This is a genomic window from Fictibacillus arsenicus (assembly GCF_001642935.1).
In the GTDB taxonomy this organism is placed as follows: domain Bacteria; phylum Bacillota; class Bacilli; order Bacillales; family Fictibacillaceae; genus Fictibacillus; species Fictibacillus arsenicus_B.
Window position 1 is genome coordinate 3,109,764 of the sequence record NZ_CP016761.1, and the last position, 57,671, is coordinate 3,167,434.

Annotated in this window: 60 protein-coding genes, 1 other RNA gene and 1 riboswitch (1 of these 62 only partly in view); of the genes, 16 read left to right on the plus strand and 45 right to left on the minus strand. The window is 39.9% G+C overall.

What is annotated here, in order from left to right; genetic code table 11:
• Positions 1-187: 187 nt before the first annotated feature.
• Positions 188-1,069: a GNAT family N-acetyltransferase gene (locus tag ABE41_RS15925; RefSeq protein ID WP_066292406.1), complete on the minus strand. Its 882-nt coding sequence runs from the start codon at positions 1,067-1,069 to the stop codon at positions 188-190.
• 221 nt (positions 1,070-1,290) lie between these two features.
• Between ABE41_RS15925 and ABE41_RS15930 the strand changes: the two genes are divergently transcribed.
• A complete protein-coding gene (locus tag ABE41_RS15930) occupies positions 1,291-2,595 on the plus strand; it encodes a murein hydrolase activator EnvC family protein (protein ID WP_066292408.1) in 1,305 nt (434 codons plus the stop codon).
• 45 nt (positions 2,596-2,640) lie between these two features.
• Here ABE41_RS15930 and ABE41_RS15935 read toward each other — a convergent pair whose 3' ends face one another.
• The 4 genes from ABE41_RS15935 to ABE41_RS15950 form a co-directional block, all read right to left on the minus strand.
• The gene (locus ABE41_RS15935) at positions 2,641-3,417 is read right to left on the minus strand and encodes a protein-glutamine gamma-glutamyltransferase (protein WP_066292409.1); all 777 of its coding nucleotides are present in this window, start codon (positions 3,415-3,417) and stop codon (positions 2,641-2,643) included.
• Positions 3,418-3,480: 63 nt separating this feature from the next.
• The gene (locus ABE41_RS15940) at positions 3,481-4,506 is read right to left on the minus strand and encodes an ABC transporter permease (RefSeq protein ID WP_066292412.1); all 1,026 of its coding nucleotides are present in this window, start codon (positions 4,504-4,506) and stop codon (positions 3,481-3,483) included.
• Positions 4,490-5,410, minus strand: a complete 921-nt coding sequence (locus tag ABE41_RS15945; RefSeq protein WP_083207840.1) for an ABC transporter permease subunit — start codon at positions 5,408-5,410, stop codon at positions 4,490-4,492. The genes ABE41_RS15940 and ABE41_RS15945 overlap by 17 nt, the downstream gene beginning before the upstream one ends.
• Positions 5,411-5,532: 122 nt before the next feature.
• A complete protein-coding gene (locus tag ABE41_RS15950; protein WP_066292416.1) occupies positions 5,533-6,390 on the minus strand; it encodes an ABC transporter permease subunit in 858 nt (285 codons plus the stop codon).
• Between the two features lie 135 nt (positions 6,391-6,525).
• Here ABE41_RS15950 and ABE41_RS15955 point away from each other — a divergent pair, with 135 nt between their 5' ends.
• Both ABE41_RS15955 and ABE41_RS15960 read left to right on the plus strand, forming a co-directional pair.
• On the plus strand, positions 6,526-7,350 hold the full coding sequence (locus tag ABE41_RS15955) for a hypothetical protein (protein WP_066292419.1): 825 nt from the start codon (positions 6,526-6,528) through the stop codon (positions 7,348-7,350).
• A gap of 280 nt (positions 7,351-7,630) precedes the next feature.
• A complete protein-coding gene (locus ABE41_RS15960; RefSeq protein WP_066292425.1) occupies positions 7,631-9,088 on the plus strand; it encodes an NAD(P)/FAD-dependent oxidoreductase in 1,458 nt (485 codons plus the stop codon).
• A 48-nt stretch (positions 9,089-9,136) separates the two neighbouring features.
• On the opposite strand, the gene brnQ is transcribed toward ABE41_RS15960, so the two are convergent.
• From brnQ to ABE41_RS15990, 6 genes are all read right to left on the minus strand, one after another.
• Positions 9,137-10,447, minus strand: coding sequence for a branched-chain amino acid transport system II carrier protein (gene brnQ / locus ABE41_RS15965; RefSeq protein ID WP_066292427.1), 1,311 nt, complete (start codon positions 10,445-10,447; stop codon positions 9,137-9,139).
• Between the two features lie 190 nt (positions 10,448-10,637).
• Complete coding sequence (locus tag ABE41_RS15970) at positions 10,638-11,171, minus strand: YhcN/YlaJ family sporulation lipoprotein (RefSeq protein ID WP_066292430.1); 534 nt, start codon at positions 11,169-11,171, stop codon at positions 10,638-10,640.
• Between the two features lie 121 nt (positions 11,172-11,292).
• The gene (locus tag ABE41_RS15975; protein WP_066292432.1) at positions 11,293-11,907 is read right to left on the minus strand and encodes a DedA family protein; all 615 of its coding nucleotides are present in this window, start codon (positions 11,905-11,907) and stop codon (positions 11,293-11,295) included.
• A 131-nt stretch (positions 11,908-12,038) separates the two neighbouring features.
• Entirely contained in the window at positions 12,039-12,554 is a 516-nt protein-coding gene (locus tag ABE41_RS15980) for a GNAT family N-acetyltransferase (RefSeq protein ID WP_066292434.1), read from the minus strand.
• 2 nt (positions 12,555-12,556) lie between these two features.
• Complete coding sequence (locus ABE41_RS15985) at positions 12,557-13,471, minus strand: Nif3-like dinuclear metal center hexameric protein (protein ID WP_066292437.1); 915 nt, start codon at positions 13,469-13,471, stop codon at positions 12,557-12,559.
• The gene (locus ABE41_RS15990; protein WP_066292441.1) at positions 13,472-13,900 is read right to left on the minus strand and encodes a GNAT family N-acetyltransferase; all 429 of its coding nucleotides are present in this window, start codon (positions 13,898-13,900) and stop codon (positions 13,472-13,474) included.
• A 74-nt stretch (positions 13,901-13,974) separates the two neighbouring features.
• Between ABE41_RS15990 and ABE41_RS15995 the strand changes: the two genes are divergently transcribed.
• Complete coding sequence (locus ABE41_RS15995; RefSeq protein WP_066292446.1) at positions 13,975-14,286, plus strand: MTH1187 family thiamine-binding protein; 312 nt, start codon at positions 13,975-13,977, stop codon at positions 14,284-14,286.
• Between the two features lie 142 nt (positions 14,287-14,428).
• Here ABE41_RS15995 and ABE41_RS16000 read toward each other — a convergent pair whose 3' ends face one another.
• Positions 14,429-15,994, minus strand: coding sequence for a flotillin lipid rafts scaffold protein FloT (locus ABE41_RS16000; protein ID WP_066292448.1), 1,566 nt, complete (start codon positions 15,992-15,994; stop codon positions 14,429-14,431).
• 15 nt (positions 15,995-16,009) lie between these two features.
• Positions 16,010-16,543 carry an NfeD family protein gene (locus ABE41_RS16005; RefSeq protein ID WP_066292449.1) on the minus strand — a complete coding sequence of 178 codons (534 nt, stop codon included), beginning with the start codon at positions 16,541-16,543 and terminating at the stop codon, positions 16,010-16,012.
• A gap of 228 nt (positions 16,544-16,771) precedes the next feature.
• On the opposite strand from ABE41_RS16005, the gene ABE41_RS16010 reads away from it, so the two are divergent.
• On the plus strand, positions 16,772-17,452 hold the full coding sequence (locus ABE41_RS16010; RefSeq protein WP_301336191.1) for a DNA alkylation repair protein: 681 nt from the start codon (positions 16,772-16,774) through the stop codon (positions 17,450-17,452).
• 21 nt (positions 17,453-17,473) lie between these two features.
• Here the strand turns inward: ABE41_RS16010 and ABE41_RS16015 are convergent, their stop codons facing one another.
• A complete protein-coding gene (locus ABE41_RS16015) occupies positions 17,474-18,238 on the minus strand; it encodes an STAS domain-containing protein (RefSeq protein ID WP_066292454.1) in 765 nt (254 codons plus the stop codon).
• A 227-nt stretch (positions 18,239-18,465) separates the two neighbouring features.
• On the opposite strand from ABE41_RS16015, the gene ABE41_RS16020 reads away from it, so the two are divergent.
• The 4 genes from ABE41_RS16020 (at position 18,466) to ABE41_RS21115 (ending at position 21,966) form a co-directional block, all read left to right on the plus strand.
• Positions 18,466-19,758, plus strand: coding sequence for a homoserine dehydrogenase (locus ABE41_RS16020; protein ID WP_066292457.1), 1,293 nt, complete (start codon positions 18,466-18,468; stop codon positions 19,756-19,758).
• A gap of 1 nt (position 19,759) precedes the next feature.
• Positions 19,760-20,818: a threonine synthase gene (thrC, locus tag ABE41_RS16025; RefSeq protein WP_066292460.1), complete on the plus strand. Its 1,059-nt coding sequence runs from the start codon at positions 19,760-19,762 to the stop codon at positions 20,816-20,818.
• Positions 20,819-21,736 (plus strand): homoserine kinase, encoded by a 918-nt coding sequence (gene thrB, locus ABE41_RS16030; RefSeq protein ID WP_066292462.1) that lies wholly within the window; start codon positions 20,819-20,821, stop codon positions 21,734-21,736. It abuts the gene before it with no gap.
• A gap of 86 nt (positions 21,737-21,822) precedes the next feature.
• The gene (locus ABE41_RS21115) at positions 21,823-21,966 is read left to right on the plus strand and encodes a hypothetical protein (protein ID WP_156774291.1); all 144 of its coding nucleotides are present in this window, start codon (positions 21,823-21,825) and stop codon (positions 21,964-21,966) included.
• 206 nt (positions 21,967-22,172) lie between these two features.
• Here the strand turns inward: ABE41_RS21115 and ABE41_RS16035 are convergent, their stop codons facing one another.
• From ABE41_RS16035 to ABE41_RS16045, 3 genes are all read right to left on the minus strand, one after another.
• Positions 22,173-23,351, minus strand: coding sequence for a glycosyl hydrolase family 18 protein (locus ABE41_RS16035; protein WP_066292464.1), 1,179 nt, complete (start codon positions 23,349-23,351; stop codon positions 22,173-22,175).
• Positions 23,352-23,606: 255 nt separating this feature from the next.
• Positions 23,607-24,395, minus strand: a complete 789-nt coding sequence (locus tag ABE41_RS16040; protein ID WP_066292466.1) for a 2-phosphosulfolactate phosphatase — start codon at positions 24,393-24,395, stop codon at positions 23,607-23,609.
• A gap of 156 nt (positions 24,396-24,551) precedes the next feature.
• Complete coding sequence (locus ABE41_RS16045) at positions 24,552-25,787, minus strand: aminopeptidase (protein WP_066292472.1); 1,236 nt, start codon at positions 25,785-25,787, stop codon at positions 24,552-24,554.
• A gap of 604 nt (positions 25,788-26,391) precedes the next feature.
• Between ABE41_RS16045 and ABE41_RS16050 the strand changes: the two genes are divergently transcribed.
• Both ABE41_RS16050 and ABE41_RS16055 read left to right on the plus strand, forming a co-directional pair.
• Positions 26,392-28,779 (plus strand): immune inhibitor A domain-containing protein, encoded by a 2,388-nt coding sequence (locus ABE41_RS16050; RefSeq protein WP_172827370.1) that lies wholly within the window; start codon positions 26,392-26,394, stop codon positions 28,777-28,779.
• Between the two features lie 83 nt (positions 28,780-28,862).
• Positions 28,863-29,195, plus strand: a complete 333-nt coding sequence (locus tag ABE41_RS16055) for a hypothetical protein (protein WP_066292475.1) — start codon at positions 28,863-28,865, stop codon at positions 29,193-29,195.
• 242 nt (positions 29,196-29,437) lie between these two features.
• Here the strand turns inward: ABE41_RS16055 and ABE41_RS21120 are convergent, their stop codons facing one another.
• Together ABE41_RS21120 and ABE41_RS16065 are read right to left on the minus strand one after the other, a co-directional pair.
• On the minus strand, positions 29,438-29,833 hold the full coding sequence (locus tag ABE41_RS21120) for a hypothetical protein (RefSeq protein WP_156774292.1): 396 nt from the start codon (positions 29,831-29,833) through the stop codon (positions 29,438-29,440).
• A 485-nt stretch (positions 29,834-30,318) separates the two neighbouring features.
• Positions 30,319-30,828, minus strand: coding sequence for a DinB family protein (locus tag ABE41_RS16065; protein ID WP_066292479.1), 510 nt, complete (start codon positions 30,826-30,828; stop codon positions 30,319-30,321).
• A 173-nt stretch (positions 30,829-31,001) separates the two neighbouring features.
• Here ABE41_RS16065 and ABE41_RS16070 point away from each other — a divergent pair, with 173 nt between their 5' ends.
• Positions 31,002-31,412, plus strand: coding sequence for a VOC family protein (locus ABE41_RS16070; RefSeq protein ID WP_066292482.1), 411 nt, complete (start codon positions 31,002-31,004; stop codon positions 31,410-31,412).
• Between the two features lie 52 nt (positions 31,413-31,464).
• Here ABE41_RS16070 and ABE41_RS16075 read toward each other — a convergent pair whose 3' ends face one another.
• Positions 31,465-32,487: an LLM class flavin-dependent oxidoreductase gene (locus ABE41_RS16075; protein WP_066292485.1), complete on the minus strand. Its 1,023-nt coding sequence runs from the start codon at positions 32,485-32,487 to the stop codon at positions 31,465-31,467.
• A 109-nt stretch (positions 32,488-32,596) separates the two neighbouring features.
• A complete protein-coding gene (locus tag ABE41_RS16080; RefSeq protein ID WP_066292487.1) occupies positions 32,597-33,598 on the minus strand; it encodes an LLM class flavin-dependent oxidoreductase in 1,002 nt (333 codons plus the stop codon).
• Between the two features lie 203 nt (positions 33,599-33,801).
• Here ABE41_RS16080 and ABE41_RS16085 point away from each other — a divergent pair, with 203 nt between their 5' ends.
• On the plus strand, positions 33,802-34,674 hold the full coding sequence (locus tag ABE41_RS16085; protein WP_066292489.1) for an esterase/lipase family protein: 873 nt from the start codon (positions 33,802-33,804) through the stop codon (positions 34,672-34,674).
• Positions 34,675-34,714: 40 nt separating this feature from the next.
• Here ABE41_RS16085 and ABE41_RS16090 read toward each other — a convergent pair whose 3' ends face one another.
• Positions 34,715-35,941 (minus strand): EAL and HDOD domain-containing protein, encoded by a 1,227-nt coding sequence (locus ABE41_RS16090; RefSeq protein ID WP_066292492.1) that lies wholly within the window; start codon positions 35,939-35,941, stop codon positions 34,715-34,717.
• Between the two features lie 256 nt (positions 35,942-36,197).
• Between ABE41_RS16090 and ABE41_RS16095 the strand changes: the two genes are divergently transcribed.
• A complete protein-coding gene (locus ABE41_RS16095; RefSeq protein ID WP_066292493.1) occupies positions 36,198-36,728 on the plus strand; it encodes a YflT domain-containing protein in 531 nt (176 codons plus the stop codon).
• An 18-nt stretch (positions 36,729-36,746) separates the two neighbouring features.
• Positions 36,747-36,953, plus strand: a complete 207-nt coding sequence (locus ABE41_RS16100; RefSeq protein ID WP_066292496.1) for a CsbD family protein — start codon at positions 36,747-36,749, stop codon at positions 36,951-36,953.
• Positions 36,954-37,000: 47 nt separating this feature from the next.
• Here the strand turns inward: ABE41_RS16100 and ABE41_RS16105 are convergent, their stop codons facing one another.
• From ABE41_RS16105 to ABE41_RS16155, 11 genes are all read right to left on the minus strand, one after another.
• Positions 37,001-38,059 (minus strand): M42 family metallopeptidase, encoded by a 1,059-nt coding sequence (locus ABE41_RS16105; RefSeq protein ID WP_066292499.1) that lies wholly within the window; start codon positions 38,057-38,059, stop codon positions 37,001-37,003.
• 189 nt (positions 38,060-38,248) lie between these two features.
• Entirely contained in the window at positions 38,249-38,986 is a 738-nt protein-coding gene (locus tag ABE41_RS21125; protein WP_156774293.1) for a hypothetical protein, read from the minus strand.
• 469 nt (positions 38,987-39,455) lie between these two features.
• Positions 39,456-39,816, minus strand: a transfer-messenger RNA (tmRNA) gene (ssrA, locus tag ABE41_RS16115).
• A 140-nt stretch (positions 39,817-39,956) separates the two neighbouring features.
• Complete coding sequence (gene smpB, locus ABE41_RS16120; RefSeq protein WP_066292503.1) at positions 39,957-40,424, minus strand: SsrA-binding protein SmpB; 468 nt, start codon at positions 40,422-40,424, stop codon at positions 39,957-39,959.
• A 101-nt stretch (positions 40,425-40,525) separates the two neighbouring features.
• The gene (rnr, locus tag ABE41_RS16125) at positions 40,526-42,844 is read right to left on the minus strand and encodes a ribonuclease R (protein WP_066292505.1); all 2,319 of its coding nucleotides are present in this window, start codon (positions 42,842-42,844) and stop codon (positions 40,526-40,528) included.
• A gap of 29 nt (positions 42,845-42,873) precedes the next feature.
• Complete coding sequence (locus tag ABE41_RS16130) at positions 42,874-43,623, minus strand: alpha/beta hydrolase (RefSeq protein WP_301336220.1); 750 nt, start codon at positions 43,621-43,623, stop codon at positions 42,874-42,876.
• A 9-nt stretch (positions 43,624-43,632) separates the two neighbouring features.
• Positions 43,633-44,322: an alpha/beta hydrolase gene (locus tag ABE41_RS16135; RefSeq protein WP_066292510.1), complete on the minus strand. Its 690-nt coding sequence runs from the start codon at positions 44,320-44,322 to the stop codon at positions 43,633-43,635.
• Between the two features lie 141 nt (positions 44,323-44,463).
• Positions 44,464-44,703 carry a preprotein translocase subunit SecG gene (secG, locus tag ABE41_RS16140; protein ID WP_066292512.1) on the minus strand — a complete coding sequence of 80 codons (240 nt, stop codon included), beginning with the start codon at positions 44,701-44,703 and terminating at the stop codon, positions 44,464-44,466.
• Positions 44,704-44,790: 87 nt separating this feature from the next.
• Complete coding sequence (locus ABE41_RS16145) at positions 44,791-45,123, minus strand: hypothetical protein (protein ID WP_066292514.1); 333 nt, start codon at positions 45,121-45,123, stop codon at positions 44,791-44,793.
• Between the two features lie 44 nt (positions 45,124-45,167).
• Positions 45,168-45,428 (minus strand): hypothetical protein, encoded by a 261-nt coding sequence (locus ABE41_RS16150; RefSeq protein WP_066292516.1) that lies wholly within the window; start codon positions 45,426-45,428, stop codon positions 45,168-45,170.
• A gap of 223 nt (positions 45,429-45,651) precedes the next feature.
• The gene (locus tag ABE41_RS16155; RefSeq protein WP_066292519.1) at positions 45,652-46,353 is read right to left on the minus strand and encodes an FHA domain-containing protein; all 702 of its coding nucleotides are present in this window, start codon (positions 46,351-46,353) and stop codon (positions 45,652-45,654) included.
• A gap of 261 nt (positions 46,354-46,614) precedes the next feature.
• On the opposite strand from ABE41_RS16155, the gene ABE41_RS21560 reads away from it, so the two are divergent.
• Complete coding sequence (locus ABE41_RS21560) at positions 46,615-46,674, plus strand: hypothetical protein (RefSeq protein ID WP_367642159.1); 60 nt, start codon at positions 46,615-46,617, stop codon at positions 46,672-46,674.
• 121 nt (positions 46,675-46,795) lie between these two features.
• On the opposite strand, the gene ABE41_RS16160 is transcribed toward ABE41_RS21560, so the two are convergent.
• The 12 genes from ABE41_RS16160 to gpmI all read right to left on the minus strand — a co-directional run.
• On the minus strand, positions 46,796-47,503 hold the full coding sequence (locus ABE41_RS16160; protein WP_066292521.1) for a hypothetical protein: 708 nt from the start codon (positions 47,501-47,503) through the stop codon (positions 46,796-46,798).
• 6 nt (positions 47,504-47,509) lie between these two features.
• Positions 47,510-47,986, minus strand: a complete 477-nt coding sequence (locus ABE41_RS16165) for a hypothetical protein (RefSeq protein WP_066292530.1) — start codon at positions 47,984-47,986, stop codon at positions 47,510-47,512.
• Positions 47,976-48,569 carry a cob(I)yrinic acid a,c-diamide adenosyltransferase gene (locus tag ABE41_RS16170; RefSeq protein WP_066292533.1) on the minus strand — a complete coding sequence of 198 codons (594 nt, stop codon included), beginning with the start codon at positions 48,567-48,569 and terminating at the stop codon, positions 47,976-47,978. The genes ABE41_RS16165 and ABE41_RS16170 overlap by 11 nt, the downstream gene beginning before the upstream one ends.
• Positions 48,541-49,011, minus strand: coding sequence for a bifunctional adenosylcobinamide kinase/adenosylcobinamide-phosphate guanylyltransferase (locus ABE41_RS16175; protein WP_066292536.1), 471 nt, complete (start codon positions 49,009-49,011; stop codon positions 48,541-48,543). Before ABE41_RS16175 ends, ABE41_RS16170 begins: the two co-directional genes overlap by 29 nt.
• Positions 48,963-49,601 carry a histidine phosphatase family protein gene (locus ABE41_RS16180; RefSeq protein WP_066292540.1) on the minus strand — a complete coding sequence of 213 codons (639 nt, stop codon included), beginning with the start codon at positions 49,599-49,601 and terminating at the stop codon, positions 48,963-48,965. The genes ABE41_RS16175 and ABE41_RS16180 overlap by 49 nt, the downstream gene beginning before the upstream one ends.
• On the minus strand, positions 49,553-50,365 hold the full coding sequence (gene cobS / locus ABE41_RS16185; RefSeq protein WP_066292543.1) for an adenosylcobinamide-GDP ribazoletransferase: 813 nt from the start codon (positions 50,363-50,365) through the stop codon (positions 49,553-49,555). The genes ABE41_RS16180 and cobS overlap by 49 nt, the downstream gene beginning before the upstream one ends.
• Positions 50,340-50,939, minus strand: coding sequence for a bifunctional adenosylcobinamide kinase/adenosylcobinamide-phosphate guanylyltransferase (locus tag ABE41_RS16190; RefSeq protein WP_066292545.1), 600 nt, complete (start codon positions 50,937-50,939; stop codon positions 50,340-50,342). The genes cobS and ABE41_RS16190 overlap by 26 nt, the downstream gene beginning before the upstream one ends.
• Before the next feature lie 5 nt (positions 50,940-50,944).
• Positions 50,945-52,294 (minus strand): heme ABC transporter ATP-binding protein, encoded by a 1,350-nt coding sequence (locus ABE41_RS16195; protein WP_066292548.1) that lies wholly within the window; start codon positions 52,292-52,294, stop codon positions 50,945-50,947.
• A complete protein-coding gene (locus tag ABE41_RS16200; protein WP_066292551.1) occupies positions 52,291-53,355 on the minus strand; it encodes a FecCD family ABC transporter permease in 1,065 nt (354 codons plus the stop codon). The genes ABE41_RS16195 and ABE41_RS16200 overlap by 4 nt, the downstream gene beginning before the upstream one ends.
• A complete protein-coding gene (locus ABE41_RS16205) occupies positions 53,318-54,277 on the minus strand; it encodes an ABC transporter substrate-binding protein (protein ID WP_066292553.1) in 960 nt (319 codons plus the stop codon). Before ABE41_RS16205 ends, ABE41_RS16200 begins: the two co-directional genes overlap by 38 nt.
• Positions 54,278-54,463: 186 nt before the next feature.
• Positions 54,464-54,658, minus strand: a riboswitch (cobalamin riboswitch).
• Positions 54,659-54,848: 190 nt separating this feature from the next.
• Positions 54,849-56,141, minus strand: coding sequence for a phosphopyruvate hydratase (eno, locus tag ABE41_RS16210; protein WP_066292554.1), 1,293 nt, complete (start codon positions 56,139-56,141; stop codon positions 54,849-54,851).
• A gap of 165 nt (positions 56,142-56,306) precedes the next feature.
• Positions 56,307-57,671 carry the 3' portion of a 2,3-bisphosphoglycerate-independent phosphoglycerate mutase gene (gene gpmI, locus ABE41_RS16215; RefSeq protein WP_066292555.1) on the minus strand. The gene runs 168 nt beyond the window's last position, so the window shows 1,365 of its 1,533 coding nt (coding positions 169-1,533); its start codon lies off the right edge, out of view; it ends in the stop codon at positions 56,307-56,309.

Here is a 57,671-nt window from a genome sequence, read left to right on the forward strand (position 1 = left end):
TTATTTCATCCGCTTTGTTGACAAGTTGATTGGAGCGCAAGGTGCGAGACTCCTACGGGATCAGCGGGACAGGTGAGACCCCGCCAGCGCGAAGCGGTAGGGAGGCTCACCGCACGCCCCGTGGAAAGCGAGCATCCTGGAGCGGAAATCAACTGCTTCTAGCATCAGAGTTTACTAAAACAAACTTTCAAAAAGATGCAGTAATAGGGAATGCGATTGGCTGATCATAAATCGGCAGCTTACCTTTAACCATCAGAGTTCCTTCCTTCTTTTTGGTTTGAAGGTTCTTTGTTTGTATCAATTTGTCAGGCGTAAAATGGATTTCTACACTCTTGAAAACCTCGGGAATGGCGCCGCAAATGTCAGCAATACCTGCAGAACTTTTTGCGATTACGTCGTAAAGCTTCAATATTTGATCCTTTATCTCGTAAACTAGCAGCAAATCCAAAGATTCACTATAAAACAGTTTCTCAGAAAAAAATGGGTTGTATAAATTCAGGTAAAACGATTGTTCATAGTCTAAAGGTGTAAAAACATTGGAGTTGGGATGCTGGCGGGCAAAACAAGACTGTATGATTTCAGCATCTCTTCTTTTTAAAAAATCTAATTTCTTAAGTGAGCTGTTTCTTATACTTGTATTTTGAAACGCTTCAGTAACAAATATATGTTCCTCGACTTTTTCAAATCCATACTTTTCATAAAGAGCTGGGGTTTCTGTCTGCAAAAATATAAAAGAGTTATGGTTAGTAAGATCTTCTAATACTAGATTCATCAATTTCTTCATATACCCTTTTCCTCTTTCAGAAGGCAAGGTCATAACAGATTGTATTCCTGCTGCTGAAACAGCCTCTCCACCGATCATCCAGCTCATCGGAATAACTGAAACATTTGCTATTGCACGATTTTCCTTAAAAAGTGTATAGGGACAATAACGCGGGTTCCAAAAACCCCTGTCATAATAGTCTTGCAGCATATGAGCAGGTATTCCAAATACCTGTTCAAACAGCGGATAAATAGATTCACGGTGAAACTTATTTATGGGCTGACTTTTTTGTAATGTAACTTCCATAGTTATACCTACTTTTTCAATTAATCTATCAATCTAAATATACCATTTAAATCCCATTAAAATACAAATCATTACACAGACGAGTCGAATTATGTTTCATTGTGTAACATTTTGAAATATAAATGTAATATTATTTCGCGATAATTGACCCCCGAACAATGTTATAATCACTTTTGTAAAGAAATTGGCAACATTTGCACTTACAAGGAGGAGTACCCATTTTGAAACGCAAGCTTGTTATGGCTACATTGTCTCTCAGTCTAGCTTTTAGTACATATACCGTATCGGCAGAAACCCTGTCTTCTATAAAGGAAAAGAAAGAACAAAACCGTTCTGAACAACACAAAAAAGAAAACGAATTACATGATAATCATGCAGAGCAAGATGAAATCGTCACTCAAATAGAAGATTTAAAGAGTTCTATAGATAAAACAATTAAAGAGATTAGTAATAAAAAAGATTCAATCAAAGAAACAAAAGCTTCTATTGAAAAGCTAAAGAAAGAAATTGACGTTCTTGAGAAAAGAATTAAAGAACGCGATGAGCTTTTAAAAGAACGTGTAAGCTCCATGTATGAAAGCGGCGGCGCTGTAAATTACCTGGATGTTATTTTAGGGGCAAAAGATTTTGGTGATTTTCTTGACCGTGTCTTCGCACTGAATGTAATTGCTGAACAAGATAAAGCAATCCTCGAAGAACATAAACAAGATAAAGCAGCAGTGGAAGAGAAAAAAGGAAAAGTTGAAAGTGAACTTTCCTCTCTTAATAGCGAATTAAATGAATTAGAAAACTTAAATCAAAAACTGTCTGACCAGAAAAAACAACAAAACAAACTGCTTGCCCAGCTGCGAGTTGAGGAAAATCATATTCATGAGGATATGATGGAGCTTAAAGAAAAGAATGAACTTCTTTCAGCTCAAGAAGCGGCTATCAAAGCAGAAATTGCACGTGCGAAAAAAGAAGAAGAAGAGCGCAAAAAGAGAGAAGCAGCAGCTAGAGCAGCGGCAGAAGCAGCGGCAGCTAAAGCAAAAGCGGAAGCAGCAGCAAGAGCGAAAAACTCTTCAAACTCTAGTTCAAGACCAGTGTCACCACCGCCTGCACCAACACCAAATCCTGCTCCTGTATACCGTGACTTCATTTTCCCAACACAAGGGATAATCACGTCTAACTTCGGTTACAGAAGCTCTGGTATGCATTATGGAATGGATATTGCAAAACGCGGAAGCACTGTACCGATTGTAGCAGCAGCATCGGGAACTGTATCAAAAGCTTATTATTCCAGCAGTTACGGAAATGTAGTTTATATTAATCATTATATTAATGGTCAATTATATACAACGATTTACGCGCATATGAGATCAACTCCAGCTGTAAGATCAGGACAATCTGTTTCTCAAGGTACGTTCCTAGGCTATCAAGGAAACACAGGGGCTTCACGCGGTCAACATCTGCACTTTGAGCTCCATAAAGGACCTTGGAATGGTTCAAAATCAAACGCTGTTGACCCAAGACCATATATTCAATAAAAGAACATAAAAAGACGCAGAGATCTTTGACTCTCTGCGTCTTTTTCATATGACTCCCCCAAGTAGACGGCGGACCGGATGGCGTGTGTATTCTGACATGAGCCGGTAATTCGGCCGGATAATTTCAGCTGTGAGGAATGCCGGTATTGTTGCACCAGGCATTCTTTTTTTGTTAAGTACATCAATAATCTCACCGATTGTACCAGTTCCGATTCCATGTCCGAACACTTGGCCGTTCCCAAGGTCAATCACGTTTTCACCTTGCCATTGCGGCGTATTTGGATGATGTTCAGGGTTCTTAATGTACCTTACATCACCTGGCATTGAAGCTCCGGATGGCACGGCAATAATCTGCAGATCTGCATCATGTTCTGTACTATACAGAAGCAATCCATTAAACAATTGATTAAACATTTTCCTGCCAATTGTCTCAAGTACTGCCTTATATAGCATAATCATGATAGCAGTTGTACATTCGAAGCCATACCTTTTTCCATTAATGAAAATATCCGTTATGGCATCAGACGGATTGACATCCTGCCGAAGTAAAAATCCGCCATAGGCTGTACGCCTCCAATATTGAGGATTACAGCGCGCATTAACAAAAGTGGAAAACCCTGCACCGCTGTCACGCATGGCATAAGCGGCAGCAACGATATTCGAACGCATAATCACTTCAAACAGGAATTGGTGAGGACTTCTGTAATAAAACGATTCTCCAGAATTTTTAAGCTTTTGGCCAATCTGTTTCTGGGTAGCAGTAAGCTGGTTAAAACCAGAGATTTGAGCAGTATCTACTGAATAGCCATTAACAAATATCAATTCTCTCCCCCCTGTCTGCACAGGATATTACATACTATGGCAAGGGAAGAAAGTTGGTGTTTTTTATGCCCCTCTATTTTGAAGAAATTGAAATTTTCCACTTGCCTCAACTGCATCTTCTTGTCGCTTAGTCCTCTTCGCCTGTTTAAAACCTTTAACCTTCCTTGTTTCCAGATGCCTTTGAAAGCCTTCTGCCATAAGCTGAAACGCATAGATGGCGATCCCAAACATGATGATTGGACCTAAAGCGATCGCAGGATTACCTTGTATATAGGTGTAATAGTTCCCAACCAGACCTGACCATTCGTTGGATAATGATTTAGGCGGATCTCTCCAAAACGGATTGAAATCAATATCTGTTCCTCCAAAGAAGAGTTTAAAATAACCTAGGTGTGTGAAGATGATCAGTACTTGAACACATTGCTGGCACCATACGATAATAAGCTTTGGCAATAAGTGAGGCATAACGTGTTTTTTAAAGATTCTCATCCTGCTTGCGCCTAAGACGTTCGCTCCCTCAATAAAATCTTCTTTTAAAGTGGAAGCCATCATGTTTCCGATCATAGAACCAAGCAACGGCACGACTAACAGCGTTAAAATAATGATTTCAAGTCCAATTCGCTCAGCAAAAGAATAAATAAAATACTCTTCCATCTCCGGTATTTTTATCTGTTCTTTTAGAATCGGGCTTAAGATAAAAATGGCTATGATTGTGAGTGGAATAAAATAAAACGAACTCAGCAGCTGATCCAAGCCTTTTCTAATTTTTTCAGGCATATAAAAAGCTAGCGGTATTGCTACTGCAAAACTAAAAATAACCCTAAGGATTCCAATGACGATTACACTAATTAAAGTAAATTTAGCTCCTTGCAATACCTTACCTGCCGTATCATAGCCAAGAGGATCCGTACCTAAAGGAAACATGAATGAAGGTTCGAACGGAGCTGCTTCAATAGGCGTCATGTTTTCGTCATATAGAACCTGAACCTGCCTTACATGGCTATCAAAAAATACCGAAAATATAATACTTGAAGCAATCAATCCAAAAATGATAAAAAATCCAGTCCAGAATTTAAAGTTTTTTATCAATATAATCACCTCTTTTATAGAGGAATTCAAATTTCCAATTTATACGGGATGGCTCCGAAAAATCATTTTGTTTAATCTTGCTTCTTTTCATTCCCTTAACATTTCTTGTATCGAGATGCTTCTGAAATCCTTCTGCTATCAATTGAAAGGCATAAATGCATATCCCAAACATGATTATAGGTCCTAGTGCGATGGCTGGGTTCGCATGGATCAGATTATAATAATCACCAATTAACCCAGACCATTCGTTTGTTGTTGATAATGGAGGATCAGCTACATAAGGGTTGTAATCAACATCAGTTCCTCCAAAAAACAGTTTAAAATAACCAAGATGAATAAAAATAACTAACACTTGAACACATTGCTGACAGAATACGATTACCAGTTTCGGCATTACATGCGGCATAACATGTTTAGAAAATACTCTCCATTTACTTGCTCCGAGCACTTTAGCCCCTTCGATAAAATCTTCATTTAAGGAAGAAACAATCATATTTGCAATTAATGATCCGAGCAGCGGGACAACAAGCAATGTCAACACAAGGATCTCGATCCCGATCCTTGCTTTATAAGGATAAATAAAATATTCTTCCCAGCCTGGCATCCTTAATTGCTCCCAAAGAACAGGAGTAAGGATGAAAACAGCTACGATTGTTAACGGTACAAAATAAAACGAGCTCAACAGCTGTTTTAAACTTTTTCTTAAACGATCTGGTGTATACATTGCCAGCGGGATGGCAAATAAGAAGGCAACAAATATCCGCAGCACACCGATTGCAATCACACTGATCAGAGTAAACTTTGCTCCCTGCAGCACTTTCATCGCTGTATCATAGCCTAGAGCATCTGTGCCCATTGGAAAGATAAGTGAAGGATTAAATGGTGCAGCACCAATCATATTCATTTCGCCGTCATAAAGAATCTGCACTTGCCGGATCGTACTGTCGAAGAAGAAAGCGAAAATAAGACTTGATCCTATTAGGCCTGCGATAATAGAAAATCCGAACCAAAATTTATAACTTTTAATTATAAAGCTTCACTCCTTTTCGAATATCTCATAATGGTCCACTCAAAAAGTGCGAAGATAAGGAAAAAGGGAATGACTAAGAGTATCAAACAGGCAGCAAGCATTTCCGGTCTAAAATCATGATACATATAGTGGGTTATGCCATGAATATTGAAGATGATTTCTACCAGCAGCAGATTTGAAATCATAAACCAGAGCACTGATTTAGAAAAATGGAATATTCCCTCGCTCGTGTTTCTCGTTACATGGAAAACGAGGACATACAGCCTTTTCATCCCTTTCGCTAAACTCGTTTCAACATACTGTTTTCCCATTTCCTCTTCGGTCATCAGAATCATCATTTTATAAAAGTATACAAACGGCAATAACATGAGACAGGTTATAGGGACGATATAAATTCTGTCTTCTGCACCTAATGAAGCTACATTTGATACTAAAACTCCAGTCTTTTTATAGATCAGAACGATGCCCATTTGTACAAGTGCAAAAACAAGCAGATCAGGCAAGGATTCTAAAAAGGTAAGGATATTTTTTATAATTTTTCTTATGAAGTTTGGCAGCATTAAAGTGCCCCATGTTAGAACTTGAGCGAAGCATAATGCAATGAATAGTGCACCAAAAAGAATGGTAAGTGAATAAAAGTAAGGTTCCCAGATATCTTCTAAAAATGGACGTTTAATGCCTTGATTTAAATAGGTCATTTCATTTAAGTACAGCATTTCTATGAATACAGCCTTAACTTTTCCAAAATAGGCTGATACGTTTTTATTCATGATTAGTTCAGGTAATCCGCTTATCAATATAATGGATAAAAACGTTAATAAAAGCTGTAATAGCAGTTTTTTTGCTATTTTCATTACACTCCTCCTCCCTGTTTCTTTTATAGACGATTAGCTATCCTAAAATCATTCATCTCTTTTTCCAATAGAAGGATAAAAACGAAAAAACAATCCATATTAAGGATTAGAAAATATGGAATCGAGGATTCAATAATGTGGAAGAAAACTGTTATAGGGATATTACTTACCAGCAGTCTATTTTTATACCCTGAACCCTACCTCGCAAAAGAACCGTTAACTTATTTTCCGATCGTAAAAAAAGGTGAGATTTTGCAATGGAAAAAAGTAAGCGAACTAATTCCAAAAGGTTCAACTTTTAAAGTAATTGACCTGGAAACTGGTTTTTACTTTCGAGTACAGCGAAGAGCCGGAAATCAGCATGCAGACGTTCAGCCTTTAACACATGATGACACTGCCGTTTTAAAGCATCTGTATAACGGAAAATGGAGCTGGAACCGCAGGGCTGTATTAATTCCTGTGAAAGGGAGAATGATTGCGGGAAGCATGCATGGTATGCCTCATGGAGCCGGCGCTTTAGAAAACGGCTTTCCTGGGCATTTCTGCATTCATTTTTCAGGAAGTTCAACTCATCGTTCCAGGAATATTGATCCCTCACATCAACTGATGATCTTAAAAGCTGGTGACCAGCTAAACCGATATGCCTCAGGAGCGAGTGCAAAACAAGCAGTGTCTATGTTCCTCGTAGGCATGAAACAGCAGGACTATAAAATCGCAAAGCCTATTTTGAGTTCAGCTTTGTTAAACGACTCTCAAATTAAGGGTCTATTTAAAGGGATAACAAGCATGCAATATGAAATAAAGAAAAAGAGTACAAGATACCCTCCTATCGTGCGTACTGAGATTTCTGCAAAAGTAAAACAGTATGACGAGAACGGAAAGCAAAATAAGGTCTATAAATTCTCTTTAGAGCGCAAGTCCATGACAGATGGATGGAAAATAATCAAGATTAAATACTGAGATGGGGCTGTCCCGAAAGTAAGGATAACTTACTTTTAGCAGTCCCAATTTTATTTTTACAAACTAAAAAAAGCGTAATATCTTTGAGTTTCAGCTATCTAATCGAGGATTCTCGAGAGCCTACCATCTAAAGGACGTTATCTAACTTTAAAATACGAATGATTTTAAAATTTTATTATTAAATGTTCGGTTTTTAGTTGAAATGCAGCCGAATAATTGTTATATTTACCAAGGGACAAAACAATTCAAAGAATTCATATACTTTTTCAAGGGGGATATTATGAATACCCATTATGATGTAATCGTTGTTGGAGCAGGTCCAGCAGGGATATTTACGAGTTATGAACTAACAAGACAACTGCCAGAGGCAAAGATTTTATTGATTGATAAAGGACACGATATTTATGCCAGATCATGCCCTATTTTAGAGAAGAAAATTAAAAAATGTCCGCCTGCAGCTGGAAGAAAAGAGTTTGCTGGATGTCTGCCTGCTTGCTCCATAACAAATGGTTTCGGCGGTGCCGGTGCTTATTCAGATGGGAAGTTCAACATCACCTCCGAATTCGGCGGATGGATGACAGATTATCTTTCAGAAGATAAAGTTGTGGAACTTATTAAATATGTTGATGAAATTAATCTTGAGCATGGTGCAACGGATTCCATTACAGATCCTCTTACACCAGAAGTAAAAGATATTGAAAAACGCGGCTATGCTGCAGGCTTGAAGCTGTTGCGTGCACAAGTCCGCCATCTAGGAACTGAACAAAACTTAGAGATTTTAAAAAGTATATATGAGTATTTAAAAACGAGAATTGATATGAAATACAAAGCAGAAGTTGAAGATATCCTTACTGAGCGAACTGAAATGGGATATATCTCAAAAGGAATTCTTTTAAAGGACGGTACTTCCCTATCTGCTGAAAAAACAGTAATTGTACCAGGACGTGACGGATCTTCATGGCTGACAAAGATTTTAAAGAAGCGCCGTATTAAGATGACCGCAAACCAAGTAGATATTGGTGTCCGTGTAGAAACATCAAACCTTGTGATGGAAGAGATTAATGAGCACCTATATGAAGGAAAGTTCGTTTTCAATACTTCTGTAGGAACAAAAGTGCGAACATTTTGCTCCAACCCTTCTGGTCATGTCGTGGTTGAAAACCATTCAGGAATCATGCTGGCGAACGGCCATGCATATAAAGACCCTAAGCTTGGAAGCGAGAATACAAACTTTGCTTTGCTTGTATCACATCAGTTTGCTGAGCCTTTTGACCAGCCGACAGAATATGCTCATGAGGTATCAAAATTAGCCAACCAGCTTTCAATGGGCGGTCTTGTTGTGCAAAAGTATGGGGATATTCTAAAAGGCCGCCGTTCAACTGAGAAACGGATCAAAGAAGGATTTCTGCGCCCTACTTTAAAAGAAGCAGTGCCGGGAGACCTTGGTCTTGTACTTCCTTACAACACAATGATAAGCCTTATTGAGATGACCGAAGCTCTAGACAAAGTAACACCGGGAATCGCATCGGAACATACGCTTTTTTATGGCGTAGAAGCCAAATTCTATTCAGCCCGTCCTAAGCTTGATGATAAGTTTGAATCTGAGATCGGCGGATTATATGTCGGCGGAGACGGAGCAGGAATCACTCGCGGTCTTGCACAAGCAAGTGCATGCGGTGTATGGATCGCTCAAAATGTTGCTGCCAAGTTAAAAGAAAAATTGCCGGCTATGGTGTAAACAAAAAAACGATGCAAGAAGGATTCGCTCCTTCTGCATCGTTTTTATTTAAGTTGAAAATATGATAATTCTTCCTCTGATCAAAGCAATAATAAAACCAACAACAGCTCCTATAATTGCTGGTATCAGCCATCCGATTCCATCGGCATACAAAGGAATATGGGAGTAAATTTGATCGATCGTCCCTAAGTTCATGCCAAACGCTTTTAAGCCATCAGCAATGGAAACGAATGCCGTTGCAATGATTGAACCAAGATACACTTCCTGGCGCCCTGAGAATGTGTCATGGAAGAACGATAGGATAATAAGCACAATAGCTACAGGATAGATTGCTGTTAGGACTGGAACAGATATGGTGATCAACTGGCTAAGACCAACATTCGCTACTCCTGCACTAAAGATGCTTAATACAAGAATTACAAGTTTATAAGGGAGCTCCGGAAACATTTTATGAGCAAATTCGCCCGTAGCTGTTACAAGTCCAACAGATGTTGTTAAACAAGCAAGTGCCACTGCTAACCCTAGTAAGAGGTTCCCCGGCTCTCCAAAAAGCTGAAAAACTACATTCGTTAAGATCTGTCCGCCATTCTCCGATTTACCAAGAGTCTGGCTTGTTGCGCCAAGATATGCAAGGATACCATAAACGCCTGCTAAACATACAGCGGCAATGACACCAGCTTTTATAACCATCTTCGTTACATTTTCTTTTTTCATGCCTGGTTTTTTTACGGCAGAGATTACTACGATTCCAAATGCTAGAGCACCAAGCGTATCCATCGTTAAATATCCATCCATGAATCCTTTAACTAGTGGGCTGCTCTTGTATTCTGGTGCTGCCTGTCCAAGTTTTCCTACAGGTGTAATTAGCGCTTTTACAAGTACGGAACCAATAATGAATAGCAATAAGGGCGTTAAAATATTCCCGATCCGATCCACTAACTTAGAAGGATTTAACGCAAGCCAATACGTAATTGCAAAAAATACAACTGTAAAAAGAAACATCGGCAATCCTGTATTCATTCCTTCTGGAAGGAAAGGCATTGCAGACATTTCAAATGCTACTGTACCGGTTCTTGGAATACCAAAGAACGGACCAATCGCTAAATATAATATTATTGCAAAAACTGTTCCAAATAAGGGGTTAACGCGCTCAGTAAGTGTTTGCAGTCCCCCGCCTGCTCGTGCTAGTGCTATAACACCTAAAAGAGGCAGTCCAACTCCCGTTATGAAAAAGCCAGCCATTGACTGCCAGACCATTTCTCCTGCTGCCTGCCCCAGTGCTGGCGGAAAAATCAAATTCCCTGCTCCAAAAAATAACGCAAACAACATTAATCCCACTGAGAGTGTTCGTTTCTCCATGTTGTGTGTTCCTCCTCTGTGACCATTCAAAAATATCTATTTTTATCGAAAAATGTCGAAATAATTTAAATTCCATATGTATTTGTAACACGATTAGCGATTGGAGTCAATATTCAGATATAATGAATTTTCTAACAAATTATAACAAGAGTTAAGGACTGAGAAATTTCTCAGTCCTTTTTCTTCATTTTTAACGGTCAGTCGGGAAAATACGGCGAATTGTCTCATTGAATTCTTTAACGAATCCTGAAACTGGATTACCTTGGTTGATTTCATCCGCATAGCCATTCATTCTGTCAATAAAGTCAGGGTTTGTGGAAACAAAAACATCATTGATGTCTGGGTCTGTGTTACGGACTGCATCCCCGATTTTTTCTTCTGTCTCTTTTGTAAGCTTCATGCTTTCGCCGCCTTCAAGCTTAGCAGCTACATAAGCATTATCATCAGTTACGATAACAGTAGCATCCTCAACTTCTTTTAAATCCGTTACTTTATCTGCAGCTTTGTCTGCAACATCCATACGAGCATTCTCGTCGTATTGGTTGTCCGTACCCATGTTCATATCCATGTCCATGTCTCGGTCTGCACGATTATCGTAGTTCACTTCTGTCATGTTATCGCGTGCTTCTTCACCCATGTCTTTATCGTTATTATTCATCCCGCAAGCTCCAAGGAAAGAAGACAGCATAACTGCCATAGAAGTAACTAAAATTGTCTTTTTCATTCAGATGACACTCCTTTGTTAATATTTTTTGACTGTCATCTTATAAAATTTGTAGGTATGAGGGAAAATATACATGGCCACAAGTTTTAATAAAAAAACGCCCCTATTAAGGGAGCGCATTTTATTTAAACCATTCATTTGAGTATGTGCTTTTATTTTTCGGCTTGAAGATCAGCCAAGCAATTAAACATAGTGCAAGCAGAGAGAATGCGTAAATACCGATTTTATGAATAACATCCATCACAATGTACCAGCGTCCTGCAAGCTGATAACCGATTAAAATGAAGAATGAACACCAAAAAACAGCACCAAAGTATGCGTAGATAGCAAACTGTCTAAATTTTAAAGAATACATGCCGGCAAAATAGGCAGTAAGATGCCTTACGCCAGGGACAAAATACCCAAAGAACAAAGCTGTTTTTCCGTATTTCGAAAAGAAACGCTGTGTTTTATTTATTTTTTCATCGGAGATCCCAATTTTAGGACCTAATTTATACAATAATGGCTTTCCGCATACCGTTCCAAAATAATAGCTTCCCGTAATTCCTGTTAGCGCTCCCAAAAATGCACTTAATACAGCGGGTACCATAGGCAAGTCGCCAGCAAATATAAAATAACCGACCGTAGCTAAAAGAATCTCATCCGGGATCGGTAATCCAATAATGCCAAGAGCTAATAATAGAAAAATACCGAAATAGCTATATTGATAAATAATATTTATTAAGTCAAATTCCATGACGTCACCAACTTCTTTTTTTACACCTTCTACCATTGTAACGATAATATGGGGTATTTGGAAAGAGGAAAACAAAAATTGTTAAGAAAATGTGTCTATCTTAACATATGCAAATTTGGACGAGATGGACACTATTCTAAAATTAACGACATATCTCGCCACGCATAACATTCCTCATATAGTTGCTGGTTCCCAATTGTAATCAACTCTTCATCTATCTTTTTCCCGCCAAGTGAAATATATGCTTTTTTTGCAGAATTATCTTTTAAAACCCACACGATCATACTTTTTTTCCCTTGTTTTACAAGCTGATGACTGAATTTTTTTATCAATTTAGTTCCATAACCTTTTCGCTGAACTTCTTTTTGCAGATAGAAAGCATAAATTTCACTATCATAAGGATGATCAGAACGAATACGGCCTCCTGATATAAAACCGCAAATTCCTTTTTGACCATCCTCCAAAACAAAAACAGTATGAGACGGACCTTGTGAAAGCCATTCCTTCCATCTAAGATTCCTTACGTCGATTGACATTTCTGACAGATAATTAGAATCTACTAATCCCTTATAGGATGCCTGCCAGCTTCGCACCTGAACTTTTGCTATTTGTGAGGCATCTTTTACTTCAGCATGACGAATTTTCATTTCTAAACCCACCACTCGTCTTGAGGAATCAATGTAACTGGCAACTTAAATTGTTCCTCAAACCATGGTTTCAGTTGTGTGGCATGAACTAAATATTCTGATGCGGCATGTGAAACACCGATTAGACTCATAGTCGTTGTTTTACAGTATTTTTTCATTTCATCAAATTTTTTCTTGCCGTAAACATTATCAATATGGCAATGTATTTCACCCGTTATGTACGCCTGGGCTCCGAGTTTTTCTGCTTCTTGCATCGCATAAACTTTGTCTCCGCAGCCTGCAGCAATTGCAACTTTCGTTATAGAAGAATGAGATTGTCCCTCTACATCTGCGTATGGGATTTGGAAGATGCTTTTTGATTTTTCAATGAGATCCTCAGTATTTGCAGCTGGGATTTCACAAATTACTCCGCAAGCTCCTTTTTCATCTTTAAAAAACTCAGCCACAACTTTGGCACCATATGCTTCTGCCATCGCGTCACTTGTACTGATCGTTCTCGAGTAATCTAGGGGAACGTGAAGAGTAAACACAGATAATCGTTTTTCTTTTATTTGTGAGATAAGGTCCGGATTGATCGGAATAAAACCCTTCCCCCAAGCGCCTCTTGGATCGCCGCATTCCATCACGAGCGGATGATGCATAAATAGAAGGTCTCCCGGGTTGCTGTGCTCAATAAAATGCGCAAGTACTTCTTCTGTTGGGAATACAGCTAAGAATATGCGTCCGACTTCCTCTTCACCTTTTAACATAAGTCCATTAAACAATTGATTGAACTGCGCTTCGAATACTTCACGCCAATTGAATTTAATAGGATCATAGACCATTGGAATAAAACGGCTGAACGCCGGGTCTGCACCTATTTCTCTGTATCGGAAAAGTTCATCTATTGCTTCATCTATTTTTTGTAATTGTGCCATTTAACCTTCTCCCCTCTTTCCTATAAAATAAATAATCTCTGGATCACCTTCATCCAGATTGTCTATAAAACCGCTTTTAGTAAAGCCGTTAGCTTCAAATACCTTATGCATAGCATCATTTGATTGATTAGTAGATGAGAAAAGCTTTTCTGTCGATGAAATATCAGCCATATGTGACAGCAGTGAACTCGCGATTCCCCTTCTTTGGAAAGAAGGCTTAATCATGATCAATGAAATAAAACAGCATTCGAAAAAGGATGTATGGTAGATTAGAAAACCAGCCAGCTCTGATTCTTCGAAGACTAACAAACATCTACTCTGGCCGATGGCTTCTTCTATTTCTACTTTTCTTCGGTCTGTTCCTATCATTTCTTTATCTAATAAAACGATATTTTCTAAATCTGTGTTTTTCGCCTTAACTATTTTCATTGTTTTCCCTCTTTCATTTTTTGTTCTTTTCCTCACATTTGCTACAATATGAAAAAAGAACAGGAGTTGAGAAAATGCCTATCGCAGATATTACAATCATTCCAATCGGTACTGAAACCCCAAGTGTAAGTTCCTATGTAGCAGAAATACAAAAGGTACTTCAACGAAATGAAGGTAAAGTAAAATATCAGCTCACACCGATGAGCACATTGATCGAAGGTGAGCTTTCCGATCTTTTTGACGTGATCCAGCAGCTTCACGAAGTTCCATTTGCAAATGGCATTCAGCGGGTTGCTACAAATATTCGCATCGATGACCGCCGCGATAAAAAATCAACGATGGAAGGTAAATTGCAAGCGGTTAAGGATCAGCTGAACCGCTCGTAAATCTTAGGAACCGCTCGTTCAGCAATCATAAACTCCGCTGAACGAGCATAAATCCCCGCTATCGAGCATAAATCTTCATATTTAGAAAAAAGCTTACTCGCGACGGGCATTTCCAGCCCGCTAGAGTAAGCTTTTCTTCTATTTATTCTCCTTTAGAAGATGTTACTTCTGCTTTTTCTTTCGTTCCTGCAGCGTTTGGTTCTTTTTTAGCAAATTCGATGCGAAGGTCGTCAATACTTTGACGAACGTTTCCTTTACCTGAGAAGTTTTCCAGCATTTCTTTTACATCGATCCCAGAGGAAGCTTTCAAGGATTCTTGCAATGTGGACATCAAGTTTGTTGCATATCCCGTAATGCGGTTGGCTCCGCCGTTTTCACCGCCGCCTGTATCTACGACAGTGATCTTATCGATATTAGATAGTGGTGCTGCAACCTGTTTCGCATATTCCGGAAGCATCTTGATCATCATATCCATCATTGCCGCCTGGCCGTATAGCTCGAACGCTTCTGCGATCTTTTGCTTCGCTTCCGCTTCTGCAAGACCCTTTAGACGGATAACTTCAGCTTCAGATTCCCCTTTAGCACGTTCTGCTTCTGCTCTTGAAAGACCGTCGAGTCGAACTTTTTCCGCTTCTGCTTTTGCCATTGCTTCTACACGGTACTTATGCGCATCAGCTTCTGCAACCTGCTTGCGTTTATCCGCTTCCGCCGATTGCTCAACTGCATATCTGTCTGCATCGGCTTTCTTCTTCACTTCTGAATCATATTGTTTTTCACGACGCAGAATTTCTTTTTCTTCAAGCTCGATCTGCTTTTGACGCTCGATGATCTTAATCTGCATCTGCTCTTCTGTAACTTGTTGTTTAGCGATTGCTTCTTCTAAATGATACGCCTGGTCAGCACGTGCTTTTGCAACATCTTGTTCGCGACGGTATTCGGCTACCTTCAACTGATTCATCTTTTCAGCTTCCGCTACTTCTGTCGCGCGTCCTAACTCGGATTGTTTAGCTTCTTTATCTGCTTCTGCGCGTTTGATGCGCGTTTCTTTTTCAGCCTCTGCCATTGCCATATCAGCATCACGCTTGATTTGTGCAATACGCGGCTTACCGAGTGCATCAAGATAACCGTTTTTGTCACGCAGGTCCTTAATAGTAAATGAAACGATGATTAATCCCATTTTTGCTAGATCCTGTGAAGCAACACGCTGAACTTCTTGAGAAAACTTCTCACGGTTTTTATAGATTTCTTCAACAGTCATGGAACCTAGAATCGAACGCAAATGTCCTTCTAACACTTCACGTGCTTCGTTTTCTCGATCTTCTTTTAACTTTCCTAAAAACTGTTCCGCAGCTGTTGCGATTTCACCGATTGAGCTTCCGACTTTGATGATTGCCGTTCCGTCAGCCATAACGGGAACACCTTGTTCTGTATACACTTCTGGCGTTTGAACATCCAGTTTGCTCGTTAATAAACTAAGAGGTTTTGCTTGCTGGAACACCGGCAGAACGAACGTACCGCCTCCGCGTACAATTTTGATTCTGTTGCCTGACTCATCGATATTCACGTTTTTGCTTCCCAAGAAGCTTCCTGTTACGATCAATGCTTCATCAGGACTTGCTGTACGGTACTTTGTAATAAAAACACTAATAAGAGCAGCTACTAGAAATACGGCAATCCCAATTACAATAAATAATGGCGAAAAACTCATGAAATCCCCTCCAGATTAATGAAAATATGTTTGTTCTACTTGCTCATAACGCATAACCGATACGACACCTTTTTGAATATCGATAATTAAAATCTTCTCACCTTGCTGAATCGGTTTGTTATCCATGCTTACAGCGGTCTTTGAGATTCTTCCGCTTATTCCTTCTATTAATATCTCTCCAAAACCATCAGCCGGAACAGATGTAATGACTGTACCTACTCTTCCTTTTAAATCCTCATCCCGATAAGCCAATGATTCTTCTGCCGATCGAATAGGTGTTAAAACAAATACATTTAAAAGGGTTACGAGTAAAATGGAAAGCAGACAGCTGAACACAAGGATGAACCAGCTATTGATTCCGGTCATAACCTCCAGCAGGTAACCAGAAGCGCTGCCGATTGTAAAGAAAGAAAGAATAAGTGCAGGATGCAAGAATTCCATTGCTGCATCAAGCATGTCACCAAAAAGAATATAAACGAACGTGATACATCCAAAAACGATGAAACTTCCTAAGTATATAGTTGATAACGGATACCCGAACAGTTCCATGGCCATCTCTCCCTATCCCTTTATTGAACGATTATTTTTAAATAACAAGCCCCCCATGTCGAATTTCTTTAACCATATCAAAAAGAACAAGAAAAAAATGTAAGATTTTGTCGACAGTAATATAAATTCCAATATTGGTTTTATATGTAAATTTACGGATAACTAAATAAAAAGTTTCAGTTTGTTAAGAATTTTTTGTATACTTTTGTTAATGAGAGGATGGGATATATGTATACAGAAGATTTGTGGATACATTTGAAAAAACATGAGAACAAAGAGGATGCTATTCCTATGAAAAAATACATGAGGGATCAGTTTGAATTCTTTGGCATGCGTTCACCAGTTCTGAAAGAAAGCTTTAAAGCTTTTATTAAAGAAAAAGGACTTCCTCATCCTGAAGAACTGTCTTCATTTTTAAATGAAGCGTGGGCTAAACCTGAACGTGAAATGCAATATGCGGGGCTAACGATTGCTGACAAGCTAAAAAAGCATATGACGAAGAGCGACATTGAATGGATTGAATATATCATTGTAAATAAAAGCTGGTGGGATACCATCGATCACATAGCTAAAAACATTGCGGGTTATTATTTTAAAAAGTTTCCTGAAGAAATCGTTCCTGTAACAGAGCGATGGATCGCAACGAAAAATATTTGGCTGATGAGGTCAGCTATCCTGTTTCAATTGGGGTATAAGGAAAAGACTGATAAAGAGCTTATGGCACATATTATTAAAGAGACGAAATATGAACAAGACTTCTTTATTCGTAAAGGCATCGGCTGGGCATTGCGTGAATACGCAAAAGTTAACGAGGACTGGGTGTGGGAGTTCGTACATTCGGAGGAATTAAGTCCGCTTTCTTATAAAGAAGCCATCAAAAATATAAACAAAACAAAGCAGCCGTCCTGATTAACGGCTGCTTTTTCATGTTCATGATGGAATTCCTAATTTAGAAACAACATATCTTATCGCATTACGGAATGACACAAAGGATTTTTGATCTGTATCAATACCAAGAGCAACCATGTTCTTAACCATGTCTTGCTTAAATCCGCAATAAAGGACTTCAGCTCCCATTAATTCAACCGTAGTTGTCAGCTTCTGAATTTCCTGGCCTAAGTCAGGATCTTCTACCGTCGTAATTCCTGAAAAATCTATGATGACATATTCGGCATGATAATTTAAACATTCGTTTAATAATTTGCTCGTCAGGTTTTCCATTCTTTCAAATGTCATCTCACCGATAAGCGGTACGAGGAGTGTATTTTCCGCTATTGTCGGCAATATTGGAGTAGATAATTCATTGATTAGCGCTTTTGTTTTTTCCTTATCTTTTTCAAGCTCGGTAATATCCCTCCAAGTCAGGATAAACCCGAGTTTTTCTTGTTTGACAATCAGTTCCTTTACAACCAGTCTTGCAACAAATTTATTAAATAAGACAAGCTGCATGTCGATTGGAAAATCACCTTTTTGAAGCATTTCTTCTTTATAAGAAGGATTTTTATGAAAACGGGCAATCGGAGTGCCGATAAGATCTTCCGCTTTATCTAATCTAAAATAAGATTTCATGGATTCAATAAGTTCTTTTCCAGATTCATTCATCCAAGAAATCTTATAGTCTAAATCTATAATAAAAATATTCTCTTCTAAACAATTAAGTGTATCCGTAATGGTATCCTCTAAATGGTAAACCATAAAAACTATCCCCTTCTCTCATTTCCTGTATCTATCATATCCGAGTTCGACAAATTCTTCTATAGAATCCCTCTATATTCTCAGGTTTTCCAGCACATTCTACAAATCATGTAAGCGCTGTCTTAATCTTTACAAAAATATCTGTTGTAACCTGCCTCAACACCATGTAAAATGTCCCTATCAAACATACAAGTGTATTTCTCAGAAAAACATAAGGGGTGGATGAAATGGTAAATCATGTTTCTGTAGGACTTTTAGGATTAGGTACAGTTGGTAGCGGTGTCGTTAGAATGATTGAAGGTAATCGTGAAGGGCTTCAGCATCGTGTTGGCTGTCCGGTTTATATTGAAAAAATCTTAGTTCAAAACATCGAAAAAGAGCGACTAGTAGCAATAAAAAAAGACTGGCTGACACAGCAGCCAGAGGAAGTACTAGAAAACCCCGATATTCATGTAGTCATAGAAGTAATGGGAGGCATCGAGCTTGCCCGCGAATATATCACGCTTGCACTGCAAAACAAAAAACACGTGATCACAGCAAATAAAGATCTCATGGCACTTCATGGAGCTGAACTACTGCAAGTTGCTCAGCAAAACGGATGCGACCTTTTCTATGAAGCAAGTGTTGCAGGGGGAATCCCTATTATCCGATCACTCGTCGACGGACTTGCATCTGACCGTATTACAAAAATGATGGGGATCGTGAACGGTACAACGAATTATATTCTCACAAAAATGGATAAACAGCAGCGGAATTATGAAGAAGTTCTAAAAGAAGCACAATCACTCGGTTATGCAGAAGCCGATCCTACTTCAGATGTTGAAGGGATTGATGCGGCGAGAAAAATGGCTATTCTTTCAACGCTCGGGTTTTCAATGCATATCCATCTTGATGATGTAAACGTAACTGGTATTTCGAGAGTGACACAAGAGGATCTCGAATATGCGAGACAATTTGGCTATACGCTTAAACTCATTGGCAACGCAAAGAAAGATAACGGAAAAGTGGAGATTAGTGTAGAACCTACGCTGCTGCCGGATTCTCATCCTTTAGCAAGTGTGCAGAATGAGTATAATGCCGTTTATGTGTATGGAGAATCTGTCGGGGAAACTATGTTTTTTGGACCTGGTGCCGGCCAGCTTCCAACAGCAACATCCGTCGTTTCAGATCTAGTTGCTGTAGTCAAAAATATGCGTTTAGGTGTAAACGGAAAAAGCGCTGTTGCCCCGCAATTTGATAAACAATTAAAGCAGCCTGAAGAAATCGATGGAAAATTCTTTTATAGACTGCATATTAAAGATGAAGCAGGCGCATTCTCGGCAATCACTTCCCTCTTCGCACTTCATGAGATCTCTTTGGAAAAGTTAATCCAAAGTCCTGTTGATGAAAAAGGTGTTGCGGAAGTAGTAATCGTCACTCATGGCACGAACAAGCAGCAAGACAACCGGGTGTACAATTTGCTGCGTGATTCAGATGTTGTTCAGGAAATTAAAAGTCACTACAGAGTGGAGGGAGCTTAACATGCATTGGAATGGATTGCTTCATCAATATAAAGAGTACTTGCCTGTAAATGACGACACCCCCTTGCTTTCTTTAAATGAAGGTCATACACCTCTTATTCCGTTAGATCATCTCTCAAAGGAATGGGGCATCAATTTGTACGCGAAATATGAAGGCGCCAATCCAACAGGTTCCTTTAAAGACCGGGGTATGGTGCTTGCTGTTGCCAAAGCGAAAGAAGCTGGCAGCAAAGCGATTATCTGCGCATCTACAGGCAACACTTCAGCAGCTGCTGCAGCATACGGAGCCCGTGCAGGTTTGCGTTGTATCGTCGTGATTCCAGACGGAAAAATCGCCCAAGGGAAGCTCGCACAAGCCAAAATGTACGGAGCTGAAATTTTTGCCATCCAAGGTAATTTTGATGAAGCGCTTGAAATGGTTAAACAAATGAGCGAAGAAGAAGGCTATACACTTGTTAATTCTGTAAATCCATTCAGATTAGAAGGTCAAAAAACAGCAGCCTTTGAACTTGTTGATTCTCTCGAAAAAGCGCCAGACATTCTCGCGATCCCTGTCGGAAACGCAGGCAATATAAGTGCATATTGGAAAGGGTTTAAAGAATACGATTCGGTAAAGGCGTCAGGTCTGCCAAGAATACATGGCTTTCAAGCTGCAGGGGCCGCGCCCATTGTAAATGGCAGCGCCGTAAAGAATCCAGATACGATTGCAACAGCTATCCGAATCGGCAACCCTGCAAGCTGGCAGCTGGCGACTGCAGCTCTAGATGAGTCAGGCGGTATAATCGACAGTGTAACAGATGAAGAAATTTTAGAAGCTTATCAGATGCTCGCTTCAAAAGAAGGTGTATTTGCAGAACCAGCTTCCTGCAGTACAATCGCAGGATTATATAAACAGCATAAGCAAGGACTCTTGCCAAAAGGAGCTTCTATTGTTGCCGTTTTAACTGGCAATGGATTGAAAGATCCTGATATTGCATTAAAAACTGTTGCGCAAGAACCTGTTGTAATTCCCAATGATCTTAATCAATTACGTCAGCAGCTGAAAGGATGTGTTGTTTAAATGAAGCTTGATGCTTTTTCCATTCATGTACCCGCCAGCACTGCCAACCTTGGTCCAGGCTTTGACTCTGTCGGGCTCGCACTTAATCGTTATTTATCTGTTCATGTTCAGCAAGCATCAGAATGGAAAACGGTTTTTTATGGCGAAGAACTGCAATCTTTAAATGGTGAAGAAAAGAATTTAATCATCCAAGCTGCTCAGTTTACAGCTAAACATTTTCATAAAGACCTGCCTCCATGCAAACTGGAGGTTGAGAGCGGATTTCCGCTTTCAAAGGGCATGGGAAGTTCTGCATCCGCAATCGTTGCTGGAATTGAGCTGGCTAATACCCTTTTAAATCTGCAGCTATCAAAAAAAGAAAAAGCACTGTTAGCGAGCTCTATAGAGAAACATCCTGATAACGTGATACCCGCTATTTATGGCGGGCTGACAATCAGCTTTTATAATGGAAAAAGTGTCGAAACGGTCCATGTTCCTGACGTTGCTGTTGAAATGATTGTCGCGATACCTGATGACGTTCTGCATACGAAAGATTCACGAAAGTCATTGCCGAATCTTCTTCCTTTTAATAAAGCGGTTGAAGCAAGCGCAATCAGCAATGTTCTCGTTGCTGCTTTAATTAAGAATGACTGGAAAAAAGCTGCAGATATGATGAATCGCGATCTGTTCCATGAACCATTCCGGACGAAAAACATTCCTTTTTATTGTGAACTAAAAGAAAAAGCAGTATCACTTGGAGCATATGGTGCAGCGATCAGCGGGTCTGGTCCTGCGATCGTGTTTTTTACACCTCATCAAAAAGCAGCTTCTATAACAGAACAGCTTTCATATATGTATCCTGATTATCTTTTCGAAACGGTTTTCCCTGACAGAAAAGGTGCAGTGGTAAATAAGTCTTTATCGGCAGCTGCCTTATAGGACTTACGTTACTTTTCCTTCTAATCGCGTTTTGTTTCACAACAGCGTGGTAAAGGACTATATCAAATCCTTTAGGAGGGATAAAAGTGACAGAAGAAAAGAATGAAACGTTGAAAGAAAATTTCAAAGAACAGGAAAAAAAGAAACAAGAAAAAGAACAAGCGAAGTATGATCATACGAAACGAATTCCGAATGAACAGAACAGGATGATTGATACTCAGAAAAGATAAGGGGATTCATAAATTGATGTTGTGTCACATATATATAACAATTTGTGGATTGATGGGAAAAACTCGTTGATTTAAGACAGATATTTTTGGATTCAGCACCAAAATTTGTGGAATCAAAGCTAAAACTTTTGGATTCCCTATCTAAAATTACCTGAACATAACAAAGAGGCCGACTAAAATCCATTAGTCGGCCTCTTTATAGTTTATTATTTTTTTGCAATCTGGAATTCATCACGTAATAGGGTCCAGTTTTCAGGGAATGGTTCCCCAAGCACCCAATACGCTAGTCCTCTAAGCTTATATTGTTTTACAAGCTTATTTTTCGCCTCGGCACTTTGCTCATTTTCAAACCAGACAACATGTTCTTTTCCTTTATCGTCTTTATAGTTAAAAAACGGAGCTTGTGCTTCGTTATCATATTTTACAGAAGCCCCTTCTTTTAAAGCTAAGTCATGAGCTTCAGCAGGAGCAATGCGCTTCGCAAATTTATTTCCTTTTTTATATGGAAGTGTCCAGTCATAGCCATAAAGCGGTGCGCCCATAATGATTTTTTCAGGCGGTATAACAGACACCGCATAATCAACAACTTTCTTTACTTGCGGAACAGGTGCTACAGCCATTGGAGGTCCGCCAGACCAGCCCCACTCGTAAGTCATGAGGACAACAAAATCAGCCAGTTCTCCATGGCGCTTGTAATCATGTGCACCATGCCAAGGTCCTTTTTGTTCATCACTTGTTTTTGGAGCAAGTGCTGTAGAAACCTTGAATCCCTCTTTTTGTACTTGAGGAATAATCGTTTCTAAAAATCCGTTATATAGCTCACGGTCTTTTTCTTTAATATGTTCAAAATCGATATTCAGCGCTTTATAGCCTTTTTGTTTCATCGTGCTGATCACACTGCCAATAAGTGTTTTAGAAGCTTGTTTATTAGTAAAAATGTTATGTGCGATCTCTGGAGAAAAGTTGCCTTCTGCGAAGTTCGTTAAGACCATCATAGGCATCGCACGTGTCTTTTTGATTTCTTTAAGTGCAGCCCAGTCTTTGATCGGCTTTAAGGTACCATTTTTATTGACTTGGTAACTGAAGAAAGCGATATAAGTAAGGTAGTTTTCTGCTTCTTTAACATCTTTAACCGATTGCTTCGCTTCAAGCGGCTCTAAAAAACCAAGTGTTTCAATCTTTGTTTTTCCGTGTTTGATCTCAGCTTTAGATGTATCCTGCTGTGTCTTTTTTGGTGAATTAATTTGTTCAAGCCGAGGACTTTCTCTTGTTTCATTGCTCATATTCTTCGGTGCGGCTTCACTCTCTTTCATTTCATTAGAGCCGCCGCCGCAGCCGGCAAGTACAATCGTGAACGCCGCGAAGAGCGCGACTAACTTTTTCATACATAAACCTCCTCTGTTTTCGTTATTTTTCCATGAGGAGGTCAGTTATATTCTTAATTTTTTTAAAAGAAAGGCTGCTTTCGGAAACTTTGTAGTATTTGAAAGTGGTTGAATTCCGCTCCAGGATGCTCGCTTTCCGCGGGGCGTGCGGTGATCCTCCTCTGCGCTTTGCGCCGATAGGAGTCTCACCTGTCACCCTGATCCTGCTAGAGTCTCGCACCTTGCGCTCCAGTCAACTTCAACGAAGTCAAACTTTCAAAAAAGGGTCAAAGAATTAGATGGTTCAAAGCTGATAAATTTATTTCCAGATAAAGCGGGTACTATAGTACTGGAATTCAATTGCAGGCAAAAATCTACATCCTTCGCAAAACCACGTTCTGCTAATTCTCTGCCGCTGCCGCATTTTCTTATTAAATTAGATAGCTCATGCTTTGATCCTTGATATGCTTGTTTGCAAACGAAAACTTCAGGAGATAAAGAGCCATTGAGTGATGAGATAATGGCTCCTGCTCCTAAATAATCTTCAATCGCCGGTCTTAGTTCATTTTCATCGGCAGAAGCTTTTTCCCAGCGTTCGCCGCAAGCAATAATCGTAATTGGTTTTCCAATCTTTTTTTTCATTTCTAAAGCTGCTTCTGCAACAGCTTGTGCGTTTCGTAAAGAACCCAACAGGAGCGCAGGGACTTTTTTGGCAACTTCCACACACGCAGCACCGTTTAGAGAACAAAGCACATACGATTTTCCGCAATCATCTGCTGTGAAAGAGTTCGGTGAGAGTGAATGTTTACCCGTTTCAATCGCCTCTGCTCTTCCGACAACAAGCTCAGCACCGAGCTGATCTGCATACTTTTTTGCCTTCTCATTAATAGGTGGAGGAAAAGGATAAATGACGGCTTCATTTTCCAGAGCGGCTATTACAGTTGAAGAAAAACTTAATACATCAACAATGATTAAAATTTCCTCTCTTTTTGCCGCTTCCCTCGCTCCTCTTATTCCCCACTCCAATTTAATCTCATAAGGCGATTGATCAAAAAATGTATTCATTTTATAACCTCCTTAATTTCTTGCTAAATAAAGCTTAACGAAAAAATCAAAAAAGAAATAGACTGTTTTTCTAAAATTTGGTATCCTGTTGATTGAGGTCTGCCTATCAAAAATTGTCCGTAAAAAAAGACTCCAGTCATTGGAGTCTTTTTATCTTTATATCGCCCAGTTTCCGTTTTTAAATAGCGGAATGCGTTTGCCATCTTCATATTCTGCTTCAATTTCAAGGTCAGCAGAACCGATCATGAAATCAGTATGGCCGCGGCTGTGATTAATTTCTTTCTCTTCCATCTGTTCAGGTGTAAGGTTCCCTGCATCTTTAACAGACATTGTGATCGAAGTACCAATTGCCAAGTGACAAGAAGCATTCTCATCATACAGTGTATTGTTAAAAATGATGCCTGAGTTCGAGATAGGCGAGTCATAAGGTACAAGAGCTACTTCTCCCAGATACCCCATGCCGTCATCGATGCTAAGCAGCTGTTTCAGTGTATCGTATCCCTCTTCTGCAGTAAATTCGACCACTTTCCCATCTTTAAACGTTAGACTGAAGTTATCGATGAGGTTCCCCATAGCCGACAAAGGCTTAGAACTTGATACTTTTCCATTTACACCATATTTTCTAGGCGTAGTGAACACCTCTTCTGTTGGCAGGTTAGGAATGTAGTAAGTACCGAATGTAGAATTGTGTCCTCCTCCAATCCACGTATGGTCAGGATGCAAATCAATGCTTAAATCTGTGCCTTCTGATTTATAATGCAGTGTTTTAAATCTCTGCTCATTTAAGTAATCTACTTTTTCTGAAAGTGTTTTAACATGCTCTTCCCATGCCGCAACTGGATCCGCCTGGTCTACACGAACGGTTTTAAAAATCGCCTCCCATAATGCTTCAACTGCTTCTTCTTCATTTTTTTCAGGGAATACAGATTTTGCCCAGCCTGCTGTCGGTGCACCAGCAATCGCCCAGTGCATATCACCTCTAAGCTGGCCAGCTGAAAAGGCTTGCAGCTTTTCCCCTCTATTCTTTTGAACGAACATCATACGCTCTGAAGGAACACCTTTATATGCGTTCGGGTCATTTCCAGTTACCATCAAGAAACAATCGTGATTTTCTACAAGACTGTTATATTTTTCGATTTCCCAAGATTGAAGGTCATCTTTCAGTACTTCTTCCTTCGCGCTCGTATAATGAATACGGTTGGTTTGGGTATCAACCCAGTCCACCATCACTCTATTACAACCGTTCTCATAGGCATGTTTTGTTACTTTACGAGTAAATTCTGCAGCTTCGATTGGAGAACTAATTAATAACTTTTGCCCCTCTTGCATGCTTAATCCAACTTTCACAACAAGTTCAGCATATTGATCTAATTTTTCTTCAAATGTCTTCATTAAATTTCCCCCTCCAGTTAGTTCAAATAAAAACGACTGATAAGTTTATAATATACATTATAAAGTAAAAAGAAAATTTAGACTAATTAAAACTAAAAAAAGAAACACTTTTTTAATCGCGGCTCCTGCTTATACATCTCTATGATTTTTTGTTTAATACAAAACCTATATGTGAGAGCGCACTCTCTAAGTTACTAGTAACTGATTTTGGGTGAATAGAAATTGACAATGTCTTTGACCGACCTTTCATGAATGCGCTCTATTTCTGTATGTACTAAAACTCCACCCTACTATTTTCACTACTTTATTAAAATAAAACACAATAGTAATCTAATTTTTAAATAATTTTAGTTTATCTTACGTAATCCAAAAGCCCTATCAAAAAATAGCGTTAAATTCGGTTATTATATATTTTTTCTTAAATTTCGACTACTTCAAAATAGTCCCTTTAATAGTAAAATATCCTCATTTCAAAGGAAAAACAAGGGATATATCACCTATTCTAGATTTCGACATGACGTGGTAACATTTTGAATATGCGGAATTATTCGACAATAGTCATTGTTGATTTCAGGCCGTGAAACTACTTCTAGGGGGGATTTTAGTGAAAAAGGGAAAATGGGTTTCAGCAGCCCTTGCAGCGATGTTAAGCTGCAGCACTTTTGCAAGCGTAAGCGCCGCACCTGTCAATGTTCTGTCAGATGTCAAGGCATCGTCAGTCGAGGAAAAAAGCCATAAACATACGGGTGGTCCATTCGATTTAGCAGTGGCCAACGATGAAAGATTAATAGAAATGCTCAAGAAGAACGGACAGATTTCAAAGAATGCAAGTGAAGCCGAAGCACAAGCAAAGCTTCAGCAGTTTTTGAAGAACAAACAAGAGCATGCTGAATCTCTTCCAAAAGGAGAGCTTGAAGATGAGCATGCTAAAACTGATGAAAAAGGACACAAGAAGCATAAAAAAGATGGACTAAAGCATGGCAAGAAAGGTAAAGGCAAAGACATCAAGCCGGTTGAAGAAGAAAAATGGAATGGCGGCCAACGTGTTGATAACGTTCTTGTACTTCTAGTAGAGTATCCTGACTTTAAGGCAAACGATATCGCACCTGAAGAGACAGATATGCATTATGATGAATACTTAAAAGAACACTATGAAGATATGATTTTTGGTGAAGATGGCTATGAAGGTCCAAATGGCGAAGATCTAGTTTCAGTAAAAGAGTATTATGAACAGCAATCCGGCGGCAGCTATTCGATCACAGGTAAAGTTGGCGGCTGGTACCAGGCACAACATCCTGCAGCGTACTATGGTGGAAACGTGCCTGACCCAGACGGCAGTGACGCTAAGCCGCGGGATCTGGTTAAAGAAGCATTAACTGCTGCAGCTAATGATCCAAACATTGATTTAAGTGAGTTCGACCAAGAAGACCGCTATGACTTGGACGGAGATGGAGATCTTCGTGAACCAGATGGATTAGTGGATCACTTAATGATCGTTCACTCTAGTGTTGGTGAAGAAGCTGGCGGCGGTTCTCTAGGTGGAGATGCTGTATGGAGCCATCGATGGAATTTAGGAGGTATCTTCTCTATTCCAGAATCTCCATCTCCGGAAGTTGACTACTGGGGAGCAGATACAATGTATGCTTACGACTATACAATCGAACCCGCTGACGGAGCAGCTGGCGTATTCGCACATGAATATGGCCATGACTTAGGGCTGCCTGATGAATATGACACACAATATTCTGGATCTGGTGAGCCTGTAGCATATTGGTCGATCATGTCTAGCGGAAGCTGGGCTGGGGATATTCCTGGAACTGAGCCTACTGGATTCAGTGCATGGTCGAAAGAATTTTTACAATCTAGTATGACTGAGTCAAACTGGTTAACAGGTGAAACGTATCATCTTGATGAATTAAATCCTAAAGGTACTGAAATTCTTTTAGATCAAGCCAATACAAAAGGAACGAATAACGACGCTGTTCGTGTAGACCTTCCTCAAAAGGAAACGGTCGTTAATACTCCTTTCAGCGGTGATTATGAGTACCATAGCGGAAAAGGCAACAACCTGAATAACTCAATGGTAACTTCTCTAGATTTAACAAATGCAACATCTGCAGAGCTTACTTTTAAAACTTGGTATCAAATTGAACAAGATTGGGATTATGCATCCGTTCAAGTACAAGAAGAAGGCACTGACACTTGGGTTTCAATTCCTGGTAATTTAACAACAGAAACTGATCCGCATGACCAGAATCCCGGACATGGTATTACAGGTAACTCTGATGGATGGGTTGACGGAACATTTGATCTTTCATCTTATAAAGGTAAAAAGATTAATGTGAAACTGAACTACTGGACAGATGTTGCTGCTGTTGAACCTGGTTTTTATGTAGATGACGTAGCAGTTAATGTTGATGGCACTCAAACACTGTTTGATGATGCTGAAGGTGAGCCTGTGTTTACTTTAGAAGGTTTTAAGAAAGACCAAGGTAAATTCTACTCTGATCACTACTATCTATTAGAGTGGAGAAATCATGAAGGCGTTGACGAAGGTTTAGCACATATCCGCCGTGGCGACAGCTTGATGAAATACGATGGCGGATTGGTAGTTTGGTATGTTGATGACAGCTACAGCGATAACTGGACAGGCTTCCACCCTGGTGAAGGATTCTTAGGAGTCGTTGATGCAAACCAGGAAACACTAAAATGGAGTGACAACTCTGTAGCATCCGCTCGTTACCTCGTACATGATGCAGCGTTCAGCAAGAAAAAGAGCGGAAAAATGTTCCTTGATTATCGTGAACTGCTTGGATTAACGATGACAGATAAGAACGTTAGTCCAAACCCTAAGTTTAACGATAAACAAGATTACAGCAACCCTGGCAATCCACATGCTGGCCGTAATGTACCGACTTACGGACTTCAATTTGAAGTAGTTGGTTCCAGCAAGGACGATACAGTAGGAAAAATTAAGATCTCTCGCAGATAAATAAAACATCAAAACCCAATTGCCCTTATGCAATTGGGTTTTGTGTCATAATAAATGATAAACACGAGTATAGGGGTGATCCAATGAAACAATGGTTGACACTACTAATAACTTTTTTATTAACAGTTTCAATTACAGCTTGTTCGAACACAGAAGACTCTAAAAGTGAGCAACCCGTTGACAAAGAACCAACAAACGAGGCGGTTAATATGATAGCTAACGATGAAAAGATTATAGAGATGTTAAAGAAAAAAGGAGAAATACCAGAAGATGCTTCACAAGAGGAGATTACAAAAGCTCTCCAAAAATACTTAAAAAACAAAGCACCTGGACCTGGCACTTTAAAAGACGAAAAGGAAAAGCAGAATTATATTAATAAGCTGAAAGAAGAAATTCAAAAGAACAATAAGGAATAAAAGGACAAATCCAAACTGGATTTGTCCTTTGCAAACTTTGTTGCTATTTCTAAAAGATTGTTTTTGGATGGTTTTTGTAGAGTTCATCGTTGACAAGTTGATTGGAGCGCAAGGTGCGAGACTCCTGCGGGATCAGCGGGACAGGTGAGACTCCTAACGGCGCATAGCGCAGAGGAGGCTCACCGCACGCCCCGCGGAAAGCGAGCATCCTGGAGCGGAGATCAACGACTTCCAAAAGAACCTTATTTATCTTCCCAACGATACAATGTGATTTCATCATACACAGGATCAAAGAGTTCATTTGATCTGAGTGTTTTAACTTCTTCAAGATGATCTGAAACATCTATCCCTTGTTCCTTAAACCCTTCAATCAGATGATTCGTCACATATATCTTCTTATTTTTATTGTACTTCTTGTCCTGTAAAAACAAATCATACGTATAAAACCTCTTGTGTTCAAAAGGAACATCCAAGTACTGAAAGACACGAGTTTCTTCCCAAGTGTATATAACAGACTCTTCATCTTTTTGAGCGAGATAGTTTGCAGACTGGTAGACAGCCGGATTTTTTCCGTCTGTTCTTTTAGGATCGGGATACCGATGACTAGCTGCATAACAGTAAGACCCATACACGCCCACTTTAAAAGTGTGTGTTTCCCTGCAATTGAAACGAGCCATATGAACAGAAGCATAAGTGTTATTGGGAATGAATGTCTTGGTTTCTCTACATTTTGTGCAAACAGATTCCATAAAAAATAAATCAATAGAAGTGTCAGCATCAGATAGTGTTTTTTTAGGAAGACCCCTGCCTCTTTTGTTTTATTTTTCAGCAAAGCAATAATAGAAATCCCCACAAAACCTATAAGAAGAATTGTTGACTTCGCAAACATTCCTACGTAAATGATATTATTAATGACAAGCTCGTAAAGCCTCGTAAAAAAAGGCTCATGGGTGTCAACTACTGTTCCTCCCCATGATGTAAAATGACCAGAAACGAAAGACAGGAAAATGCGGCTGCATGGCTAATAAATCATAGCGGTCCAGCGCTAATACAAAATCCACAATGGAAGATTTGAGAAATAAAAATAGAGACCACCCTAGTGTAGCGGTCTCTACTTCGTTTCCTATTGATGCTGGAGTGAGTATAGATAAAAAACATAATCAATTGAGGCTCCTTTGTGTCCCAGCTGGTTTAACATAGCTGAGATATGCCCGCGATGATAGGTTCCGTGATTAACAACATGCTGGATAAGATCAGCATAATTAGATTGAAGTGTCCCAAAATGAGGATGATTAATAGTTGTTTGTGAGGTTATATCCTTTTGACTCGAAATAAAAGAGTCGTATTTTCTGCTCAATTCTTTAAATTTTAATCCCATTTCATCCAAACTTGCAGTATTTAACTCCTCAGTTAATTGTCCAAGTGTCGCTACTATATCATGAAAGTCTTCCCCTTTCATGGCCTTTAGCCAAACATAATCGACTTGATACATATGTATAAGCACTGCTGAAACCGATGGAAATACACTATGAGTTTCCTTACGATAGATTTCGGATGGAAGAGTTTTTAAATGTTCGAACACCTTATCATTTGCCCATACATTAAACTTTTGCAGCTGTACCGTTTTATCCATCACCCTGACCTCCCTATTTTTTCACACAATAAATTAACTACTAAATAAGTTCTATAACTATTAATCAATCTCCTTTCATAAAAAGAGATTTGTCGAACAAATGTTCTTGTTTTTAACTTGGGCTTATAGTAAGATGAACTTGTAGTTTGACTAACAAAAGAGGAGTGTTTCTCGTGAAAAATCAAGCTGTTCCTTATTTATCATTTAACGGCAATGCAAAAGACGCTTTAAATTTTTACAAAGACGTTTTTAACGGTGAAATCACAGAAATTCAAACATTTGGAGAAGCTGACTTCCCTACTCCTCCAGAGGCTGATAACCGTGTTATGCATGCAAAATTTAAAAAAGGTAATCTTTTTTTGATGGCCTCTGACAGCTTTCCTGGCCATGAAATTACAGAGGGTAATAACATCTCACTCGTTCTTGAGACTGAAAGTGAAGAAGAAATTCAAAATCTTTATGAAAAACTAAGTCAAAACGGGACTATATTAATGGAGCTACAAGATACATTTTGGGGTGCAAAGTACGGCAAAGTGAAAGACCGCTTTGGGATTTCTTGGGATCTGAATTATCAAAAAGCATAAGAAAACACAAAAAAAGCGTACACCATAGAAATTTACGGAGTACGCTTTTCTTTTACTTTTCCTTTAGAGCACTTGAAAGTAATTCGAACGACCGAAGCCGTGCTTGATGATCGTAAATCTGGCTGTTAATAATAATTTCGTCTGCCTCTGTTTCATCAAGAAACGATTGTAATTTCTCTTTTACTGTCTCAATATTCCCAACAAATGTTGTACGCAACTGCTTGTCTATTGTTGCTTTTTCAAATGGACTCCAAAGACCTTCCATACTTTCGACAGGCGGCTTAAGTGGCGTTGGAGTACCTCGAATTAAATTTAAAAACTGCTGCTGAAGTGAAGTAGCAAGCAACTCAGCCTCTTCATCCGTATCCGCAGCTACTACATTTGCTCCAACCATCGCATATGGTTCGTCGAGTACTTCTGATGGGGTGAAAGTATTTCTGTATAACTCTAATGCAGGCAATGTATTTTCCGGTGAAAAATGACTAGCAAATGCAAAAGGTAGTCCTAGCCGTCCAGCAAGTCTTGCACTGAAACCACTAGAACCCAGAAGCCAGATTGGAATCTTAAGCCCTTCTCCTGGTATTGCTCTTACCTTCATGCTGCCTTCTGCCAATTCCGGATTCAAATAAGTACGTAATTCATCAAGCTGCATCGGAAATTCGTCCCCGCTCATACTAAGTTCACGGCGCAAAGCATGTGCTGTCAGTTGATCCGTACCCGGAGCACGGCCAAGTCCAAGATCGATTCGATCAGGATACATGGACTCTAGAGTGCCAAACTGTTCAGCTATGACGAGAGGTGCATGATTGGGCAGCATAATTCCTCCAGATCCTACACGAATCTTTGAGGTTCCCCCAGCCACATAACCTATTACGACCGATGTAGCAGAACTCGCAATTCCTGGCATATTGTGATGTTCAGCGAGCCAATAGCGATTGTACCCCCACTTTTCAGCATGCTGAGCAAGATCTAGCGTATTCTTAAAAGAATCAGATGCCGTTCCGCCTTCGACTAACGGAGCCAAGTCTAAAACTGAAAACGGAATATCACTGATACTCTTTTTACGATTGGACATATGTGAGTCCTCCTTATATGTGAAGCAAAAAAATTAGCTACTATATTTTAATAATCACTAATAGTATAACAAGATACGTTGGTGATTAAAAAAATAATGCTTTTTTTATCTACTTTCCTATTATTTCTTCTGCCAGCAGCTCATATGAACGTATTCTGTCCTCATATCTATGTGTAATGGTAATGATCATCATCTCATCAGTATTATAAAGTTTTTGCAGTTTTAAAAGTTCTTGTTTTACTTGATTAGGGGTGCCAATTATCATCTTGTCCCTTGATTCATTTATTATCTCCGACCATTTTTCCGTTGAATAGTAACTTTTAGCCTCTTCTATGCAAGGTACTCCCTTGCCCCCTTTACCTTTTTTATTTTGTATTCTCCATAAAAGTACAGGCAGAGCTAATTCCTCAGCTTCTTCAGTTGTTTCTGCACAAATAACAGACACGGCAATAATCGTTTTAGGTATTTTTTGAACCCTTCCTGGTTTGAAGTGTTCCCGATACGTTTTTAAAATTTGTTCGCCTGGCTTCTCACTCATAAAATGACCAAAGGCGTACGCCAAACCGTTTTCAGCAGCTGAAATAGCACTCTTATCACTTGTACCAAGGATCCAAGGTTCAGGCGATACATTCGGAACAGGAGATGCTGAGATCTTAGAAAACATGTGATCGGATGGATAGTCATCATAAAGAAAATGGAGAAGTTCTTTAATAGCTTTGGGCATTTTCCGCACTTGTTCTAAAAAGTTAATAGACAAAGCCATCGATGCTTCAGCAGATCCACCTGGCGCGCGTCCGATTCCAAGATCGATACGGCCTGGAAAAAGAGTAGCCAGCATGTTATACGTTTCGGCAACTCGGTATGGCCGATAATGAGGCAGTAAAACGGCACCAGCACCGATACGAATTGATTTTGTGTTTGCACCGATAACCCCGAGCATCACTTCAGGAGCTGAACAGGTTAGTCCAGAGAAGTTATGGTGTTCAGCGATCCAATATCTTTCATAGCCGAGTCTTTCTCCCGCTTTAGCCAGTTCCATTGAAGCATTTAATGCTTGATGAGGAGTATGACCGTAAGAAATTGGTGACTGATCTAAAATCGATAACTTCATAAATAAATACTCCTCCTCGTTTTGTTAACTAGTATTTTACTCCAAAAATCATATTTTTACCGTTGACAACGCTTACATTCTCTAGTTTAATGTTACCTAAGTTAATTTTTAGATTATGCAGGAATCTGGAGACACGCATAAATCCCATATGAGGGAATTTTGGGGTGTCTTTTTTTATTAAAAATAGAAATGAGGGATGTGTAATGTCAAAGTGGTTAAGTATGATTTTTACCGTAATTCTCGTTTCAGTTATGACGATCAGTGGCAGCCAAACAACAGCTATCGCAAATGATTCATCTGCCGGTGGATTCCTGACAGAAGAAGGACTCCCTCCTCCAGGTGCCAATGACGCTTCCTGCAAGCCAAGTGCAGAGCACCCTGAACCTGTCGTCCTCGTACCCGGAACTTTTGAAACGATGGAAAGAAACTTTGTTAATTTAGCACCTCTGTTAAAAGAAAAAGGATATTGTGTTTATTCCTTAAATTACGGGTATACCGGTGCTGTACCTGCATCTGGTCCTATTGAGGATTCAGCTGCCGAACTTAAGACTTTTATAGATAACGTTTTGAACTTAACAGGAGCTCAAAAAGTTTCAATCGTCGGACATAGCCAAGGCGGAATGATGCCGCGTTATTATATGAAGAACCTAGGTGGAGCTAAAAAAGTAGAGGATTTGATTGGACTTGTTCCATCAAATCATGGAACGGAAGGTGTTGCCGGGCTAACAAAGCTCACATCAACAGGAGCAGATCTTGCCTCATGCACAGCGTGCCAGCAGCAAGCAGCAGGTTCGGATTTTCTTCTGGAGCTTAATGAAGGTGACGAAACACCAGGCGATGTATCATACACGGTGGTTACAACACGTAATGATGAGATTGTTGTTCCTTTCACCTCAGCCTTTTTAAAAGGAGAGACAGGGAACGTAACGAATATAACGATCCAAGATTATTATCCGTACGATCAAATTGAGCATCAGAACATTGCTCAAGATCCACTTGCTTTTAATTTTGTTTTCGATGCACTCGAACATGAAGGACCTGCAGATCCCCAAAGGGCTGTCGGCATATTTAAGTAACATATAAGGGACCTCCAGTAACGGAAGTCCCTTTTTTTCTTTATTGAACTGTACTTTCCGTATGAGCATGAACAAATTGATCTGCTGTTAAAGTACTTGCTTGATAATTCATCAACAATTCAGCATCTGATGTCTGAAGTGCGCGGCATAGCTTTTGTAATTCGTCCCACTCCCCATGCTCAATACACTTTACTGCAGAAAGAGCCAAATTATACGTTTCATTTTTACCAACTAAAGCATCAGCCAGCTCATTTGTTATCGGCAGATCTTCAATGATATCTTTCATATTTTTGTTAAGGATCGTGTCTATCAGCGAAAACATGCCAAACATGTAAAGCTGATTTTTGTTTAATTCAAAAATACTTGCTGTGCGCTCAAAGAAAGAAGCTCTCGTTAAGCTCATTTTCAATAATTCGGTTTGATTGTCTGCTTTTTTCATGCTGGACATCATAAGTATCATAATCAATTTTTTTATCTCAAAAAGTCCTAGAAGCACAACAGCCTGCTTAATAGAGGTTACTTTGCTTTTAAAGAAAAACGTTCCCGAATTCATTACTTTTAACAGCTTGTAAGACAAGGATAAATCTTGCTGAATGATGCTGCTGATCTCATCAATATTCGGGTCGGAAGAACTCAACTTATCTAACAGCTGCAAATAATTTGTAGGGATCGGATCAATATCTTTTCCTTGCAGAATGATCGGTTTACTGAAGAAATATCCTTGAAAGTACTCAAATCCCATAGCTTTGGCTTCTTCATATTCTTCTCTGCTTTCAATCTTCTCGGCAAGAAATGTCACTTTATTTTTATATGTCTCAACCATATCTTTAATATCTCCTCGGCTCATTGCTAAATAATCAATCTTAATAATATCAATGTACGGAAGAAGCGGTGAAAGATTCCTTTTAAAGGCTACATCATCTAGCGCAATAATATATCCTTTGCTTTTCAATTCTTTGCAAACATTTAAAATTTCTTGAGTCAGATTTACAGTTTCTAATATTTCCACAACAATATACTCCGGCGAAATATATGTAGGAACCCGATTTAATAAAAGGTTTTCTGTAAAATTGATAAAACACTTTTTGCGATCCCCGACTTCCTTTATTCCAATTCCAGCAAAGCTGTTAACCATAACATCGACTGTGGCACTGTCATGATCCAATCCTTCATACCTGTTCGCTGTACTATTTCGATATAAAAGTTCGTAAGCAACAACATTCTCATCTCTATCTAAAATAGGCTGTCTGCCAATAAAAATATCCATTTCTCAATCACCAATTCACTATTTATTGTACTAAAGTTAAGTTATTTATAATTTCCTTAATATAGACATCAAACCATAAAATGTAAATAAAGACAATAAACATTAATCTGTTAAAAATAACCATTTCGTCATTACAATTTACATTTGATGTAAGAATTTATGGTAACTTCGACTCAAAAAAGTACTAAAACGTTTCATTGCATCCGTCTTTGGGAACAAAACCTACGTAGTAATCATCTCACAAAGGAGGAAGTCAATGGATAAGCATAATAAAGTAGTAGGCGTTTTCCGAACAGAAGATGATGCAATTGACGCAATCAAGGAATTAAGAGCACAAGGTTATAACGAAAATGACATCTCAGTAATTGCAAAGGATAAAAAGGAAGTTAAACAGATTCATGAAGAAACAGGCACGAAAGCTCCCCAGGGGGCTGCCACCGGAATGGCTACAGGCGGAGTACTGGGTGGTCTGGGCGGATTGCTTCTTGGAGCAGGCGCACTTGCTATTCCTGGAATCGGACCGATTGTAGCTGCTGGACCAATTGCAGCTGCTCTTGGTGGTGCTGCTGTCGGTGCAGGAGCAGGAGGAATCGTAGGTGCTCTAGTGGGCTTAGGTATTCCTGAGAAAGAAGCGAAAGAGTATGAGGAAGCCGTCGAGGGCGGTGATATTCTCGTACTTGTTGATGCCAGTGAAGTAGATCGTCACAGACAAGTAAACGATACATTCCGCACGTACCGTTCTACGAATGCTCATCGTTATGAAGATTCTTATTCCAATAAATATTAGAATGGAGGATGATTAAAGATGAAAAACGATACTATGGAAGGCAAGTGGAAACAACTCAAAGGCGAAGCTAAGAAACAGTGGGGAAATTTAACCGATGATGATTACGATCAAGCGCAAGGAGATCGTGAAAAAATGATCGGAAAGATTCAGGAACGTCACGGAAAAACAAGAGAAGATGCTGAACGCGAGTACGATGACTGGCACCGCAGATTCGGACAGTATTAAAAATAGTTGAACCCCGTCAGATTTTTTATCTGGCGGGATTTTTATAGTTAATAATCAAGCAAAGATTGCAGCTTGTCTTTGTCTAGAACTTTAACAAGCTCTACAACTAGTTTCGCGCAGTTTTCCAAATCACACTTACTAATCATCGATGTGTGACTGTGTATGTAACGCGCCGCAACACCTATAACAATACTTGGAATCCCCTTTTTAAAGAGATGAAATTTACCCGCATCTGTTCCTCCCCCAAGCATAACATCTACTTGATACGGAATATTGTTTTTTTCAGCAACCTCAATAATCAGGTCACGGAATGCTGTGTGCGGAATCATAGATGAATCCAAAAATGTAATCAGAGGACCTTCCCCTAGTTTTGCTTTGTTGGCATTACCACCTGGACCGTCCTCTGCTACACCTACATCAAGTGCTATAGCTACGTCCGGATCCATAATATAAGGTGCCGTTAATGCTCCTCGCAAACCAACCTCTTCCTGAACGGTTGCTCCGCTATAAACTGTGTTGGGGTGGTCTATTCCATGAAGCTGTTTAAGAACTTGGATGGCGGTATAACATCCTGCTCTATTATCGAGTGCTTTTGCGAGAATTGTATCATTGTTGGGCATTAATTCAAATGGACAGATTGGAAGGATTGGATCCCCCACTTTGATCCCCCATTGTTTCACTTGATCTTTGTCATTTGCTCCAATATCAATAAACATTTCTTTCATCGGGTATACTTTATTCCGTTCTTCTGGCTGCAGAACGTGAGGCGCTTTGGAACCTACAACGCCTGTAAACGTTTTGTTCTTAGTGACCACCTGAACACGTTGCGCCAAAAGCACCTGAGACCACCATCCGCCAAGTGGAACAAAACGCAGATATCCATCTTTTGTTATTTCACTGACCATGAATCCTACTTCATCCATATGTCCTGCCAACAAAATTTTCGGTCCCTCTTCTGCACCTTTTTTTTCTCCAAAAATACTGCCAAGATGATCTGTCAGCAAATTAGACCCAGTTTGGTTGATTTCCCTTTTCATGATGGCACGAATTGCTTTTTCAAATCCAGGGGCACCGTTTGTTTCAGTTAATTCCACTAATAAATCCATTAATTTTCACCATCCTATTTATATAGGATGGTAAAAATGGTTCGGAAATATTACATAAAATGTCTACCTTAATATAAACTCTTAATTAATTTTAACTATCCATTTACACATAAAGAAAGTACTCATCCTCTCAGATAAGTACGATCAAAAAAGTTATGGGTAATCAAACTTCAAAAAAAATTAATCTTATTAGAGTGTAAACCATCCTCCAGGTTCTAAATCTTCACAATTTCTGTTTTTTTTGCTTTTTTTCTTTTTCTTACAAAAATCTTTCTCGCACCATGAACTAGAAGATGAAGATTCTTGTTTACACCAAAAAAAGTGTGAGCTAGAAGAGGACTCTTTCTTACAGCATTTAGAAGATGATTCTTTTTTGCAATCATGTTTCTTTCTATCATCATCTTTCTTTTTGCAATCATCTTTCTTTTTCCCGCAAGGATTTTCTTTTTTACAGCATAAAATTCTGCAATTGCTGCTTTCGTCGTCACCAGGTTCACCAGCTTGAGTAATAAAGTTAATAGATCCAATTGGGATGGTTACAATATTTAAATCATCTTCTTCAACAATTTGAATGGATCGTCGGTTAACAGCTGTAAGAACGCCCTGAATTGTTTCTTCTCCTCCATCGTTAACTTCTACCTGGCAATTGATCAATTTTCTTAAAATACCTCGGAAAGTATCATTGCATACTTTTTTCCGATCTTTTTGGCAGCAGTTCTTATCAGAAACTACTGCAATGTTTCTAAGATTGCATAGCGGTATATAGAACACTTTATTATCGTCATCTTTGATCGCAATGAAATCTCGTCCAACGCATACAAGCTTACCCTCTATTTCTATGTCTTCAAACCCTTCGTTGGCTATGACACGCTTACATAAAAATTGTGCTACCTCTCGAGCCGAGAGTGTGTTGTTCCTACAATTCAAAAAACTTCCTCCTGAAAATAATATTTCTTGTCCATGTATAATATGTAAGAAATCATAAAAAGGTATAGGTAACTTGTCTATATTTCTTGATTTTCAAGAGAGTTTTTTAGAATTTATGTGGAAATCAATTAAATAAAGTGGTGGAGATGGGTTATGGCATACTTGTTGATTGCTGACTTATTTGTCTTCAATTTTTTATGAGTCTTCATCTTAATTTATAGGCTTTTCGACAAAACCACACTCTCCTATCCGCTGTTGAAAATAAAAACAAGACGAACATAATCGTATACGAGGTGGCTTCAAACTTTCGTTCCTGCTAAGATCGATTTTTCACTTGTCACAGAGTTAATCATTTCTCTGCTAACAAGTTGCACTCTTTAAAAAGAATAAAAAAAGCATAAAACTTCCAAACGGAAGGTTTATGCTTTATGTCACATTAAATAATGCTGATTTGTTTCCACCTATGTATTGGTGGAGACGGTGGGAGTCGAACCCACGTCCAAAGATATTGGCACTTAAGCTTCTACGAGTGTAGTCGGTTTATTCGCGTTTCGCGAATCCATCTGCCAGCCGACAGGCGTCCAGATCGCTAGCCTGATTATTCTCTTCCATCGTCCTCAGGCGGAGGACAACCGGCGTAGCCCACTAAGAGTGAGTCCCTTACCCTACCACATGGGCGATGGAGGGAGGAACAGCTAAAGTGCTATTACGCAGCTAAAGCTAAGTTGTTGTTTGTTTTGCCAGTTATTGGCTTTGGCGTTTTAACGAGGCCGACCCCCTCGACTCGCAACTTAAGCTCAAACTACCCCTGTCGAATCCGTAACGTCCCCATTATAAAATGGTGTGCAGAAACTTAATTCTGCCGCTACCGGAGAGAGATAAAAGCTTATTTGCTCTTATTCACTTGTGTACTCAGTATAACATTTTTGGTGCACCGCCTCAATTGTAAGTTCCTGTAAGAACAGCCAATTTAGACTTTTTGTCGATCACGGAATGCGCGTTCGATTTCACGCTTTGCATCTTTCTTCTTCAGATCATCACGCTTGTCATAATGCTTTTTACCTTTAGCCAAACCAATTAAAAGCTTAGCAAAGCCATTTTTAAGATACATTTTCAAAGGAACAATGGAATACCCTTGTTCTTTTGTTGCACCTAAAAGCTTGTTTATTTCCTTGCGATGCAAAAGCAGCTTTCTAGTACGAAGCGGATCGTGGTTGTAACGATTTCCTTGTTCGTACGTGCTGATATGCATGTTGTGCAGAAACAACTCGCCGTTTTGCACGCGGGCAAATGAATCTTTAAGGTTTGCCCGTCCTGCGCGTATGGATTTTATCTCCGTGCCCTGAAGGACAATTCCAGCTTCAAATGTTTCTTCGACGTGGTAATCGTGCCGCGCTTTTTTATTTTGTGCGACTACTTTCCCTTCTCCTTTTGGCATGTAAACTCAATCCTCCCCACAGCAAGTGAACTTTAATTATAGCAATTTGGTCAAATAACGTCAAGGTTCACCATGATAGATGAACCTTGATCATCAACCTATTATTTCTTCTTTTTCTTGCCTTTCTTTTTAGCCACAGGCTTATAAAACGGCTTTTTCTTGCCCTTTTTAGAATCCTGAGGGCCGCTGGAACGATCAGACTCACTATTACGGCTCTTGCTGCGTCTTCCTCGTCCTCGTTTTGGTGTGTCACCGATATCAATGACTTGCTGGCGGTCTTTATGACGCTTGCGTGGTGTTCCTTTCATACCGACGATTTCAAAATCAATCGCGCGCTCATCAACGTTTACGTTCACAACCCGGATTGAAATCTCGTCACCGATTCGGAACACGTTACCTGTGCGCTCTCCGATCATGGCCATAAACTTCTCATCAAAACGATAATAATCGTCTGTTAAGTAGCTGACATGCACAAGTCCTTCGATTGTGTTCGGCAGCTCGACAAAAAGGCCGAAGTTTGTAACAGAACTGATCACGCCATCAAACTCTTCCCCAACTTTATCAAGCATGAACTGTGCTTTCTTCAGTTCGTCCGTTTCACGTTCAGCATCAACAGCACGTCGTTCCATTCCTGAAGAGTGCTTTGCGATACCCGGCAGCTCTGCTTTCCAGTGGCTTACCGTTTTTGGACCTGTATCTTTTTCAAACAGATACGTACGGATCAATCTGTGAACGATTAAATCAGGATAACGCCGGATAGGCGAAGTGAAATGAGTATAGAATTCAGTAGCTAAGCCATAGTGGCCCAGTGACATATGATCGTATTTCGCCTGTTTCATGGAACGAAGCATGATCTTGCTGATAACCATCTCTTCTGGCTCGCCTCTAACTGTTTCCAGAAGCTGCTGAAGACTGCGCGGATGAATATCGCTCGCAGAACCTTTTAATGCGTAACCGAACATCCCGATAAATTCCAAGAATCGTTCAAGCTTGCCTTCGTCTGGATCTTCGTGGATACGATACATGAACGGAAGCTCCAGCTCGTGGAAATGCTGAGCAACGGTTTCGTTGGCACAAAGCATAAATTCCTCGATCAGCTTTTCAGCAACTGAACGTTCACGCAGAACGACATCCTGCGGATCGCTATTTTCATCTACTAGAACTTTTGCTTCTGAAAAATCAAAGTCAATCGCACCGCGGGCAAAACGTTTTTTACGTAAAACTTCTGCCAGCTCGCCCATCAGCTTAAAGAATGGAATTAAAGGCTCATAGCGCTTAGAAACTTCTTCATCTTCATCCTGCAAAATTTTACGGACGTCTGAATAAGTCATTCGTTCTGTTGTTTTAATGACACTCGGGAAGATATCGTGTTTAATTACTTCACCGTCATGATTGATTTCCATCTCACAAGAGATCGTCAAACGGTCAACTTTCGGGTTCAATGAACATATTCCATTTGATAGACGATGTGGAATCATCGGGATAACCCGGTCTACTAAGTACACACTCGTACCTCGTTCACGTGCTTCTTTATCGATTGCTGACTCTTCCGTTACATAGTGAGTAACATCAGCAATATGAACGCCAAGCTTATAATGACCGTTCGGCAATTTTATAACATGAACTGCGTCATCCAAGTCCTTTGCGTCAGCTCCATCAATCGTCACGATCGTTTCATTTCGAAGATCGCGGCGTCCTTCAATATCTTTCGGATCGATTTCGTCTGGCGTATTGTGCGCTTGTTCTAATGCTTCTTCAGGGAATTCCCTTGGCAGTCCGTGCTTAAAAATAACAGAGATAATGTCCACACCCGGATCATTTTTATGCCCGATAATATGGATGATCTCACCTTCAGCACTGTTTCGGCCTTCTGGGTATTTCGTTATTTTCACAACGACTTTATGTCCTTCTACAGCACCGTTCACGCCTTCTGCTGGAATGAAGATGTCATTCGGGATTCGTTTGTCGTCAGCCACCACAAAACCGAACCTGCGGCTTTCTTGGAATGTACCGACTACTTCAGTTACGCCGCGCTCTAAAATGCGGATAATCGTTCCTTCTGGACGTGAACCTGAAGAGGTGTTGTTTAAACGGACTAGAACGGTATCACCGCTCATCGCACCATTCATATCTGATTGAGAGATATACACATCTTTTTGTTCGCTGTCTTCAGGGATTAAAAACGCAAAACCTTTTGCATGCCCTTGTACGCGCCCTTTGATCAGGCTCATTTTTTCTGGAAGACCGTAACGGTTCGTTCGTGTTCTGACTACCGAACCTTCATCTTCCAGTTGGTTAAGTGTTAAAACCAGTTCTTTGAAAGCTTCAGCATCCGGCAGTTGAAGAGCTTCTTCAATCTCGGTTACTGTCATCGGCTTTTCCGATTCTTTCATGAGCTGGAGTATTTGCAGTTTATCCAAAAACTGACCTCCTTTTTAAGGAAAAGGCTCTATTCAGACCAGTCCAGGTCTTCTAAGAATGCATAAACGTCTTCATGCAATTGTTCTTTTTCCTTGTCTAATGTAATGACGTGTGTTGAATTTTCGTACCATTTTAAATCTTTTTTTTCACTTTCAACTTCGTTATAAATAATATTTGCAGAATCTGTGTTAATCATTTCATCATGTCTAGCCTGCACCACAAACGTAGGTGCGTATACAAGGTCTACCGAATTTCTTACGCTTTTAAGGAGCTCTTGGAGCGCTTTTAGCGTATTCATCGGTGTTTTCTTAAACTCTTCCATTTCTTGTTCAATTTGTTCAGGAGATTTTTGTTCACGCTTTTTATATTCTTCGGCGTACTCACAAACCCCTTTATACATTACTTCCTCGCTTTTGATGTACATAGGTGCGCACATTGGGACAACGGCTTTCACAGGCTGTTCAGTTGCGAGTTTTAATGAAAATACGCCTCCAAGGGAAAGTCCGACAACCGCAATTTCGTCATACCCTTTTTCTTTTAAGTGGTTGTATCCGCCGATTACATCTTCCCACCAGTCATCTGGCCCTGTATGAACGAGTTCTTCAGGTGGAACCGCGTGTCCTTTATATTGTGGTGCGTGGCACGTGTAGCCTTTCTTTTGAAGGAATCTCCCCATCATTCTTACGTCCGCTGAACTGCCGGTAAATCCGTGCAGCATTAGGACTGCCCGCTTTCCTCCCTCAAAGAAAAACGGTTTTGGTGCTGTGATTTTCATGATGTTTCTCTCCTATTCACTCATTAAAAATTGATAAACCTCATCGATCAGCTGATCTTTTTCAACATCATGGCAGATCATGTGCTTCGACTCTTTAAAGTAACAAATTCGTTTATTGGATGCTGCAATCGTCCCATATAAAAACTCCGCACTTTTTCTTGGTACAAGTCCGTCACACTCTCCTTGTACAATCAGCGTAGGCGCTGAGATCTGTGCTAATTCTGGTTTAAGCAGCTTTACTAGCTTTCGAAATTCCCTTGTTGCACTTAAAGGGGTATCAAGCAGTTTTTTTCTGTACCTTTTATAAAGCTCATGGTCTTTTAACTGCCTGTTGAAACCTGAGATCATCATATTCGCTATATCTTTAATCATCTGTCCGGGGTTTACGTAATAAGCACTTGCATTCAACAAGATCAATTTATCGCAGCCATATTTGGATGCCAGATAACCAGCGATCATTCCACCCATTGAAAACCCGACAATGTAGATTTTATCCGCTTTTTTCCGAAGTTCAAGATATGCGTTTTCCGCTTCTTGCAGCCATTCTTTGTGTGTTCTTCCTCTTAATGAAAGCTCAGTCCCATGCCCTGGGTAAGTCGGAACAGAAAGTATCCAATCGGTATTTTTCTGCAGATACTCTGTGATGGGCTCGATTTCATAGGGTCCTCCTGTAAAGCCATGCAAACAAAGACAACCGATCATGCTACCACCTTTTTGATTTTAGATTACCCTTTTATGTACGTATCAAATCATATCACAACCAATATAAGAAATGGTGAGCAACGGTTTTTGCGCATTAAAAAAACAACAAGCGATGTTTCGCCTGCTGCTCTTAAGTACTGATTAATTTGTAGGTAAGAAATACGCTACTGAAATTGTCAAAACGAAGAATAATACTGCAAGAATCACTGTAAGTTTACTAAGCAATGCATCAATACCGCGTGCTTTTTGCTTACCAAAAAGCTGCTCAGCTCCACCTGTAATTGCTCCTGATAATCCGGCCGAACGACCTGACTGAAGAACAACGACAACAATTAAAGATAATGATACTAAAATAAGAAGGATTTTTGCTGCTGTTAGCATGAATGTTACACCTCCACCGTTCCACGTTACATTACTATAAATGTATCATAGTGGAAGGGACGAGGCAAAGTTTTTTTCGAACCTTCTTTAATTTGTTCCAAAATAGTTGATATCAAATTCCTTATGAAAGATATAAAGCCGGACAGCTTTTATTACGTTAAGCCTTTTATTCAGGAGACCTATGATTTGAACGGTAACTCCAGGCTGAACTGCTTCATCTGGCGCAATATCAAGTGTCTTATCTCCGTCAAGGAGCTCTGTTTTGGAGTCTAGCTGTACTCTCATCATCGTTTTTTTATGATGAATCGTAAACATACTCCCTTTTGCTTCTTTCACTTTTCCAACAAAGCTGATTGGATTCAATTTTTCTTGTTTGATTTCTGCACCATCCGAAGATTCTTGTTTAAGTGGCTGCATCATAAACATCCCCTCTTCGCATTATGGGGACATCCCCCATATTCATTTTACTGATCTTTTGATTGTTTTATGTCTGTTTCTGATGGTGTGTCCTTCTGTGAGGAATAGTAGTTGTCGTTGAATATGGATTTTTTTATAACAACATCTTCATAGCTTTCTGATTTCAAACGGGCTTTTTCACCATTCGTAATCTGCAGGTCATACGTTCTTAACATCAAAATAGTAAATAATAGAATGATAAATCCAAAATATAGTTGAAAACGAAATGCCCTGTCTCTCCGATGCTGTATAGTTTCCTCTACCCTCATTTTTACTTCACCACACCTATTTGGAAAAAACATCGATATTTAAGGAGTTTTTTCCTTTTACTTAATTTACTCTCTTTTCATCAACTCTAAAATGGCTTTTACATGATTCTTCTCTCATACGAACATGATAAGTTTCAGAAAATTAAACAGATGTTTAAAGATGGGATAAAACAAATAAAAAACCTGCACGACATAGTCTTTTGCAGGTTTCTAAGTAGAGAGCTTATTTAATTTGCAACATGTATCCATATCGCGGAACTGTAACGATGGAGTCGCCATATGGTCCAAGCTTCTTTCGCAAACGATAGACAAGAGCGTTGATCTCATCATTCCCTACATCAGGAAGCGTATTTGATCCTGCTACCATTCTTTCAGGCCATATCTGGATCTTAATTTCATCGCTGCTGACCGCCTGGTTCTTTTTTCTGTAGAGAAAAACCAGCAGGTCAGTATGTTTGCCTGATAAAAATAACGGTTCTCCATCTATCGAGATTTGTCGACGTTCAGGAATGATGTGCAGACCGTTGGTGATTTTCTTTTCAGCAGGCTCGATCGGTGAGGTGAATTCCATCGTTAAATCTGTTTCTGCCATTTCGGTATCTAAATAGGTTAACAGGACAACACCTTTTGCCAGACTGATCACATCACCTGATTGCAGCTTTTTTGGAACTTCTGGTTCTAGCTTTACGTTATTCAGTTCTGTGCCATGTTTTGAATCCAAGTCACGAATAAAAGGCTGATCGTCTTGTAAAAAGATTTCAGCGTGATTGCGTGATACATATGGACTGAGCAGTGAAATATCTGTTTCGTTCGTATGTGATGATCTCCCAAAGGTTAAGACTTCCCCTTCGGACTTGAGCGGAATTAAGCTCCCCGTATCGTAAGGATCTCCCGCTTCTATTCGTATGTATAGGCTTTGTTTCATATTAATTCCCCCGAACAAAAACAATAACTTGTTACTAGCATTTTAAATGATATTTGCTCAAATTAGAAGAAATAAGAGTATTTAAATTTAACGGCCACCTCTTATTCATAGTGGCTCTACTTTGATTTATAGATGAAAAATAATTATGAAGTTTCCAAAAAATTTTAAATTTTGCCGTATAGGACAACCCTGCTTTTACAAATCTTAAAGGTAACAAGATTGGAGGGATCAAAAATGACTGTTTTTGAAACGATGTCACTGATGATCAGTTTCTCAATGCTCATTGTCACCATCCTTCACTCTAACGGCCGCTCTCGATAACTACCATTAAAACTTTATTAGAAGAATTCAGTAAAACTGCCCCCGAGCATGTGCTTATAAACCAAGGCTTGGGGGCTGTCCTTCTGAGAAGGACAAAATTGCGTTTTGTATTTGTTTGGGGTCAGACCCCCAGTGGGTGAAAATGCGGTCCGCAAATTTGTATAAGGGTGTCATGTGCTTTGGAAGAATAACTTATAACTACACATGTTGCGGGACCTGCAGACTTTGTTAATGGTAAATCCGAAGTAAAAGCTATCTGCTGATCAGTGAGCAGATTGAGTTCATATAGGATTCCTTTTGAACCAACAGGGATGATTTCGTATACTTCTTCCTGATCTAAAAGTTCTTGAAATAAACGTAAAGGAAGAACCTTATTTTCTTTGCTCATAACTTCTTCACCTACTAGAGGTTCCCCTACCACGGCGAATTTGGCTCTTTCACTAGTTTTGCCAATACGTAGATTTTGATGTGAAACAGTTCCCGCTACTGTAAAGGAGGATGCTGATTGAAGAAGGGAAAAGTTAGACTCGGAACTCCCCGTTACTTCCAAACCATCCAAATCAAGGTCGGCAATCAACTGATTTGCTCCTTTTACTAGTGAACCCCACGCCTCGTCTCCATTGAAAGAGTGGATGATTAATGCCATTGGTTGTGCCCCGACACCTAGCAGTTCCATCATCGCTACTCTAAATCCATAATATGAGACAATTTCGTATTGTACGTTCACGTGATCAAGTTCCTTTAATCCGATACCTCCTGAATTGTCAGATGAAAATACAAGGTTGGACTCTTTTTGATAGGGGATGATCAGTACGTCTCTTTTTTTCATCTACGATCATACTCTCCGTTTTTCCCAAAATGTTTTTAACCGGGGAATGATAAGAGTGGAAGTAATTACATTCAGTATAGAAGCTAGCAGAAGTCCAGGTATAATGGCTAGTATAATTCCCTTCCCGATAATCGGCACCAGCATGAGTGGTGCCGCAATTCCGTTACCAGCGACAAACAATATAGGTGCAAGATTGCGGTTATTTCTTTGATAAAGGTATCCAAAAAGGAAGGTTAATCCGGCCATCTGAACAGCAATAAGTACATGCAAAGGACCCATCGGAAAACCTGCAAGTCCTGATGACATCAAATGTCCTGCTCCTGCAACAACCATTCCCCAACTTGGCGACCAAAGTGCAGCTGATACTAAGGCAGGCATGGAATCAAAAGCAAGACTGCCGATACCAGCCGGGATTTTAATAAATGACCCCGCAATTGCGAGTGATAAGAAAATAACGAAGGGAACAGCACGATTACTTTTCATCCTGCTCATTCCCTTTCCCTTTTCTGCCTCTGAATACGATTGCACTTCTTTCATACTCTACATCTTTGATTTGCAGTCTGTAATTAACTACACGGGCAACAGCAAAAAAGTAATCAGACAACCTGTTGATGTAACGAAGAACAACAGGATGAATCGTATCTGTCTGCTTTAATTCTACGATCTCTCGTTCTGCCCTGCGCGTTATCGTACGGCAAATATGAAAATAAGCAGCGGGCTCAGAACCTCCTGGTAATATAAACCGCTCTAATTCTGGTGCTTCTTGAACATATTGGTCCATGCGCTCCTCAAGAAAAAGAACACTTTCATCCTTTGTTTTAAAAGGATAATCTTGTTTAACAGCAGATAGGTCACCTCCACAGTCAAATAGTTCATGTTGAATTTTCGCCAATTGAGATGCAATGTCACAGAACATGGGATCGTATAGTTTAGTGATCGTAAGTCCAACAAAACTATTCAATTCATCAAGTGATCCATAAGCTTTTACGCGAATATGACTTTTATCTAAACGTCCCCCAATAACACTCGTTTTTCCTTCATCTCCCGTTTTCGTATATAGTTTCATGCCCATCACCCTTCCCTTTTAAAAGCTGAGGAATCCCGTACCAGATTAAGTCTACTCTGAGAGCCTTCTTTACGATGTCTTGAAAAAACCACCCATTGAAATCACGCCACATCCGATTTTCTTGTTCCATCGGCACGATTCCTTTTCCGATGTCTGTTCCAATTAATATAAGTTGATGATCTTTGTTTGCATCCCAAATCAGCCAAGATTCCAAAACCTGTGATAATGTTTCTCTTGCCGCTGACTCCCCTTTTTCGAGTACGGTAGATCGAACCATTTGTTCAATACCTTCAAGAACAACTATGTTGCCACGATTAAAATCATCAGAGGCAGGAATCCCATCTTTCAATACAAACCAGCCATTATCTTCCCGAGAGAGATTATAAGTTCCGGTTACCCATTTTGCTTTGCCATGAAAGGCTCCGCCTGTAACGAAATGCACCGTTTATCCCTCCTTAATTCTTCTAAGTCCCAAAAAAATGTATAACCTTTTCCATGCTCTGTCTTCCACGGCCACTTTTGGTTATTAGGTGCTAACTTGGATAAGTAATATCGGATCGGACCACCGTGAGTAATAAGAACGATATGACTTACTTGTTCTTTTTCAAAATAGGCAGCAAGCTCCGATTTCCATCCAAGCTCTAATCTTTTTTCGAATTCGTAAAGCGATTCTCCCTTTGGCGGTTGGTACACGGAAGGATCATCTATCCATTTCTGGTATTGACGTTGATATTTTAACTCCTCATATGTCTTCCCTTCCCATTCTCCAAAATGAAGTTCGCAAAAAGTTCCTGATGTTATGATTGGATGATCTGGGTAGAGAATACGGGCAGTTTCCAAACAACGCTTTCTGTCACTAGAGATCACTGCATCTGCTTTCGGAAAAACAAACGCCGCTTTTAAAAGATTCATTTCATGGATTCCTTCTTCACAAAGGGAAGGATTAAGTGTCCCGATGTATTGTTTTTGTTGATTTGCAGCTGTTAAACCGTGACGAAGCAAAGTAACAGCCACCCTGCGAACCAAAGCCATGTTTCTGTTCCCTCCACACAGGCACCGAGCATGTCACCCGTAATTCCTCCAAAATTTTTTATAAAAAAACGGCAGCTTATTAAAGCAAACATGATCCCCCCGACGATTAACCCTGCAACAAGCAGTAATGCACCAGCAAAATAGGAGACGATAAGGGCCAAAATGAGGTACCCGATTAATATGGCCGTCAATTGTGGAGCAACAGCCTCTTTCATTGCGAATGCCATCCCATTCTTCTTTACTAATGGGGCCTTTATAAGAACATACACCATTCCGGTACGCGCGAGGAATGGAATAAATAAAAATAAAACCCATACAAATTCATCGCTTCCATTTATGATTTCGTACATGAATGCAAAACGCCAGCCAAGAAGGAATAAAACAGACAATACCCCAAACGCTCCTACACGTGAGTCTTTCATAATTTCTAATTTCTTCTCATTTGTACCTCGGGAAAAGTAAGCATCACTTAAATCCATCCACCCGTCCAAATGCAGGCCGCCAGTAATAATGATAGAAAAGGAGAATAAGTAAACTGTAAGAATAAGTGGTGAAATATTCATTACTTGCTCAAGCATAGAAACTTGAATAGAAGCGAGTATTCCTATTACAAAACCTACGATAGGATAATTCATGATGCTCCATCTTGCGGTCTGAAGGTTCCATACAAAAGATTGGTGAATAGGCAAAATCGTCAAAAATTGAAAGGCGAGCCCAAGCCCATGAAGCGAGGAAAACTTAACGGTTCGCTGTTCGGTCTGCATGTGTGATGCTCCTCTTCATAAAAATAGGTGTTCCATTTTCGACCAAACAAGCTATCTCCGCTTTTTCAACGATAGCTTGATGCAATTTTCCGAGAAGCTCGACATAGTAATACGTTCCATCCTCATTTACAGGTAACGGATCAAAAAATACTTCATTCGAAACAATCACTAACGTTACATCCGCTTCCATTAGCTCATTTATGCCTTTTAAGATATTGTCGTATATATTTTTTCTGAATGAACGAAAAATCCAATTGTTAGCATTCATATCCCATCCCTCAAATAGTTCATTGTTCAAGAGGTTTGTCAGACAGTCTAGTAAAACCACATCTCCGAATTGAAATTCCCCTGCCAGCTCATGGAGATTTCTAGGCTGTTCAATTGTAGTCCAATTCAATGAATCTCTTTCTCTATCATCCCGGTGCTTTTGGACTCTCCTTCTCATTTCTTGATCAATATGAGCACTCGTTGCTACATAATAAGCTTTGTGATCCTCTAAGACATAGCGAGAAACAACCTGTTCGGCAAAGGTGCTTTTTCCACTCCTAACCCCTCCAGTTACAAAAATCAGCAATGCTACTACCGCCTTTCTAAGAACATCTGATAATCCATAGTTTCTTTTGAACGTGTATCTCCTTTTTGTTTGGCTGTATCTATTGCTTTGGTCACCAGGGTAAAAAGTGTTTGGGCAAAATTCGTATTCCTTGCAGCAGAAAGAATTTTTTCACCTGTTTGGGTAGAAGCGATACAAATATTTGAACGCAAGTCAGATTTTAAAAGTGTTGGAGTATGGATGGCTTCATTAATAGCAAGCATAATTTGCAAATAGGAAGCCTCTGTAAGAGTTGCCTGTAGAAACACCGCTATCGTGAAGGGCTCATTCGTTGTTCCCATACTTGCTACTACATAAATTTCTCCGAATGATTCAGAGCTGGAGCTAATAGCCGTATGATTTACGTTTTCAATCTTAAATCTTAAAGTCTGATCTTGTAGAGCGAACTTTTGAACATGTTCCTCTTCAAATATAAACGTATCTGCCCATTTAAAACTATCTGTTGAAGAAAGCGTTTTAAATGGATAGCTAGATGAAACCACTAGCCTATCATTTTGTTGAGAAATCTGTAAATCATTAAAACTATTAACCTTCTCTGATTCAAGAGGATTAAGGGAAATCAAAGGCTTCGGAAACTCTGGATGTTCATGCCTCAAAAGATTGGCTTCATACACGTCCTGTAAAGTAACTGAATCCATTACCTTACCCGGTATACCTTCTGCTCGAATCGTTCCTTTATTAAGCATGTAGATGTTATCACAGTACAGACTTGCAAGATTTAAATCATGGAGTATGGCAACCACTGTTAGTTCTCTGGATCGATTCCACATTTTCAGCAGATCCATAAGCTTTATCTGGTTAGACAAATCCAAATGATTCGTTGGTTCGTCGAGCAACAATATCTCCGGATCCTGGGCTAAGGCTTTTGCCAAGAACACCCGTTGACGCTCGCCGCCACTTAACTCTTGTAAACGAAAAGAAGCAAACTGTTTAACATCTGTAAGTTCCATGGCTTTGTCGATCATCTCTTCGTCATGTTTGTCTGACTGCTTTAACCAGCCTTTGTAGTATGGATACCTGCCTAAACCGACAACTTCACGAACAGTAAAATCAAAAGAATTATCTCCATTCTGAGGCAAAACGGCAATCGTTCTTGCCAATTCTTTTGAAGAGTAAGAACTGATGTTTCGATGATTGATATATACCGTTCCTTTTAAAGGTTTCATTACACCGCTCAGCATCTTCATAAGGGTTGTTTTGCCGCTTCCGTTTGGACCGATGATTCCTGTCAATTGCCCTCTTTCAACTGAGAGCGAAATCTCTTTAAGTACCGTCTTACCGTCATATCCTCCAGATACTTGATCAACGTGAATCATGAACCCACCCTCTTTTTTCGATAAGAAATAAAAATTATAGCAAACACAGGACTGCCTATAATGGCTGTCAAAACACCGATCGGCAGTTCTGTCGGCGAAATAATCGTTCGTGCGATAACATCAATCAATACGAGGAAGATACCTCCAAGCACCATAGATAATGGCAATAAATGACGATGGTCAGTGCCCCAAAGTTTTCTGGCTATGTGTGGGATAACGAGCCCTACAAATCCAATCGTTCCAGAAACCGCTACCGCGGATCCAGTCAGTATCGAAGCAGCCAGTAAAATCCATTTCGTGTGCCCCTTTACATTAACACCAGTAGATCTAGCATCTTCCCTGCTGAAGGACATCGCATTTAATTCCCTGCTGTTAAACATTAGTATAATAAAGCCAATTATCAGGAATGGGGTGACGAGTTGAACGTACGGCCAGCCCCTCATCGAGACACTTCCTAATAGCCAGCCGATGATCTGCCGAAGCTCTTCACCCGTCAGCGCGATTAATAAGGAAACTAGCGCACCAAGGAATGAACTCGATAAAATGCCGGCAAGGATGATCGTTTCAATCGACATTTCCCGTTGGACAATTCGGGCAAGGCCCAGCACTCCAATTAATGCAACGAAGCCGCCAAGCACACTGACCACTGGTAGTGTGAAATCTTGCAGAAAAGGCAGCTGGAAGCTGAAAAACAAAACACAGACTGCCCCAAGTGCTGAACCAGACGAAACCCCGAGTGTGTATGGGTCAGCGAGCGGATTTTTTAAGAGTCCCTGAAATGCAGTTCCTGCCAAAGCCAGGGAACAGCCGACCATTGTAGCTAATAGTACTCTTGGAAATCGAATTTGCATGACTATATTTATTGTTGAAGCTTCAATGCCAGCAGGCAGCTTCGTATGAAAAATTTCTGAACAAACAATTTGAAAAACATGAGCCAGGGGAATTGGCACACTTCCTGCCGATACCCCAAGTCCGATGGTAAAGAATAAAATAATGATGACACCTAGGTAAGACCAGAATAATTTATTCGGTGAATACATCTGGATAGATAGCTTCGGCAAGCTCCTTCACCCCTTCGATCAAGCGAGGACCAGGTCTTGTTACTTTATCAGAATGAACATCAAACACTTGCTCATTTTTTACCGCAGAAACATCTTTCCATGCACTTCTTTTCATCACTTGTTCTTTTGCGTTTTCAACATAATAACCGTATGTTGTAATCACTACCTCTGGATTGTAGTTTATCGCTTCTTCTTCTGTTACTTTTACCCAGCCTTGCTGATCACCAGCTGCATTGGTTGCGTGAATAGCATTTAACATCTCATCAATAAACGTTCCTTTTCCAGTCGTAAAGATCTCAGGCTCTGGAGAAACCTCTACCCATACTTTTTTCTTTTCTTTTACATGTTTAGCTCGATCTTTAATCTCTTTTAAATCAGCTTTCATGGACTGAATGATCTTTTGTCCTTCTTTTTCCGTACCTGTAGCTTTTGCGATCATCTCGATGGTTGCATAAGTGTCTTCAAAATTAGTTGCATCTTTTACGACAAGAACGGTAATTCCTGCATCTTTAAGCTGTGTTAACCCTGGCTTTGCACTTTCACCACCTGAAGCATGTGCAAGGACAATGTCTGGCTTTAAACCTATAATCTTCTCAACATTAAACTCCATATCCCCGATTTTTTCTTTCTTCAGGGCTGCTTCAGGGTAATTATCAAAATCAGAAACCCCTACGATTTCGTTTTCTAACCCAAGAGCAAAAGCAATCTCCGTATTACTTGGAACCAAGGATACGATACGGTCCGGCTTTTTTTCTATTGTTATTTTTTCTCCTGTATCGTCTGTTATCGAAACAGGAAACTCAGTATGTACATTTGAGTTTTCAGAAGCTTTTTCTGAAGTTGATGTTTTTTCAGCAGAACACCCTGCTATTACACCAATGACGAGCATCAGCGTAAACCATATTGTAAGCAATCTTTTCATCTTTCATCTCTCCCCTAGTCTCTCGTATAATTAACCAGCTAAACAAATCGATCGGTACTGCTTCTAAATACTGTTTGAAAGGGGGATTTTTGAAAATAAAAAAAGCCCTCCCTTCGGAGAGCAAAATACAATAAAGTAAACAAAATACGTTAACGTCTACCTATTGCTTTCCCTTTTCCTCGAAGGTACGCACAATCGATTAAGGCAGGTTTCCTGACTCACGGATCAAACAAGCGTAGTTCCCCTTCCCATTCTTATATCGAACAGTGGGCGAATGAACAGCTCTACCGATTACAGTGGCGGGACCGTGTTGGATTTACACCAACTTCCCTTTTAACGTTTTATGCCAAACATAAAACGACCTTAATTCTTATTCAGCTAGTTCTAATTATACAAATATCCATGTAAAAGAAAAGCATATTACAAAAAGTTCGTTGTAGTTGGAGGACTGACCTTTTTAAATCCACATAAAAACACCTCCGAGTTTCTGAGGAACTCGGAGGTGTTTTTTCCACAAAGACAAAATGGCGTTTTGTCTTTGTATGGGGTCAGACCCCTACTTTTGTACTACTTACTTCTTTAGGTTGTAGAATGCGTTCATTCCTGGGTAAACTGCAAGGTTGCCTAGCTCGTCTTCGATGCGAAGAAGCTGGTTGTACTTCGCAACACGGTCTGTACGTGAAGGAGCACCAGTCTTGATTTGTCCAGCGTTTGTCGCAACTGCGATGTCAGCGATTGTGCTGTCTTCAGACTCACCTGAACGGTGAGAGATTACAGCTGTGTAGCCTGCACGCTTAGCCATTTCGATCGCGTCAAATGTTTCAGTCAGCGTACCAATTTGGTTAACTTTGATAAGGATTGAGTTACCGATTCCTTTTTCGATACCTTCAGAAAGCTTTGTTGTGTTTGTAACGAACAAGTCGTCTCCCACTAGCTGAACGCGGTCACCGATGCGCTCTGTTAATAGCTTAAAGCCCTCCCAGTCGTTTTCATCGAGTCCGTCTTCGATTGAAACGATCGGATACTTGTTAACAAGCTCTTCGTAGAATGCAACCATCTCTTCAGATGATTTAACAACACCTTCACCAGAAAGGTGGTATTTGCCGTCTTCTTTCTTGAACAATTCAGAAGCAGCAACGTCCATAGCAAGGCGTACTTCTTCACCTGGCTTGTAGCCAGCTTTTTCGATTGCTTCCATGATTGTTTGAAGAGCTTCTTCGTTTGAACTAAGGTTAGGAGCGAATCCGCCTTCATCACCTACAGCTGTGTTTAAGCCTTTTTCTTTAAGAACGGCTTTTAAGCTGTGGAAGATTTCAGTTCCCATGCGAAGTGCTTCAGGGAAGCTTTCAGCACCAACAGGCATTACCATAAATTCTTGAATATCAACGTTATTGTCAGCGTGCTCTCCACCGTTAAGGATGTTCATCATAGGTACTGGAAGAGTCTTAGAGTTGAATCCTCCAAGGTACATGTAAAGAGGTACGTTTAAGAAATCAGCAGCAGCGTGGGCAACAGCCATGGAAACACCAAGGATTGCGTTGGCACCCAACTTGCCTTTGTTTTCAGTACCATCAAGCTCGATCAACGTTTGGTCGATTCCAACTTGGTCTAATACATCAAAGCCGATTAGCTCAGGAGCGATGTTTTCGTTTACGTTGTTTACTGCGTTCATAACACCTTTTCCAAGGTAACGCTCTTTATCGCCATCACGAAGCTCAACTGCTTCATATTCACCAGTAGAAGCACCAGATGGAACGATTGCGCGTCCGAAAGCGCCTGATTCAGTGTAAACTTCTACTTCAACTGTTGGATTACCACGAGAGTCAAGGACTTCGCGAGCATAAATTTCAATAATCGTTGACATAAAATTCTCTCCTTTTAATAAAAAAGTTTAATGTAAAGGCTCATTACAAAAAGATTCTTGCTTTTAAACATGAGTATGCTTCTAAGACAAGTTGATTGGAGCGGAAATCAACTACTTCTACAATTCGTACAAGGGCCTTTTGCAGCGTTATGCACCTAAGCTCCCCTATTTAATTAACGTTTTACCTGTCATTTCTTTCGGCTGATTGCCTCCTAAAAGAGCTAGAACCGTTGGTGCAAGGTCGGCCAAGATTCCGTCCTGGCGAAGGTCTACTCCCTCTTGGGTAACAATTACCGGTACAGGATTTGTGGTGTGAGCTGTCATCGGGTTGCCTTCCATCGTAATAACCTCATCGGCGTTACCATGGTCAGCTGTAATGATTGCTGCTCCACCTTTTGCAATAATCGCATCTACTACTTTTCCTAAACATTCATCAACTGTTTCAACCGCTTTAATCGTAGGTTCAAGCATTCCAGAGTGACCTACCATATCAGGGTTGGCAAAGTTTAAGATGATTGCGTCATGCTTATCCGCTTCGATCTCTACTAAAAGCGCATCCGTAACTTCATAAGCACTCATTTCAGGCTTTAAGTCATACGTCGCTACTTTTGGCGAGTCGATCAAGATGCGCGTTTCACCAGGAAACTCAGCTTCACGTCCTCCACTGAAGAAGAACGTTACATGCGGATATTTTTCAGTTTCGGCAATACGAAGCTGTTTGAAGTTTTGCTGTGATAAAACCTCTCCGAGCGTATTGTCCAAGTTGGTCGGCTTAAATGCCACGTCACCATCTACTGTTTCACTAAAATGTGTTAAACATACAAAGTGCAGGTTCTTTGGAAACTCTGCTCCGCGGTCGAATCCACGGAAATCTTCATTCGTAAACACTTGTGAGATTTGAATGGCACGGTCAGGACGGAAGTTACAGAAAATGACTGCGTCTCCATCTTGAATGGTCGCTACTGGCTCGCCATTTTCTTTTTTTAGAACAGACGGCAAGACGAACTCGTCATGAACGCCGTTGCTGTAAGAGTCTTCTACTACCTCGAACGGATCTCTGTAATCAGGACCTTCACCATAAACCATCGCACGGTACGATTTTTCTACACGATCCCATCGCTTGTCGCGGTCCATGGAATAATAGCGGCCTGATAATGTTGCAATTTCACCAACACCAAGTTCATTCATCTTATCGACTGTTGTTTGAATGTAGCCTTTTGCAGATTGAGGGGGTACATCACGCCCGTCCAAGAATCCGTGCAGATATACCTTTTCTACATTCTGCTTTTTAGCAAGATCAAGCAGTGATAAGATGTGTTCGATGTGGCTGTGGATTCCACCATCAGAAAGCAATCCGAAGATATGAAGAGCTTTGCCAGTTTGCTTCACATGGTTCATGGCTTCGATAAATGTTTGATTTTCGTAAAAATCGCCTTCTTTAATCGATAAATTCACGCGAGTCAAACTTTGATACACGATACGTCCTGCACCGATGTTTAAGTGACCCACTTCCGAATTTCCCATTTGACC

Coding starts and splice junctions, on each gene's coding strand:
- ABE41_RS15925 (WP_066292406.1), bottom strand. CDS start 1,069: ATGGAAGTTACATTACAAAAAAGTCAGCCCATAAATAAGTTTCACCGT.
- ABE41_RS15945 (WP_083207840.1), bottom strand. CDS start 5,410: ATGAATATGATTGGTGCTGCACCATTTAATCCTTCACTTATCTTTCCA.
- ABE41_RS15950 (WP_066292416.1), bottom strand. CDS start 6,390: ATGAAAATAGCAAAAAAACTGCTATTACAGCTTTTATTAACGTTTTTA.
- ABE41_RS15955 (WP_066292419.1), top strand. CDS start 6,526: ATGTGGAAGAAAACTGTTATAGGGATATTACTTACCAGCAGTCTATTT.
- ABE41_RS15960 (WP_066292425.1), top strand. CDS start 7,631: ATGAATACCCATTATGATGTAATCGTTGTTGGAGCAGGTCCAGCAGGG.
- brnQ (WP_066292427.1), bottom strand. CDS start 10,447: ATGGAGAAACGAACACTCTCAGTGGGATTAATGTTGTTTGCGTTATTT.
- ABE41_RS15970 (WP_066292430.1), bottom strand. CDS start 11,171: ATGAAAAAGACAATTTTAGTTACTTCTATGGCAGTTATGCTGTCTTCT.
- ABE41_RS15975 (WP_066292432.1), bottom strand. CDS start 11,907: ATGGAATTTGACTTAATAAATATTATTTATCAATATAGCTATTTCGGT.
- ABE41_RS15980 (WP_066292434.1), bottom strand. CDS start 12,554: ATGAAAATTCGTCATGCTGAAGTAAAAGATGCCTCACAAATAGCAAAA.
- ABE41_RS15985 (WP_066292437.1), bottom strand. CDS start 13,471: ATGGCACAATTACAAAAAATAGATGAAGCAATAGATGAACTTTTCCGA.
- ABE41_RS15990 (WP_066292441.1), bottom strand. CDS start 13,900: ATGAAAATAGTTAAGGCGAAAAACACAGATTTAGAAAATATCGTTTTA.
- ABE41_RS15995 (WP_066292446.1), top strand. CDS start 13,975: ATGCCTATCGCAGATATTACAATCATTCCAATCGGTACTGAAACCCCA.
- ABE41_RS16000 (WP_066292448.1), bottom strand. CDS start 15,994: ATGAGTTTTTCGCCATTATTTATTGTAATTGGGATTGCCGTATTTCTA.
- ABE41_RS16005 (WP_066292449.1), bottom strand. CDS start 16,543: ATGGAACTGTTCGGGTATCCGTTATCAACTATATACTTAGGAAGTTTC.
- ABE41_RS16010 (WP_301336191.1), top strand. CDS start 16,772: ATGTATACAGAAGATTTGTGGATACATTTGAAAAAACATGAGAACAAA.
- ABE41_RS16015 (WP_066292454.1), bottom strand. CDS start 18,238: ATGGTTTACCATTTAGAGGATACCATTACGGATACACTTAATTGTTTA.
- ABE41_RS16020 (WP_066292457.1), top strand. CDS start 18,466: ATGGTAAATCATGTTTCTGTAGGACTTTTAGGATTAGGTACAGTTGGT.
- thrC (WP_066292460.1), top strand. CDS start 19,760: ATGCATTGGAATGGATTGCTTCATCAATATAAAGAGTACTTGCCTGTA.
- thrB (WP_066292462.1), top strand. CDS start 20,819: ATGAAGCTTGATGCTTTTTCCATTCATGTACCCGCCAGCACTGCCAAC.
- ABE41_RS16035 (WP_066292464.1), bottom strand. CDS start 23,351: ATGAAAAAGTTAGTCGCGCTCTTCGCGGCGTTCACGATTGTACTTGCC.
- ABE41_RS16040 (WP_066292466.1), bottom strand. CDS start 24,395: ATGAATACATTTTTTGATCAATCGCCTTATGAGATTAAATTGGAGTGG.
- ABE41_RS16045 (WP_066292472.1), bottom strand. CDS start 25,787: ATGAAGACATTTGAAGAAAAATTAGATCAATATGCTGAACTTGTTGTG.
- ABE41_RS16055 (WP_066292475.1), top strand. CDS start 28,863: ATGAAACAATGGTTGACACTACTAATAACTTTTTTATTAACAGTTTCA.
- ABE41_RS16065 (WP_066292479.1), bottom strand. CDS start 30,828: ATGGATAAAACGGTACAGCTGCAAAAGTTTAATGTATGGGCAAATGAT.
- ABE41_RS16075 (WP_066292485.1), bottom strand. CDS start 32,487: ATGTCCAATCGTAAAAAGAGTATCAGTGATATTCCGTTTTCAGTTTTA.
- ABE41_RS16080 (WP_066292487.1), bottom strand. CDS start 33,598: ATGAAGTTATCGATTTTAGATCAGTCACCAATTTCTTACGGTCATACT.
- ABE41_RS16085 (WP_066292489.1), top strand. CDS start 33,802: ATGTCAAAGTGGTTAAGTATGATTTTTACCGTAATTCTCGTTTCAGTT.
- ABE41_RS16090 (WP_066292492.1), bottom strand. CDS start 35,941: ATGGATATTTTTATTGGCAGACAGCCTATTTTAGATAGAGATGAGAAT.
- ABE41_RS16095 (WP_066292493.1), top strand. CDS start 36,198: ATGGATAAGCATAATAAAGTAGTAGGCGTTTTCCGAACAGAAGATGAT.
- ABE41_RS16100 (WP_066292496.1), top strand. CDS start 36,747: ATGAAAAACGATACTATGGAAGGCAAGTGGAAACAACTCAAAGGCGAA.
- ABE41_RS16105 (WP_066292499.1), bottom strand. CDS start 38,059: ATGGATTTATTAGTGGAATTAACTGAAACAAACGGTGCCCCTGGATTT.
- smpB (WP_066292503.1), bottom strand. CDS start 40,424: ATGCCAAAAGGAGAAGGGAAAGTAGTCGCACAAAATAAAAAAGCGCGG.
- ABE41_RS16135 (WP_066292510.1), bottom strand. CDS start 44,322: ATGATCGGTTGTCTTTGTTTGCATGGCTTTACAGGAGGACCCTATGAA.
- secG (WP_066292512.1), bottom strand. CDS start 44,703: ATGCTAACAGCAGCAAAAATCCTTCTTATTTTAGTATCATTATCTTTA.
- ABE41_RS16145 (WP_066292514.1), bottom strand. CDS start 45,123: ATGATGCAGCCACTTAAACAAGAATCTTCGGATGGTGCAGAAATCAAA.
- ABE41_RS16150 (WP_066292516.1), bottom strand. CDS start 45,428: ATGAGGGTAGAGGAAACTATACAGCATCGGAGAGACAGGGCATTTCGT.
- ABE41_RS16155 (WP_066292519.1), bottom strand. CDS start 46,353: ATGAAACAAAGCCTATACATACGAATAGAAGCGGGAGATCCTTACGAT.
- ABE41_RS16160 (WP_066292521.1), bottom strand. CDS start 47,503: ATGAAAAAAAGAGACGTACTGATCATCCCCTATCAAAAAGAGTCCAAC.
- ABE41_RS16165 (WP_066292530.1), bottom strand. CDS start 47,986: ATGAAAAGTAATCGTGCTGTTCCCTTCGTTATTTTCTTATCACTCGCA.
- ABE41_RS16170 (WP_066292533.1), bottom strand. CDS start 48,569: ATGAAACTATATACGAAAACGGGAGATGAAGGAAAAACGAGTGTTATT.
- ABE41_RS16180 (WP_066292540.1), bottom strand. CDS start 49,601: ATGGCTTTGGTTCGCAGGGTGGCTGTTACTTTGCTTCGTCACGGTTTA.
- cobS (WP_066292543.1), bottom strand. CDS start 50,365: ATGCAGACCGAACAGCGAACCGTTAAGTTTTCCTCGCTTCATGGGCTT.
- ABE41_RS16195 (WP_066292548.1), bottom strand. CDS start 52,294: ATGATTCACGTTGATCAAGTATCTGGAGGATATGACGGTAAGACGGTA.
- ABE41_RS16205 (WP_066292553.1), bottom strand. CDS start 54,277: ATGAAAAGATTGCTTACAATATGGTTTACGCTGATGCTCGTCATTGGT.
- eno (WP_066292554.1), bottom strand. CDS start 56,141: ATGTCAACGATTATTGAAATTTATGCTCGCGAAGTCCTTGACTCTCGT.